The following is a 43,719-nucleotide window of genomic DNA, read 5'->3' as shown; positions in this document are numbered from 1 at the left end:
GTAAGTAGGTATTATTTTAACCTATCTTGTTGGAAAGTGGGTTTTATTTTATCCTACCTAAGTCAGTAAATAGGTATTATTTTAATCTACTTACAGTCTCTTAATGAAGCAAGGACTAAAAATAAGGATAGTCCCTATTTTAGTCCCTGTTATAATATAACATATTGAAAAACAATGGTATTTGTGGAGTCGGAGAGAATCGAACTCTCGTCCAAATAAGTCATCAAAAAGCTTTCTACATACTTAGTCCTCGTTTGATTTTCGTCGCAAAACTGACCGAGCACCGCCCATTTTGCGCTTAGCTTCCTTTGCTTAAGAACCGTTAGCAGAAGCGTACCGCAGGTTCAATGTTGACTTTTATGGTGCCTCTGTACGAAACGCCGTCAACAAGGGCTTTTCAGAGACATCTCGCTTCCCTACCTTGTAGGGACTTAGCCAGCAATCTTACTAAACTTCAGATTAGGCAGCAAGAGCGTAGTTATTCTCGCCATTTAAAATTTTGAAATAGAGATTATCGAGCATTCATTTCACAGCTCGGTATGCTTACTATTTAATGCCACTTACTGTCAAAACCGGTCGACCCCAAGTGTTCATTTCTGTAATTCGGTGCAAAGATACAAAAAATAATCATACTCACAACAATTGCCCTCTTTTTTATTTCATACTTTTACATAAAAAAGAGGATTTGGAAACCAGCTTCGGGGGCAAAGTAATAGGGAGAAATTCAGTTGAGGACGCAACATTAGCACAGGGATATCTATAAAACCACTATGAGAGTCATCGGTTCTTAGCCAAGCAGAGAGTTGTGCTTCAGGGATAGCGACTAATCTATTTTCCGAACGAAAGTTACCCGCAAATCCCACTGATAGCGCAAACTTTTTGCTGTCATAACAGTTGAAATGTATTCCTAACTGTCCGTAATTACTACCTTGTTCGAGGTAACTCACATATATGATCAGGATTTTGTCGTCGGAGATTTGCGCTACAGCGGGGAGTGCTGCCCATACACATAGCAGTAAAAAGAGTTTTTTTTATTTTAATTATTGTATTTTTTAAGTACATATTCTACTGCAAAAGCTATCGTTGGACAAAAATAGTAATAATTAGCAAATTAGAAAATTAGCAAACTTTAATTTGTAGTGAGTCCGCCATCTACAGCAAGCACAGTGCCTGTAATCCACGAAGCATTGTCGCTGGCTAAGAATACACAAGCTTTGGCTATATCTTCAGGCGTGCCAATGTGTTGTAAAGGGTATATTTCCTTTACCATAGTCTCAAAAGCGGCTTGCTTTTCGGGGGTAAGGGCTTGCAAATTGCGGTTGAATTGCGGGGTAGAAATACTTCCAGGGGCAATGGCATTTACGCGTACACCCAACTGACCTACCTCAAAAGCTAAAGCTTTGGTAAAAGAGTTCAAAGCTCCTTTAGTAGCTGAATAAACGGTTGTTGCGCGGTTAGGAAGCATTCGGTGCGCAAAATACGACGAAATATTAATGACATTCCCCTTGCTTTTCACCAAAGCAGGAAGCAGACTTTGGGTAAGAAAATAAGGCGCTTTTACATTGAGGTTGAAGTGTGCGTCGTATAGACTGTTGTCCACTTGCTCAAAAGGCACAAACTTCCCCAAACCGGCGTTGTTTACTAAAATATCTACCGTAGATAGCAGTCGCTCAATGTCTTTCACTACCTCAGTTACTGTCTCTGTTTTTGATAAATCAGCAGAGAGGGTGTGTACTTGCACGCCAAACTCACTTAGTAGCTCTTGTTGGGCTCTTTGTAGTTTTTCAGGGTCTTTGCCTATGAGCAATAGGTTCGCGCCCTCACGGGCAAAGGCTTTGGCTATTCCTAAGCCAATACCATCACTTCCGCCGGTAATCACGGCATTCTTGTTGTTTAAGTTTTTCATTTTGATATTTGTTTATTGATTTTACATCTTCTTCTTTTATACCATTTTACTAAGGAAACATAAAGTACTGCCTGAGGAAATGATATTGCGTAAGAAGTTAGAAACTTCAGTCCCCAATCATTCCAAAGATTAAACTTATCGCTTGTAATAAAGCTGTTTACCAAGCAAAGCGGTGTTGCTATAAAAAAGACAAATTGCAGAGTTTGTTTAAGTTCTGTATTCATTTGTTAATTATCTTCTTTGATTGTAGATTATTTACAAAATGCAAAGGTAAAGTATTTATTTGTATATTTGCAACTTATTTCGTAATTTATTTACAATCTATGGCAAAAGAAGTACAAAAAGAACTCTTGTTAGACTTTGATTTTCTGCGGAAATTGGTAGTGGGCATAGGGGAAGTATCACAAATCACTGGTATCCCTACCCGACAAATACGCTATTGGGAAGAGAAAGGAATTATCAGCAGTTTGACAGAAGAGGAAGGAAAAAACCGCCGATATGATTATCTCAATATCAAAAAAATACTCCTCATCAAAGAACTCCTTGATGAGGGGTACACGTTAGATGCTTCAGTAGAGAAAGTAAAGAAGCGTATGGCGATGATAGAGGAAACGCTCTCTAAGATGAGTCAATTAGTTAATAAGCAGATGAGTTGATGAAAACAATAAGTAGGCAAGAGGCTATTACACTGAGATTGTTGCACCAGCAATTGCTTTCTCCTCAATATGAAAAACCTGAGGATATTGTAGCGTGGCAAGGAGCTATGCAAGCACAGGACTATAACTATTTCCGTTGGGCGATAGGTATACGGCAATGTACTCCGCAACTAACCCAACTCCAAGAGGCTTTTGCTAAGGCTGAACTTTTGCGCCTTCATCTCTTGCGTTGTACGGTGCAAGTGGTGAGCAAAACGGATATAGGCTGGTTACTTCCCTTATGCAAGGAACGCAATCTGAGTACTTTGCTATCTTGGCAAAAGAGTATCAGTACAGCGTTTGCCCAAAATTACTTTGAGGAGGTAACCCACGCTCTACGTGAATTGTTCGTTGGTGGTAAGTCATTGTCTAAAAAAGCTATTGCTAACAGACTCACAGCTTTGGGACTTTTACCTGATGACAAACTGCTCAACCCCTTATTATTGCGTGCTGAGATTGAAGGACTTTTGTGTTCGGGGGTGATGCAAGGCAAGGAAGCTACTTGGGCTCTATTGTCGGAAAGAGTGCCCACAACAACTGTTATTACCCTTGATGAAGCTTTGAAACGACTGGCACAGAAGTATTTCAAGAGTCATTCGCCTGCCTCGTTAGAGGATTTTACGTGGTGGTCGGGATTGCCTAAAATGCAATGTAAGAAAACTATTGAGGGGATTGCCTCTGAATTAGAAGAAGTTTTAGTAGAAAATACTCCAATGTATCTATATCGCAATAACTTTGAAGCTACCGATTACACAAAAACAATGCATTTGCTTCCGCCATACGATGAGTATCTGATAGGCTATAAAAGCCGTTGGGTAGCTCTCGACAAAAAGCACGAAGCAAAGGCACATAATAAGTTTGGTATATTTAAACCGGTTATTCTGCACGAAGGCAGAGTTGTAGGCAATTGGAAAGCGAGTATTGATAAACAAGCAACTAACCTAACTACTGACCTTTTTACTGAGAAAACCAAAGTAAGGAAACGGAGTTTGCAAGAGGCTACTGAGCAACTTGTAAGGTTTTGTAAAAAAGATAACTAATTTTCTAATTCCCTCATTTGCTCATTTGTTAATTATGTATTACCTTTGTGGCATTAAAATATTAATAATATAATTATGAAAAAAGTACTTTTAATGGGAGTGTTAGCTTCCTTTATGTTAGCAAGCTGTGGTACAGCTAAATCACCAGAGATGAAACGCTTAGAAAATCAACAGCAAGCCTTAAAACTCAATTCTGAGCTCAACGAATTGCAAATGAAACTCACTCAAGAGCAAACCAATAATCAGTCGTTGCAAACTGAGGCTACGCAAGCTAATGAAGAAGCTACCAATCGTACGGATGCTTTTAGTGATGCCAACTCGGCTTCGGCAAGTGCTAAAAAAGCGAACAAAGCTGAAAAAGCTTTGCGCAAAGCTAGTAAGGCTAACAAGGATTTAGCCAAAAGTAATCGCCGTATTGAGAAATTGCAAAAAGACATCACTAAATTGCAAGAAAAGATAACTAAACTAAATGCTGAAGTAGAATTTAGCAAATAGATTACAAGTTAGATGGTTTATTAAAATTCCCGTGTGGTAGTACCACACGGGAATTTTAATAATTAGCACATTTGCTAATTTCCTAATTTCCTAATTGACATATCATCTCTACAAAAGCAGGGTCTCGGTGAGAAAAGAAGAGTGTTTGCTGGGTGTCGAGAGTGGCTATTTGGCTCATATCCTCTGCTGAGAGTTGGAAGTCAAATACATTAAGGTTTTGTTCCATACGCTCCTTGCGCACCGACTTAGGAATGCAGATAATATCGCGTTGCAAGAGATAGCGCAAAGCTACTTGGGCAGCGCTTTTGTGATACTTTTCACCAATAACATTAAGAGTAGGATTGGCAAAGAAATCGTTTTTACCCTCAGCAAAAGGTCCCCACGACATTAGCTTGGTATCGTATTTCTTCATTAGCTCTTGTAGGTCTTGCTGTTGGTAGAATACGTGTGTTTCCATTTGGTTTACAGCAGGTTTTATCTCGCAGTGGTATGCCAAATCGAGGTATCTATCGGCATAGAAATTGCTAACGCCAATAGCGCGCACTTTGCCCTCTTTGTAGGCTTCTTCCATAGCGCGATAAGAGCCGTAATAATCGCCAAAAGGTTGATGAACGAGTAGCAAATCGATATAATCAGTTTGTAGTTTGCGCAAAGAGGTTTCGATAGAGGCTTTTGCCTTTTCGTAGCCTGCATTGCTTACCCACACTTTGGTAACGATAAAGAACTCTTTGCGGTCGATACCACTTTTTTTAATAGCATTACCTACGCCCTCTTCATTGCGATAGATTTGGGCAGTGTCAATCATTCGGTAGCCTACCGCGATAGCATCGCTTACGCAACGCTCACATTCTTCGGGGTTTACTTGGTATACACCATAGCCCAATAGGGGCATTTGTACCCCGTTGTTTAACTCAATGTTTTTCATTTGTAATTCTTATTTTTAATTTTTGACTCTGCAAAGATAAACAATTTTTATAAAAGATTGTTATACAAAAGTCGGTAGTTTTTACAAATTTTCCTTATCTTTTTAGCTTTTCTTCCTCCGCCTATTTTTCTCGCTTTGTACAACAACATTTAGGGGTAAGTCCGAGTGAATTTTATCAGTAATAATAAACTCCCCGTGTGGTATGTATCACGCAGGGAGTTTATTATTGTAGCTACGGAAGCTTACTATGGTAATTTTGAACCTTTCCAGCCTCTGGTTACTAAAACATATTGAAAATAGTCAGTAGTATATTTATCCTCCTCAGGCGTTATCTTTCCCATAAGGAAACTAATAGGTGATTTGAAACCAACAACATCTTGACAGTGTGCATAAGGAGAATCTTTACTGTTGAGCTTGTAAAGCACTATTGAAGGATTCCCAGAGGCTTCTTTGAAATTTTCTGCATTTGTGAAATAGGAGATAGGCCCATCGCAGTTTGCCCAAGAAATCATCTCGTTAGGGCTCGTTGGCATACCCAAACCTTTTGGAAGATACATTTCTGAATCGAAAGGACGATGCATCACAGAAATCACCGTATAATCTTTCTGTTTTAGAAGAGCAGCAAAACATTTTCTCCCGTTGTATTTTTCCTGATAGATATGTCCGCTACCCAAAGAGCAATAATAGTTTCTTTTTGTATCACTCACACTATCTAACTGCTTGATAGTTAAATCAAAATTACTCATCATAACAGTATCGCGATTGTGCTTAAAGGCTTCTTGTTTACCTAAAAGTCCATAAACTCGTATCTTCTGATCCTTTGGTAGTGTTTGATTATAGTTGTAAAGTATCTTCCATTTTTCAAGATACTCCTGTGTTTGGCGCTGCGGGATATTCTCTTTAAGATTGTTGAAGTGTTGTTTCAACAACGTTTCATCAGGAGTGTCAGCATTTAGATATTGATTCAGAAGTTCAGCATCTTCGGTAAAAAATTCATTAAAATAATCAGTAACTCCAAACTTTTTATTCAGGTACATCAAGAGTTGAGCGTCAAAAAGTTGTGTCTTGGTAAATCCGTGAATCTCACCAAACATAAACACAGTAGATGTATTAACCTCTGTAAATAATGTTGTATCGGAGATTGTGCTTTCTGGCGGTAATATTATGCTATTAGCTTTAAGGTAATTTACTTTTTCTTCACTAATATTACCACGAAGGAAGAACCCATAAATAAAGAAATACGCTATGGGCAATACGGTTAAGAGCAAGAAAATAACAAGAATAGTAAGTAGTATTTTCTTTATTACTTTTTTCATAACATAACTATTTAGTTAATAAATATAAACTCACAAGAATCTAAGTAAAAAGAATCCCATTTCCTTAAATTCACAACAAAAGTATAAAATTAATTTTAATGAATAGATAATTAATGAATATTTTTTCGTACAGCAACATTTAGAGGTAAGTCCGAGTGAATTTTATTTATTGCGTGTTGTGCTACGACCAATTATCTTATTGCTTCAATCATATTATCTACTTGTAGTTTTTCGAGGATATTCTGTCGATGGCGGTTTACGGTATGTATGCTGATGTTCAGTTTTTCGGAGATTTCTTTGCTGAACATTCCCTCTTTGGCAAGGGCGAGTATCTCTCTCTCGCGCGGAGTGAGCAGGACATCGGTAGCACTTTCGATAGTGAAAGGTACCACTTCATCGGTAAGGCAGTTTTTTATCTGAAAACGCACTGAAGTGTTTGCCGATTGCTCGGGAGCAAGGTCTATCATACCCATTGCAAGAAAATTATCATCTTTGAATGCCAATAGGCGCATTTGGTAAATCATTCGTACATACTTCCCTCTATCGAGCACTCTCATCTCATAGATGTATTTGTAAGCCAACTTTTCTTCCTCGGGGAGTGTGTCTAAAAACTCCCATACTTTTTTATCAATTCTTCTTACCACCTCTAAATCATCGGGATGTACCAATTGTTCAATATCCAGCTCTTGAGGCGGTTCAATATATTCGGTTACATAATAGTAATGCCCGAATCTATCCGATAGAAAAACGGCAAAACTACCTGCTTGTTCCAAGATTTTCATATAAGAAATGTATTCTTGGGCTATTTCCTCTATGCTTTTATCGGTTGTCATCTTTAAAAATGGTTATTATTCAGTATTGTGTAGTGATGCGCACTGGCGTAATTTTGCGCCAAAGATATGAATATTTGTTGAAAGTATATCTATTTCGTTGGATTCTTAACAATTTAATATATAAAACAATGAAAAAAGTGGGATTAACACTGGTGATAGCACTATTTTTAGCAGCTATCTTTCCGCTTCAAGCTCAAGTAAAGTTGGAGTTGGAAGCAACTGTAGGGCAAAATGATGCCGTACCTTTCTACGATACCGATAAGGTACAGAACATTATTGTAGGGGTTCGTACGGGACTTTTGCTGAATGTCAAATTTCAAAGCGGATTTGGCTTGGAATCGGGATTGTTGCTCTCTACCAAAGGTTATTTTTATGGTTATGACCACAGTAGAGTAGGGAAGCAGCTTACCGGAAAACATTATAGGTATGGCACTTTGGAGTACCCTCTTTGCGTTACCTATAAATATGATTTAGGCAAAGTGAAGTTGGTGTGGAAAGCGGGAGGTTATGCTTCTAACTCTTTATGGGGCAGGAGTAGAGAGCTTTGGACGCTTTATGAAAACAATAGTGAAGTAGATTATTCTTTTAGGAATTATCATTCACTTGCTATTGGCAATACTTCTTCCGATGATTTGCGCTCGTTTGATGTAGGGTTACATTTTGCTACGGGAGTAGAAATAGGACGTTTTACGGCGGGTATTGGCTATAGTATAGGTTTAGTAGATGTACTTCCTAACCTCTCAGGGAAAAATACAAACCGAATACTTAATATTTCAGTAGGATATAAGTTTTTTTAGAAATAAAATAAGTTATGAAGAATCAAGCACGAACTATTAGGAATTTATGTATTTTTATTCTCGTAGCCCTCAGTTGTGGCTGGGTGGGTGTATGGGTGGATGCTCTTACGGGGGAAACGACAGGCGATTTTAGCGATACTAGCAATGGTACTAACGGAATGGGTATTTTTATAGTTGCCCCTCTGCTTACTTGGCTCTTGTTGCGCACTTTTATGGGTGATGGTTGGCGCGATGCGGGATTGCGTCTGCTTATCAATAAAAACCTGCGTTGGTATGGGGTGGCAACCCTTATTTACCCTGTGGTGATTGCCATTACCCTGCTTATAGGGGAGCTTTTGGGCTGGCTGGATGTACAAATCCGGTGGACGGACTATCTTGCGGGCTTTGGTATTTTTGTATTAGCGGAATTTGTAAAGAATTTCTTTGAAGAATCGTCGTGGCGAGGGTATCTTACCGCCCGTTTGCTCAGTTTAAATATTAAAGATATGTGGCTCTACCTCATTGTGGGGGTAGTGTGGTGTTCGTGGCATTGGCCTTACTTTTTCTACTTCATAAAACCCGAACAGATATTTGCTGTATTCCCTTACGATAAGGTTACTTTTTGTATAATGGCATTGGTGTGCTGCACCTCGTGGACGGTGATGTATACCGAACTTTTCCGTCTTACAAAGTCGATATGGCCTGGGGTGTGGATGCACGCTATTGAGGATACTGTCATTAACAGTTTGATATACGATAAGCATATTCTCATTGAAGCAGGTAGAGAGATACTCATTTCGCCCGTTTCAGGTATTATTCCTTGTCTGCTGTACCTTGGTGTAGGTTTATGGCTGAGGAAATTACGAATGACGAGAGACGAATGACGAAAACTCCCCGTGATACGAGCTGCATAGGCAGTTTGCATACGGGGAGTTTTATTTATTACGTGTTATGCTACGACTCCTCAATTTTAAGGTAGTCTTTAGCTTTTGTAGGCGATATAACACTGCGCCCTAATTGAGCTTCCAATTGCTTGCGCGCTACTTTGGCTACACTACCACCTTCTTTAGCTACCTTTTTCTGTTCTTCTACTCCTTGTGGGTCGCGTTGTTTGGAAAGTTCGGTAGTTGAGGCTTCGGCTAATATGTTAAAAGCCATTTCCAAGTTAGTCATATTATCGCGTAAGTTCTCTTTTTTGAGTCCTTTATACTGCTTGTATTCTTTGGTAGTAAAACCACTCCATTGTTGGGTGATAATATCAGTGAGAGTAGCGTACTCTACACCTTCTTTTACTCCCGTACGTTTCCACTCATCGGTAAGTTCTTTTCGTACTTCAATAGATTTGATACGCTGGTTTATCCACGCTTCCGAATATCCTAAGCGGTGATAGTCAGCCACCGCTTGTTCTATAGAGCGTTCAGGGTCTTGCAGTTGGTCAATACGAGTGCTAGCAACTTCTGCCATCCATAGTTTAAAAGGTTCTGCTTTAGGAGAAGGGATAGACTGTATCAAACGAAAAAGTTGTTCAGTATCAGCGACATCAGTAAGTCGCATTTTACCATCAGTAGCTTCTAATTTCAACTGGTGACAATTTGACACCGTTTCATTTCCCTCTTTTTTGAGTCGTTCTTTTAGTTTGTTCCAATACTTTCGAGCAGTAAGAAAATCTTTACTATCCGCAAGTATAGCCACTACATCTACAATAGAGAAATACCATTTCTCGTGAGTGTCGTCCCAAATGGTACGCACCTTGCGTTCTTCAAATAATTTGATAGCTTCTTTTTTCATATCCGATAAGGTTTTTGTGCTTTTTCAAACAACAAAAGTACAAAATAATTAATAATTGACAATTAACCATTGATAGTTTACAAAAACTCCCCGTGGTTACTGCCTATGCAGCTCGCACCACGGGGAGTTCATTTTCTAATTTTCTAATTCTCTCATTTGCTAATTGACGATTTTATCAACTGTAGCATTGCTGTATCTATTTTCTCTGCTGTGCTGAAGTTTTGCTTTATATGGTATTTTTCGGCGATAGCAGAATTTTTCTCATAGCGTATGTTTACCGTTTTATCCTCCTCATAGATAAGGATTTTCAAAGGGAGTTCAATAGCCAACCGAGGGTTTTCCTGCATTAGGGCGGTTCCTACTTTGGGGTTACCTACTATGAGCACGGTGGCAGGCTGCATACTTTCGCCTACTGCCTCAGCCGCTTTGTGATGTTCAATAGTGGCAAAAATGGTAATCCCCTTGCTGTTCAGTGTTTTCTGAAGTGCTGCTACGGTCTCTTCAAAAGCTAATGGACTTTGGAAGTCTCCATAAGGTTTTATTACATCTTTACAACTGATAATAGGTTGTGCTGCTGCTAAGAACGGGAATAATAAGAAGATAATAAGGTGTTTCATATAGTTTATTATAAGTGTTTATCAAAGAAAGTAAGGGTAAGTTCATTTAGTTTGTGGTGGGTTTTCTCAATAGGGGTTTTGCCACTAAATCCCAAAAAATGAGCAAAAGGCACCCACAAAGGCGCATCGGTAAAATCTACGTGGAAGATATCGGGGATTTGTATAAATTCACTTTCAGCTGTGTTTTTGCATAGGTTTCCCATTGTGCTGAGGTGCTCTTGAATATCGCTTTCTGTCCACCCACCTGAGCGTTCTCTTTCTGTGCGCATAGCTTCTGCAGGACGTGTGATAACCATTGTAGGAACACGCAAACCCGTTTGTGCTATTTTCTGAGGAATCCGCGATTCCATAATCAAATTAGCCTTGATACGAGGGTCTTTCCAAGAGGCTTCCGATACGATAATTCCTCCGAGAGAGACCCCAAAAGCTCCTAATCTATCCAAGTTGAGTTTGTTGTAAAGAAGATTGTTAGGGTCGTTTGTGTTGAGCATAGTAAGGAAATCTATTACTCGCGATACATCTTTGGCGAAGTAGGCTATCAATCCCCCCTCAAAAGTTTTTCCGTTATACTTCAAAAGTGGATTTTCCCTTGTAAGACTCTCATTGAGCATAGGGTCGATGAGCGTTCGCGACAGGCTTTTGAGCGTACTGCCGTCGGGGAACGTTGTCAAGGCTACTGCCATAGGGCAATCAATAGCTACCACTATATAGCCTTGAGAAACTAACTCTTGTATCTGAAAAGTGCTTATACATCGGTGTCCGTAAAGTCCTGTGAGGTACAAAAGTACAGGATATTGCGCTTTTTCCTTGTTTATAGGATCTTTTACTAAGGCATTCGAACGCTTGAATTGCAACGGATAAAACAATGCTTTCGGGATGTGTAAAAGTTCTGAAATAGCCTTGCTCACCTTTGTAGCTTCAGGGATATAAGGGGCGTAATCAGGGTGAGAGGTGTTTTCGGCAGGGTACCACACTTGTATGGGGATTTGTCTGGCTTGGTGTTTATCAGTGATGAAAATCTCTTCCCTATCAGGGTCGGTTACACAATAACTCACTGTGCCAATAGTATACTTACCCATAGGTTTTGCAAGAAGTGTAGGGCGGAATATATAGTAACCCCCTCTCACGAGCAAGACTAATACTATGGTGATAAGGATATACATCTTTTTCTTTTTCATTTACTGCAATTGTTTCTTTACTGCTGCGGTGGCTATACCTGCCTTTTTTGCATTCAAAGGTAGCCACAGGCTACTTTTAAACGGTATAATGTGCAAAAGTACATATTATTTTTTACTTAACCTACTAATACTTGTAGCTTTTATGAAAAACTCCCCGTGCAGTAGCATACCACACAGGGAGTTTATATGTATCACTACAATCTAATGACTATTTATTAACAACTAACCACTTCTTATAGAACTCTTCAAATTTATCAAAAGGTATTTTGCCTGCTTTGTTATCGTATAAATCTACGTGAGTAGCATCAGGTACGATGTAGAGTTCTTTGTCTTTACTACCTATTTGTTTGTAAGCATCTTCACTGAAATAGCGCGAATGTGCTTTTTCGCCGTGAACGAGCAAAGCTGGGGTTTGCATTTCGGCTGCGTAGTGCAAGATAGGCATATTGATAAGGGCTAACATACCGGTATCAGCCCAAGAATGTTCGGGGTTAGAGTTTACAGCACGAGGGTGAAAACCGCGCTTGGTGCGGTAAAAATCAGCGTATTCGGCAATGAACTTAGGTGTTTCGGGGGTGATAGTTTTAGGGTCGAGGTTATTAGCCGGCAAGTAGGAAGCATAACCTTTTTTAGCACTTTCCCAGCGTGCATTGTTCATTTGCTCTTTCATCTTACGGCGTGCTTCGGGAGTATTACCCGATACACGGTCGTAATTGCCTTGAGCATTTGGGGTCATTTTTATTTCATAGCCATTAGCCGATACGCGGGTCATATCGTACATAGTGCTGGTGCCTACCGCTTTGATACGGGTGTCCGAAAGGGCTGCGTTGAGAGCAAAACCACCCCAACCGCAGATACCGAAAATGCCAATACGCTCGCGGTCTACATTCTCCAAAGAGCCTAAGAAATCAACAGCTGCTGAAAAGTCTTCAGTATTGATTTCGGGACTGGGCATATTGCGGGGTTCGCCAGAACTTTCGCCAGTAAAAGAGGGGTCAAAAGCAAGGGTTACAAAGCCTCGCTCAGCAAGAGTTTGGGCATAAAGTCCAGACGATTGTTCTTTCACTGCTCCAAAAGGACCTGATACAGCAATAGCAGCGAGTTTACCCTGAGTGTTTTTAGGGGTATAGAGGTCAGCAGCAAGGGTAATGCCATAGCGGTTTTTAAAGGTTACTTTGCGGTGGTCTACTTTTTCTGATTTTGGGAATATCTTATCCCATTCTTGTGTAAGTGTCATAGCGTTTTCGGTTTTAGAGGATTGAACTTCTGTTTGTGTATTTTCGGTGTTGTTCACTTGTTTGTTTTGGCAAGAAGCCATAGCTAAAATACTTGCGATTGTTAAAATGATTTTCTTCATACGGTATTATTTTCTAATTCTTTAATTATTTTTGCTGGTACGCCTGCCACTACTACATTAGCAGGTACATCTTTGGTAACTACCGCACCAGCTGCTACTACCGAGTTTTCTCCTACGGTAACCCCAGCGGTAATTACAGCCCCTGCGCCTACCCATACATTCTTACAAATATGCACGTGGGCAACACTCAAACTCTGACGGTTGGCGATAGTCACAGGGTGTCCTTCGCTGGAAATAGTAACCTTAGGGGCTATCATCACCTCTTCATCAATGGTAATACCGCCCAAATCGAGGAACGAACAATCGTGGTTGATAAAGGTATGCGCCCCTATGCAGAGATTCCTACCATAATTTAGGTGAATAGGGGTAGTAATCACAGCGGTTTCGTGCTTTCGGTTCCCGAAGAGTTCTTGTAATAGTTGTTTTATTTCAGTAGTGTTGGCAGTGTTATTGAGGCGTACAAGAAGTTTTTTGCTTTCGGCACAAGCCTCGTGAATGAAGTGGTAATCGGGGTCAAAGAAAGAAATGGTTTCTCCTGCAAGGAGACGAGAAAAGATATTGTTCATAAGCGTTAGTCTTTAGTTCTTAGTTGTTAGACTCATTGTTGTTTAGGGTACAAAGATAGTAATTATTTGCTGATTAGCTAATATATTGACAAAAATCCCCGTGGTGCGAGCCACACAGGCTGTTTGCATACGGGGATTTTATTTTCTCATTTGTTAATTTCCTAATTCTCTAATTCCCTAATTTGCTAATTTCCAACCCTTATCTTTTACCTAAAAAAATCTCTTTGGTAACTCTATTATTGGGTCTATCGAGGGCTGTAACTACTATCTTACTACCTGAAAGAGCAGGATTCAGGGCAGTAGTAGCGTATTGCCAAATGTCAGCGGTAAGTACGGCATTGCCTTCTTCAACGGTTTCCTCACCGTGCGATATCGTCACTTTCACCTGAACAACCTTAAAATTATCACTTACTTCAATGGTTATAAGCTCTCCTTTTTGGGTACCTGTATAGGCTTCAGCGTTGATGTGTCTGATTTCAGGAGCTTTGAGATAGTCGGACACTGCCATATTATAAGCGTTGATAACACCACGTCGTTTAGCTTCTGCTGTATATAAGTCTTTCAGAACAGGGTCTTGCAAAGCGTTTTTGGCATAGGTGCTAGCGAGCCTAAATCGGTTGTTTTGCGAGATGAGAGTAGGGTGAGTAGTAGGCTTTCTGCGGGGTTTAGCAACAACAATAATCTTATCGCCTACTCTGCGATATACTACTTGGTTGCCGAGTTTTCCCGAGATGCCTTGCATTGCTAAGTTGTCTTTTATTTTTGCCATAGGTCTATTAGTTAATTTGTCCTTTTGTTAATTAGTACTGCAAAATTATAAAACATTTACTGAATTAGCAAATGTGCCCATCTGCTCTCCGGTTTAAGACTGTTTATCGTTCGGTGTAGAGCCACTGTAGACCCACTGTGGGTTCGGTATCGCTTCGGTGTAGATAGCAATAAAGTTCTCTGTATGGTTTTAATAGGTAAATATACGAAATTTCATTTTTATAAGACGTTTACTTAATGCTATTTCAAAGGGTTAAGCCTTATACTTTCCTCTTTTCCAAATTTCTATTGAGTTGATAATATTCTGCCACAAAATATAACAGCCAGGACCTACGGTGGAAAGAGGGTGCAGGTAGGTGGTAGCTATCCAAATGGCAAAAGCCGTATTTTTTTGTCCTAAGGCTTGTCCTGCCTCAATCGAAGCTTCAAAAAACCGACCTATATACCGCCCAATAGCGTATTGCATTAGGCATAATAGTAACCCCAAAAAAGCAATGAGCAATAAAAAACCTATCCCCGATTGTGCGTGGAAGATATTTTTAAGAGTCGTACCAGTAACAATCATCAGTGAACAACCCCAAAGATAGAAGGAGAGGTCAGGAATGTTTATCAGCCATTGGTGAAAGCGGTGAAGTTGTGGTACACTCTTGGTAAGTAGTGCTAAGAGCATAGGCACAACCAACACCAAACACACTTTCTGCATTATGAGCGAGAAAGCAGTCCAAAAAGTAAACTCCGATGCAGGTTCTATCAGTGGAAAACAAATCGGAATCAGTAGGGCGCAAAGCAGATTAGAGAGGAAAGTGTAGGTGGTCATCTGTTCCAAATTGCCTCCAAGTTTTAAGGTTACTACGGCTGCAGCTGCGGCACAAGGGGCTATCACACAAGCAAGAATACTCTCCAAGAGTATCAACTCCTTCCCACCAATCCGAAAATAAAGAATCACCCCTACAATCGCTGCTACCAAAACGATTTGGAAGAGACTTGCCCAAAAGTGCCATCGTACGGGCAACAACTTTTTAAAGTTTACCTTGCAGAAAGTAACGTACAGTATCAGGAACATAAACAGAGGCAGTATAGTGTCGAACGTAGGAGCAAGTTTTTGTGAGAGAGTATCCAGCGCAGGCACGTAGTAAAATATGAGATATACCAAAGCGCCTATGCCCATAGAAATAGGCAGTGTCCAATTCTTTATAAAACGAATGAGTGTAAGCATTTTAAATTTACCGATGAGCTAATGATTTAAGGCTACAAAAGTACAAATAATTTGCTAATCAAACTACCTGTACAACTCGTATTTAAAATTTCTAATTTGTCAATTTACTGATTTCTCTCTATCTTTGCCCTCAATTTACCGATTGTTAATGAACAAATTAAGACATTTCTATGAAACAGCTTTTATCACTTATTGCTATCCTTTCAGTATCAGCTCTTTTGGCTCAAAATCCTTTTGAAAAAGAAATCTTGCAATCTAAGTATACTATCGATTCTATAGTAGCAACCGAAAAACTACTTCTTTACAAGAGAGAAGCCGCCGTTCAGCAGTCGCTAAAAGAGGGCAAGATTACCAAAGAGCAAAGTGCAAAAATGCTCAAAGAGATTAAGGAAGCAAGTGAACTGAGCACTAAACAGAAAACCTATAAAGAAGGCTTACGTCTATCTGCTCTTATCCAGCAAAAGGCTACTGAACTCAGTATCGACACCCTGCAAAAAAACGCAACGCTCGATAGTCTTATATCTACTGAGCCGAAAGAGAACTATATACAAACTGTTCAACAGTTAGATTCATTGCCCAATAAATATAATGAAAATAAACACGAAGTTACAGTAGCTATTCATTTGGCTATCGGATTACAGTCTGTAACCAATGATAAAACTTACTTTAACCCCTATTTAAATACAGAATTAGGACTTGCTTTTACCTCTCAATTGTATAAAAAGAAACAACTTTCCCTCAATTACGGCTTAGTGTGGCAAAGCAATAGACTGAACATAAAAGGTAATAATTATCTCATTTCAGAAAATGGCGACACAAAATTAGTACCTTTCTCTAAGCCTTTAGACCGAGCTAAACTGCGTGTTAATTACCTCATCTTGCCTATTGAATTACAAAAGAATTTTAAATCAAAAATACATATAGGAGGAGGCGCTTACTTTGGCGCACTCATCGATGTAAACCAAAAGATAAAATACACTGAGGGAGACGACCATTTAAAACTATTTCTTCGCAATGGTTTGAAAGTAAATAAATTCACCTACGGACTATCAGCTCAAGTAGGCAACAAATGGTTTTCGATTTATGCTAAATACAGTTTAGCTCCCTTATTCGAAAATAGCCCTAACAATATACACCCTTTTTCAATAGGTATAAAATTTTAGTAGTATATGACAAAACGTTTCCTCCTTTTCCAGCTGATACTTCTTGCGCTTCCTTGTTTTGCTCAACAAAGGGTGGTAAACAAGCATCACGAGTCTGTTGAATATGTGAATATAGGCATAGTAGGCACCAATAAAGGTATTATTAGCGATGAAAATGGTTACTTTTCGCTCGAAAAGCTCGGAGCAAAGCCCACTGATAGCATTTATTTTTCACATTTGAGCTATCAACATAAAGTATTAGCTTATCGTGATATCAAAAAAGAAGTGCAACTCACCGAAGCAGTAATTAACCTTCCCACTACTACCCTAACAATGAAAACACCTAAAATACGCTATGTAAAAAGTAAAGGAGTAACTACCTTTTTTACTCTTTATGGCGAAATGAAGCGGTACTTTCAGCAACACGGTGGCGTCCTCTCAGAATTAGGCGATTTCATTTCGCTTTCTAACGACACTCAGCTTACCGAGTTCAGTATTGAGATTAGGGAAAGTACCTTTTATATGGCAGTCTTGCGCGTAGTAGTGTACCAAACCGATAAGGAGCACAAAAACTTCACTCCGCTTATCAAAGAACCTATTTACATTCATTTATTCCCTTCTGATAACCCACAAACTTTCACTCATAAACTATCAGTATTAGTACCCAAAGGCGAAATGTGGGTAGGTGTACAGTTTGTGGAAGTGAGAGGTAAAGATGATGCTACTATTACCTTCAACGCTACTACCAACAAGTGCTGGTTACGCTTCCCTGATAATACAATCAGGCAAGTGAATGGAGGCTTCGGAATTCCCTTTACTGTAAAAGGCTACGACATCATCAAACAATAAAGACCAACTTTGCCAAAGTTAAATAATTTGCTAATTAGCAAATTTTCTAACTATTTTCCAACCTTTTTATTTTTTCTTCGTTTATAAGGGCAAATTGGAGGACTTATGAAAAAGAAAATATTTACATCTGCTAAACTATTGTTGATGGGAGTTATCCTATTGTGCTACCTTGTTTTTAGCGCTTGTTCAGCACTCACGCTTGAGTTTGAAGAAAGGGACTTGACCATTACAAATCTTGACGGCAAGACCATTCCCATAAGAGTTGAGCTTGCTCGCTCCATACGAGAGATGTCAAAAGGTTATATGGGGCGTGAGAATATTCCCGAAGGAACAGGTATGCTTTTTATCTTTAAAAGAGACGAAAAGTTAAGCTTTTGGATGAAAGATACGCCTACTCCCCTTTCGATTGCGTTCATTAACTCGAATGGCGAAATTCGCGAAACACGCGATATGACACCGTTCAGCCATCAAAGTGTGGATTCATCGGAACCTGTGCGTTATGCTCTTGAAGTGCCTCAAGGATGGTTTAAAAAAAACAACATAGGAAAGGGCTGTACAATCAAACTGCCGTAACCGATGAAGTTGAACAATCTCCTGTTTTTCTACATCGTACTTAATTTGAACCTTAAAAAGAATAAATCATTCATCATTTAAAGAAAAATGCAAATCGACCATCGTCTCATCGAGAAAGCTCAGCGCAACGACCGCTTAGCGCAAAAGCAGTTGTACGACCAGTACGCTCCTGCTTTGCTGAGTGTGTGCAGGCTGTACATTAGTGATTTGCAATTCGCCGAAGATGCCTTACTGAAAGCTTTTTTCAAGATATTTACCAGTCTCTCTAAATATGAAGAGCAAGAGCACTTCTATGCGTGGATACGCAGGATTACTGTAAATGAATGCATAGATTTTCTCAAAAGCAAAGCGCAAAAGCTATCCTTCGCCGATTGGAGCGATACTTACGACACTATCGACGAGAGTGAGTTAGACAATGAATCTTTTAACGATGAACAAATACAAGCCTTTATAGATAAACTTCCTTCTGCCTGTCGTACCGTTTTTAACCTTTATGTGTTTGAAAATGAATCTCACAAGCAGATAGCAGAGAAGTTAGGTATTAGTGAAGGCACTTCTAAATCGCAGTTGGCTTATGCCAAAAAACTTTTACAACAATACGTTACAAACTATAAAAAAAGAGCTTAAAAAATGTGGAAAGATAGCATACAACGCCTATTTAGGTATCGGAAAATCACCCCCTCGTCTACCCTATGGGAACAGTTAGAGGCGCAATTAGCCGAGAGTGAAGCCCAACAAGCAAGGCATAAAAGCCGAAAAGTGTGGTATTACGCCATAGCTGCCTGCTTGCTATTGTGCCTCGGGATAGGGTACTTGTTACAACAGCAACAAACCAATACAAACCCTGAATATCAATCGCAGAAAGTAGTAGTTGTAACCACAGAAAAAGAAAACGTATCATCTGTTGGTACTACTTTCACTCCTACTACGATAACCGAAACCCCCAAAGTTCCCATAGTCCAAAGGACTCTTACAACTTTGCCAGCTGCTAAGAGTTCCATAGCTTCTCCTGCCCTCCTCGATATCAATGAGGTAGATACTCTTTTTGCTGAGTATACTGCTGATGCTATTGAAACCAGAATTACAAAACAGATGGAAAAGCAAATAGCAGGGGATTTACAGCAACTATCGGCAGAAGACTTAGCTCTTATCGCTACTACTCAAGCTCAACTCAACCAATATGTAAATCAAAAATACGAGCAAGATGCTACTTTTAACACCATTGAAAGGGACTTGCTTAGAAACAGGGTAAAACTATTAGCTGAAAGGCTACTAAAAGAAGTAGGAACACGCGTTGTTTTAAACAATAAAGACTAAAAATAAATATCAAAATGAGAACATTACATTTTTTATGGGTGATTTACTTGTTGGCGACAAGCGTCACCTTCGCACAAGACCATTCCAAAGAAGCTATCAAAAAATCGAAATACACGATAGACTCTATTGTATTTGCAGAAAAAGAAACGCTCAAAAAGAAACTTTCAGCCGTAAATCAGTTGCTCAAAGAGAAGAAAATCAGTGAAGAACTGAGTCAGCAGATGAAAGAAGAGCTCACGGCTACTACCGAGAAGAATATCAAAGAAAAGACGGCTGCTGAAGCCGAACATTTAGCAAAACTCATACGTGAAGGAGCGACATCAGCCTCCACAGAAACCCAAACCAATACGCTTACCACAGCTAAATCGGATGCGTATAAGCGCGCAATGGAAGAATTAGAAACTATTTTCCGCAAGAAAGAAGAGAAAAAAGTGAATACCAATCGTGCCTTAGACGAAATAGGGCTTTATATGGCAGTAGGGTTTCACAACCTAAACAGTAGCAATGGCTTTGGAGATAATCGTTTTAAACCCTTAGGTTCTAAATCGTTTGAATTGGGTTTTACATCAGGGTTTCGCTTGCTTAAAACGAATAATTTGTTGCATATCAACTATGGAATTGCCTGGATGCACAACGGACTCAAATTCAAAGAGAGCGAGTACTTTGTAAGAGAAAACGGCGTAACAAAATCGGTGGAGTATACCGCTAATAAACTTAACAAATCGAAATTGCGCACCAATTACCTCATCGTGCCTGTGGACTTCGAATTCGATTTTACACCTCCTAAAACTAAGAACGGAGTGACCATTTACCCTGTTCACGACAGTTTCAGAGTAGGTTTTGGGGGTTATGTAGGGGTATCTATAGGCAACAGTCAGAAAATAAGATATGACGATGGTTCTATTCATAAAAATGTTATAAGAGAGGACTTAAATATCAGTCCTTGGGTATATGGACTTTCGGCGCATTTAGGATATAAAAGTTGTGTGCTTTACGCTCGATATAGCCTCGCTCCTCTTTTCCGAAACAATCCTGTAAACGAGTATCCTTTTTCTATAGGGATACGTTTTGGAGATTAAAAGATTTGTTTTATATCTCTTAGCTAAAATTTATTTTCCTGAAAATAGTATTATAATCAAAAAAAACTTTGTACCTTTGCAACGTTGCTTGTAAAGGTACTTTTTTGTTTGGTATAGAAGCAGTCTTTTTAAATGATAAAAATATGAATACAATCTTAGAAGAAAAAGACATAGACACTCAAGATAAACAGAAGCTTATGGAGGCACTCGAGACGATGAGTGCCGAGGAGTCTGCTGGTTATAAGTTGTGGATTTCAAAAAAGCTTAAAGAGAGGTTTCATAATGCGACTGATTTAGAAGAAAACAATGAATATGCCTCAGCTAACTATCAGGATAAAGAAGAAAATATTACCAACTTAGAAAATCTTGTAAGAGAAGCAAGAGCGGAATATAAAGCGGGTAAAACTACCCAAATAAACCCGTTTGATATATGGGAAAATCTTTAACTGAAACTGAAGAAAGCTCAAGCTCAACCTATACAATCGAATTAACTCAAGAGGCTTTAAAACAACTAAAAGAGATAAAGAAAAATGGGCTACCCTCTGTAAAGAAACGCTTAGAGAGGATTTTTGCAGAAATAGCAATTAATCCTATGGATAGTAATGGTTTTGCTTCTGCTGAGAAATTAAAACATTTCCCTAATAATGAGATTTGGAGCAGAGAGTTAAGCAAAAAGGATAGAGTAGTGTATGAAGTTTTTGAAGATGAGAAAACAGTACTTGTTTCCCGATTATTAGGACATTATTTTGACAAATAAGCCGTAGTACGACGACAATACGAGCCGTACGGGCAACCGTAGTACGGTGGACAGCAGAAGAGTCGGGAGAGCGAAAGATAACGGAGGATTTCAGAAGTAGTGTGAGAGAGTTTTTGATGAAAAAAGGGTATTGGAAGGGTGTACTTAGCTTATAGGAAGCTTATAGGAAGCTTATACGAATCTTGGACGATTGGTATAGAAAAGGTATATAAGTGATTGACTCATAATACAATACAACAGTGCTAAAAATGTTAAAAACGGGGTTTCGAGGCGAAAGAAAGAGAAATAGGCATTAGGCCTAAGGCCTTAGGCACTAGGAGGGGAGTATGACGAAAAAAGGAAGAAATGACGAGTGACGATTGACGAATGACGAATAACAGATGAAGAAGATAATATTATAAGAGGGAACTGAAATGAGGGGAAAGCGATTGAGAAATGGTATTGTATGAAACTAATGATACATAAAACATCTAAAAATTGACAACTAACGACTAAACACTAAATATAATGAGTAATACAAAGAAAATTAATCCCGACTATGTGTTTGAAACCAGTTGGGAAGTATGTAACAAAGTAGGAGGTATTCACACGGTGATTACCACGAAAGCTCCGAGTATTGCGAAACAATTCAGAAGGAAATACATTCTGATTGGTCCCGATATTTGGCAACACAACGAAAATAAAGAATTTGTAGAAAACCCCGAACTCTTCAAATCGTGGCGTGCTAAAGCAGCTTCTGAGGGCTTGCGCGTGCGTGTGGGGAATTGGAAAATAGAAGGCAACCCCATAGTAATTCTGGTAGATTTTTCTCATTATGTAAGTGCCAAAAACGAGATTTTGCGTTATTATTGGGATAACTACAAGCTCGATTCTTACAACAGTCCGTGGGATTACGTAGAGTCGGTGCTTTTTGGTTATGCAGTAGGGAAGGTGATTGAGAGCTTTGTGAAGTTCAACACTGCTTCACGCGAAAACGTGATTTGCCATTTCCACGAATGGATGACCGGTAGTGCGCTACTCTATTTGGAAGAAGAAATGCCTAAAATAGGTTCGGTATTCACTACTCACGCTACCGTAGTAGGTCGTGCGATTGCCGGCAATGGTTATCCACTCTACAACGATATGAAGAACTACAAACCCGAAGAAATGGCTTATCGGTTTGGGGTACAACACAAGCACTTCCTCGAAAAAGAAACTACTAAAGTAGCCGACTGCTTCACTACGGTAAGCGAAATTACTGCCCAAGAAGCGTTGCACTTCCTCAGTAGAAAAACTGATATCATCACGCCTAATGGCTTCAACGACGCCATAGTACCAGCTGAAAAAGATTTTGATAAGAAGCGGACAGAAGCTAAACAGCGTCTTATCAGCGTGGCACAGGCTTTGGTAACCCAACCTATTAGCAAGGATACCAAAATTGTAGCTATCAGCGGTAGATATGAGTTCCGCAACAAGGGTATCGATGCCTTTATTGATGCCTTGGGAGCACTGAATCGGAATTCTAATAACAAGAAAGAGCTTTTGGCTTACATCTTAATTCCTACAGCTCACGATGCGCCTAACCAAGGATTGCTAAACAATTTGCACACCCCTCAGCAAACTACCGAAAACGAACAAAAGCACCTCACCCATATTCTCCCTGATGTGTATCACGATGCGATAATGACTCGTATTTATGAGCAACAGCTCTTCAATAGGAAGGAAGATAAGGTGAAAGTGATTTTCTGTCCAAGTTATCTCAATGGCAACGACGGGGTGTTCAACCTTTCTTATTACGACTTGCTCATCGGGTTAGACGGCACCGCTTTCCCATCGTACTACGAGCCTTGGGGCTATACACCGCTTGAAAGTTTGGCTTTTAAAGTGCCTACCATTACCACTACTTTGGCAGGTTTTGGCAAGTGGGTGAACGATTATTACCCCGAAAAACAAAAAGCGATAGAAGTAGTACCGCGCACCGATAGCAACTACGGTGAGGTAGTAGGCGCGATTGCTAAGAATATTCAGAATTTATTAGACAGGAAAGAACAAGACTTCCAAGAGCTTCGTGAAACAGCAGGTAAAGTATCAGAAATCGCTCTGTGGAAGAACTTAGTACAATACTACATAAAATGTTATGAACTCACTCTTGAAAATATAGAGGACAGAGTGGAGAGTCTGCCTCCGGTAGAAACTGATGGAGTGGCATATTTAGAGAAATCGAAGGTGGTGAACACGCCTAACTGGCGCAGTGTGATTATCCACCGTGCAATTCCAGAAGCCTTGCAACCGCTCGAAGAACTCGCTAAAAACCTTTGGTGGTGCTGGAATGACGAGGCTTACGAAGTTTTTAAATACATCGATAAAGCCCAATGGATAGAAGTGCGTAAGAACCCTATTGCATTGCTGGACAGCATCTCACTTACTCGTTATAAAGAATTGGAGCAAGATGCGGTATTTATGCGCAATCTTTCGAAAGTATATGGTGATTTCCAAGCCTATATGGCTAAGAAATCGGAGATGGTAAGTCCGTCTATCTCTTATTTTAGTATGGAATACGGCTTGCATTCTTCCTTGAAGATTTATTCAGGAGGTTTGGGTATCTTAGCGGGCGATTACCTAAAAGAAGCCAGCGACAAGGCAACCAAAATCACTGGGGTAGGATTGTTATACCGCTATGGTTATTTCACTCAAAAACTATCTTCAGCAGGTAACCAAGAAGCCGACTACGAAGCACAAGATTTCTCGAAGATACCGGTAACGCCTGTAACAGATGAGAGTGGAAAATGGTTGATTATATCAATAGATTTACCAGGCAGAACCCTATATGCACGTGTATGGCGTGTGGACGTAGGTCGTATAGAGCTTTATCTTCTCGACACCGATTTTGAGAACAACCGCGAAGACGACCGTTCTATCACCCACCACTTATATGGTGGCGACTGGGAAAACCGTCTTAAACAAGAAATGTTATTAGGTTTGGGAGGTATTAAGATGTTGCGCAAGCTAGGTATCGACAGTGATATTTACCACTGCAACGAAGGGCACGCTGCCTTTATAGGTTTGGAACGCCTCAGCGAGTATATCCAAAACGAGAACCTTACTTTCTCGGAAGCGATGGAAGTGGTGCGCGCTTCATCGCTCTTTACTACTCACACCCCAGTACCGGCAGGTCACGATGCTTTTGAAGAAGGCTTATTACGCGCTTATTTAGGAAATTACGCCGATATATTGCACGTGAATTGGGAACAAATACTCGCTTTGGGTAAAATAAACTTGCAAAACCCACACGAGAAATTCTCGATGAGTAACCTCGCAGCGAACCTTTCGCAAGAAGTAAACGGTGTGAGCTGGCTACACGGTGAGGTAAGTAAAGAAATCCTCAAAGACTTGTGGCCAGGTTATATGCCCGAAGAACTTCACATTAGCTATGTAACCAATGGGGTACACCAACCTACGTGGACAGCTGGTTTGTGGAAAGAAGTAGAAAACGAGGTATTTGGCAAAGACTACAAAACACACCACTACGACCCTAAGAGCTTTGAGGGCATCTATAAGGTATCTGACCAACGCGTGTGGGAAATCAAAACGGCTCTTCGTTCTAAGCTATTGCGCCGTGTAGAACAAAAGCTACGTTTAGAGAAAAACACCCCTTATTTCTCTCCACGTCAGTTAGTGGAAATCAAAGAGAACTTACGCGAAGATATCCTTACCATTGGTTTTGCGCGCCGTTTTGCGACCTACAAACGCGCTCATTTGCTCTTTACCAATATAGAGCGTTTGGATAAAATAGTGAACAATCCTGAGCGCCCTGTACAGTTCATCTTTGCCGGTAAAGCGCACCCTGCCGATAAAGCAGGACAGGATTTGATTAAGAATATTGTGGAAATCTCGAAATTACCACAGTTCTTAGGCAAGATATTATTCGTTCCTAACTACGATATGGAGCTCGCGCGCCATATGGTACAAGGGGTAGATGTATGGATGAATACCCCTACACGTCCGCTAGAAGCCTCAGGAACCAGTGGTGAAAAAGCTGCAATGAACGGAGTAATGCACTTCAGCGTACTTGATGGTTGGTGGGTAGAAGGGTATCGGGAAGATGCCGGTTGGGCTCTCCCTATGGAACGCTCCTACGAAAACCAGCAGTATCAAGACGAAATGGATGCAGAGACGATTTACAATATTATTGAAGACGAGATAGCCCCTATATTCTATGATAAGAATAAAGATGGCATCTCATCACGCTGGTGTGCACTCATTAAGAATACGATTGCCAAAGTGGCGGTAAACTTTACCACTACTCGTATGCTCACTGATTACGAAAAGCAATACTATTACCCAATGACTGAGCGCGTAACCAAGATTAAAGACAATCACTTTGCAATCGCTATTGAACTTTCGAACTGGAAACGCAAAGTAACTCAAGAATGGGATAACATAAAGGTAGTGAGCTTTAAAGTGCCTAATCGCAATGAGCAACTCATTTCTATTGGCAAAATATACAAAGGTGAAATTACCTTAGAATTAGGAGAATTACGCCCTGAAGACGTAGGAGTAGAATTGGTAGTAGCCCAACATAAAGACGATAAGTTTAAAGTACTCTCGACAAGTGAGTTTACGGTAGTGGCTCAAGAAGGCAACAAAGCTACCTATCAATTGGAAATTGCCTCAGAATATCCAGGTGCTTTACACTTAGCTATAAGAATTTTCCCTAAAAATAATTTATTGCCACACCGCCAAGATTTCGCTTTGGTAAAATGGTTATAACAAATAAATAAGTATTTCATTTTAAAGTATATACGAAGAAAATAAGCAAATATATAAAGGTTAAAAAACCACTATTTTGGAGAGATTAAAAAGAATAAGAAATGTTAAAATTAATAAAAAAATATCTCTAAAATGATTTTGTATTAAAATAATACTTATATTTGCACCAAAATTAAAATAGTAATCAAAATTCATTTTTTAAGTATGAAGAAAATCAAAGTAACTTTATTTGCTTTAGCTGCTGCTTTTTCAGTGGCAGTTCAAGCACAAGATGAAGACAGTCCTTGGCAAATAGGATTTGGAGTGAACTCCGTTGATATTCGTACCCCTGATGCATTCGGGGACTTAATGAAAGACTGGGGAGGGCCAAGCGATATCAATATCCTTCCAGCAGTTTCTCGTCTTTCAGTAGGTAGATATATCGGAGCTGGTTTTTCTGCTGAATTATCAGGTTCTTTAAACAAAATCGAAAAAGGATTCGGTTATAACAAAGATCTTGATAACAAAGTAGATTTTTCTTTCTGGTCTGCAGACTTAGCGTTGCAATACCACTTTAAATCTCTTTGGAACAAAGAGAAAGTAAAATGGTTTGACCCATTCTTACAAGTAGGTGGTGGTTATGCCGCTATTGACAACGAAGGTAAATTCCGCGCCTTAGGTGGTGGTGGTGTAAACTTCTGGTTTACCGAAAACATCGGTATTAACTTGCAGACAGCTTACCACCCTACTTTCCAATCTGATTCAGAAGTGGACTACTTCCAACATGCTGCCGGTATTACCATTAAATTTGGTAAAAAAGACCGCGATAAAGACGGTGTAGCCGACAAAGATGACCTTTGCCCAGATGAACCAGGTAAACCAGAATTGAAAGGTTGCCCAGACCGCGATAATGACGGTGTAGCTGATAAAGACGACGCTTGTCCTGATGAAGCTGGTAAACCAGAATTGAAAGGTTGCCCAGACAGAGACAATGATGGTATCGCTGATAAAGATGATGCTTGTCCTGATGAAGCTGGTCCAGCTGAATTTAACGGATGCCCTGATACTGATGGTGATGGTGTGCCAGATAACGTAGACCAATGTAAAGACGTAGCTGGTCCTAAAGAAAACAACGGTTGTCCTTGGCCTGATACTGATGGTGACGGTGTTCTTGATAAAGATGACCAATGCGTAGACGTACCTGGTCCTGCTTCAAACAACGGTTGTCCTGAAGTAACTGAAGAAGTTCAAAAGAAATTGAACGACTTTGCACGCACTATCTTGTTTGACGTAAACAAAGCTACTATCAAACCTCAATCAGCAACTGTATTGAACCAAATCGTTGACGTATTGAACCAATACAAGAATTCTAAATTCTCTATTGAAGGTTACACTGATATCAGTGGTAAGAGAGCTAAGAACCAAAAATTATCAGAAGATAGAGCTTACGCTGTTAAAGCTTATTTGATTGAAAAAGGTATCGATGAAGGTCGTTTGACTGCAAAAGGTTTCGGTCCTGATAAACCAATCGCTTCTAACAAAACTAAGAAAGGTAGAGAGCTCAACCGTCGTGTTGAAATCAACTTAGTAAAATAGTTGTTTCTCTAACCCTTTTGTTACACATAAAAAGAGGTTGCCCGTAAGGACAACCTCTTTTTAATTATCAATTATCAGTTATTAATCACTAATTGTTTATGTTTCCTTCTATCGAAATTCAATTGCAAACCTTACCTACTAATCCTGGTGTCTATCAGTTTTACGATGCTACGGACACGCTTATTTATGTAGGGAAAGCCGTCAATTTGAAAAAGCGCGTTTCTTCTTATTTTCAAAAGGAACACGACAATGCCAAAACACGTATTTTGGTGAGGAAAATTGTGCGTATAGAACACATAGTCGTAGCTACCGAGAGTGATGCATTACTACTCGAAAACAACCTTATCAAGAAATACCAACCGCGCTATAACATTCTCCTAAAAGACGACAAGAGCTATCCTTGGATATGTGTGAAGAAAGAACGATTTCCACGTGTATTCTCTACGCGTAGGGTAGTAAAAGACGGTTCGCTGTACTTTGGCCCTTATACCAGTATGAAAACCGTACACACACTTTTAGATTTGATAAAAGAGCTCTTCGCTTTGCGCAATTGTAATTACGATTTATCTCCGCAGAACATCACTAATCACAAGTTCAAAGTGTGCTTGGAATATCATCTGAAAAATTGTAAAGGGCCTTGTGAAGGATACCAAAACGAAGCAGATTACAACCAAAATATTCAGCAGATTGTAGAAATCCTCAAAGGGAATTTCAAAGATGCGTTACATCAGTTTAAGGAGGAGATGATGGCACTGGCTTCGGAAATGCGGTTTGAAGAAGCACATCTCATCAAGCAAAAGATACAGAGTTTAGAGAACTATCAGGCAAAATCGACCATCGTAAGTAGTAAAATTAGCAATGTAGATGTATTTTCTATCGTTTCGGACGAAGAGTACGGTTATGTAAATTTCCTACAAGTAGCCTACGGAGCGATTGTGAGAGCTCATACTTTGGAGATTAAAAAGAAATTGGAAGAAACCGATAGAGAGCTCTTGGAATACGCTATTATTGATATTCGTGAACGTTTCTTCTCTAATTCCAAAGAGATTATTGTGCCTTTTGAGGTTACTCTTTCAGAAGGATTACAAGCGACCATTCCTAAGGCAGGTGAGAAAAAACAACTCTTAGACCTATCGATGCGCAATGCCAAACACTTTCGTCAAGATAGATTCAAGCAGGAGAAAATAGTAGACCCCGAACGCCATACGAACCGTATTCTCACTCAGATGCAACGCGACTTGCACCTCTCTGCCCCACCGGTGCATATTGAGTGCTTTGACAACTCGAATATTCAGGGTACGAATCCCGTATCGGCGTGTGTAGTATTTAAGAATGCAAAGCCCAGCAAGAAAGACTATCGTCATTTTAACGTGAAAACAGTAGAAGGCCCTAACGATTTTGCCTCGATGGAAGAAGCCGTGTATAGACGTTATCGAAGATTGTTGGACGAGGAGCAACCTCTGCCACAACTGATTGTAATAGACGGCGGGAAGGGACAATTGTCTTCGGCATTAAAAGCCTTAGAGCAATTAGAACTGCGCGGAAAGATAGCTATTATAGGTATTGCGAAGCGTTTGGAAGAAATATATTTCCCTGAGGATAGTATTCCATTGTATTTAGACAAGCGTTCGGAAACCTTGCGAGTGATACAGCAGTTACGTGATGAAGCTCACCGTTTTGGAATTACCTTCCACCGGCAAAAACGCAGTAAATCGGCAATCGTATCGGAGCTTGATGGAGTAGAGGGCATAGGAGAAAAGACTAAAGAAACACTCTTGCAACATTTTAAATCGGTAAAACGCGTAAGAGAAGCTACTTTAGAGGAGCTTACCCAAATAGCAGGCTTTAGAGGTAAGAAAGTATATGAATATTTCCAGAGTCATAAATAAAAACGAAGGCTTTATTTGTTGCTAATTACAATTTGTTTCATACCTTTGGAGCAAGTTCTATTATAGAAATAATCTATGGCGAAAACAGTAAACAGCTCAGCTGTAATAGCTTTATAATCAAACGTTATTCGGAGCTAAGACGAACAAAAGACGGTGCGAGCCGCACGGGCAGATAAAAAATGAACGAAGAAAAGACGAACAAAAGATGAACAAAAGATGAACAAACAACGAACAAACAACGAACAAACAACGAACGAAAGATGAAGAACAGTACTACAAATCTGGGTTCTTAGAGGTGTATAATGAGTACTTCTGCTATAAAAATAATTTATTCTTTTAATTAGAAAGTTTTTAATATATTATTCATAATTATTTCGTATCTTTGTCGCAAGTTTCATCTTAGAAAAAACACCTATGAAAAAACTAAGTATGGTAGCTCTTTTGGCAATGGTAGCTTGAAACAACAGCATACCTTTCTTACTAATGCTACTTAACTTTTTGAAAAATACTACTCAATAACTGAATTATTAATTGTTAATTGCTAATCGTTAATTGAATAATAATGCTTCTTTTCTTTAAAAACCCTAAAAAGACTATCTATGTGGTAGCGACTGAAGTTACCCTTACTGAGACCGACCTCAACAAACTGAAATGGCTGTTTGGCAATGCCCAGCAACTCCCCTCCCCTACCCTTAGCGGTACTTTCATCGGACCCCGTGTGGCGATGATTACTCCTTGGAGTACCAATGCGGTGGAAATCACCCAAAATATGGACATCCACGGGATTACCCGCATCGAGGAATTCCACGAGGTAACCGACCCCAATACGCCTTTTGACCCTATGCTCTTTGAGCGATACAACTGTCTTACCCAAGATAGTTTTACTATCGACATTCAACCGCAAACAACACTCGAAATCGATGATATTGAAGCGTATAACCAGCGAGAAGGACTTGCGCTAAGCGCCGAAGAAGTTGCCTATTTGCAAAATCTCTCTCAACAATTGGGGCGCAAACTCACCGACTCGGAAGTGTTTGGTTTCTCACAAATCAACTCCGAACACTGTCGCCATAAAATCTTCAACGGCACTTTTGTTATCAATGGTGAGGAAAAGCCTTCTACCCTGTTCAAACTCATTAAAAAGACATCACAAGAACACCCTAATAGCATTGTTTCGGCTTATAAGGACAATGTGGCTTTCATCAAAGGGGCTACTGTCGACCAGTTCGCACCCAAAAGTGCCGATAAACCCGATTTCTACGAGGTAAAACCTTTTGAGGCAGTGCTCTCACTCAAAGCCGAAACCCACAACTTCCCCACTACGGTAGAGCCTTTCAACGGGGCGGCTACAGGTTCGGGAGGTGAAATACGTGACCGTCTCGCTGGAGGACAAGGTTCTTTGCCTTTGGCAGGTACAGCGGTGTATATGACCGCTTACCCCCGATTAGAAGAAGACCGCCCTTGGGAAAAAGGAATGGCTGAACGCCAATGGTTGTACCAAACGCCAATGGATATCCTCATCAAAGCCTCTAACGGGGCAAGCGATTTTGGTAATAAATTCGGTCAACCGCTCATTACGGGTTCACTCTTTACCTTTGAACACGAAGAAGGCGGGCGCAAATTAGGCTTTGACAAAGTGATTATGCAAGCAGGAGGCGTGGGTTATGCCAAAGCCTCACAAGCTATAAAACACACCCCCAAGGAAGGTGATAAAATCGTTATCTTAGGAGGTGAAAACTACCGCATAGGTATGGGAGGTGCTGCGGTATCATCTGCCAATACTGGGGCTTTTGGTGCAGGCATTGAACTCAATGCCGTACAGCGTTCTAACCCCGAAATGCAAAAACGCGCTGCCAACGCAATTCGCGCAATGGTAGAATCGGAAGAGAATCCTATCGTTTCTATACACGACCACGGGGCTGGCGGACACCTCAACTGCCTTTCAGAACTCATAGAAGAAACCGGTGGTAAAATCGACTTAGACAAACTGCCCGTAGGCGATCCTACCCTATCGGACAAGGAAATTATAGGTAATGAATCTCAAGAGCGTATGGGATTGGTATTGCCTGAAAAGGCTATTGCCAAACTAAAAACCATTGCCGACCGTGAGCGTGCGCCTATGTACGAGGTGGGCGTGGTTACTAGCGACAAGCATTTCAGCATTATCTCTGCAAAGAAAGGTACCCACCCAATGGATTTAGACCTCAGTGCGCTCTTTGGCAGTTCGCCAAAAACAGTAATGACTGATGAAACAGTAGTTACTAACTACGAAGAGCTACACTACTATGCAAGTCAGTTACAGAACTATTTGGTACAAGTACTGCAATTAGAAGGTGTGGCTTGTAAAGACTGGCTTACCAATAAGGTAGACCGTTGTGTAGGGGGCAAAGTCGCCAAACAACAATGTGCAGGCGCACTACAACTCCCTTTGAACAACGTTGGGGTTATGGCTTTGGACTACAATGGCAAAGAAGGAATCGCTACCAGTATTGGTCATTCGCCTCTTACGGCACTCATCAGTCCTACCGCAGGCAGTCGCAATGCCATTGCCGAAGCACTGACTAACATTGTTTGGGCGCCACTAAAAGACGGCTTGCAAAGTGTATCGCTATCCGCCAACTGGATGTGGGCTTGCCGCAATAAAGGAGAAGATGCGCGTTTGTACGAAGCTGTAGAAGCCGCTTCTGATTTTGCGATTGAATTGGGTATCAATATCCCTACCGGTAAAGATTCCCTATCAATGAAACAAAAATACCCCGAAGGTGGTGATGTGATTGCCCCAGGTACGGTGATTATTTCGGCGGCTGCCCATTGTACTGACGTGCAAAAAGTAGTAGAGCCTGTGTTCAAAAAGAACGGAGGTAATATTTACTATATCAACTTTTCAGACGATAGTTTTAAATTAGGAGGTTCAGCTTTTGCCCAAATCCTCAACCGTATAGGCGAGGAAGCCCCTACCATCAAAGATGCTACCTACTTTAAAGACGCCTTTAATGCACTCCAAGAACTGATAAAAGAAGGTAAAATACAAGCAGGACACGACATTGGTAGCGGCGGACTTATCACAACGCTCTTAGAAATGTGTTTTACCGAAAACGGCTTAGGAGCAAATATTGATCTCAGCGAGCTCTTTTTTGGTGAAGACCTTATCAAAACCCTCTTTGCCGAAAACGCAGGGGTAGTAATACAAGCCGATAGCAGTGTTGAAGCAACAATATTCACTGAATACTGTTTAGAGTGGGCAAATATAGGCGAAGTAACTACTTCTGAAGAACTTGTCATTCATCATTCAGGTAAAGAACACCACTTTAACATTCCTGAATTGCGCGATGTGTGGTATCTCACTTCTTATCTGTTAGACAAACAACAAACTCAAAACGACAAGGCAACCGAGCGTTATCAAAACTACTCCGAACAGCCTTTACAATACACTTTCCCAGCGCATTTCACGGGCGAAAAACCCGCACGCCCCGCAGGCAAACGCCCTATAGCAGCAGTGATACGCGAAAAGGGTAGCAACTCCGAGCGCGAAATGGCAAATGCCCTATACTTAGCAGGCTTTGATGTGAAAGATGTGCATACCACCGACCTTATCAGCGGACGTGAAACCTTAAAAGATGTACAATTTATAGGGGCTGTAGGTGGTTTCTCTAACTCCGATGTGTTAGGCAGTGCCAAAGGTTGGGCAGGAGCTTTGCTCTACAACGAGCAAGCTAAAAAAGCGTTAGACAACTTCTTTGCCCGCCCCGATACCCTTTCAGTAGGTATCTGCAACGGCTGTCAGTTGTTTATGGAATTAGAAGTCATCAATCCTGAACACGCAGAGCACAGTAAAATGTGGCATAACGATAGTGGCAAGCACGAAAGTGGCTTTGTATCGGTAACCATCCCAGAGAACAACTCGGTGATGCTCTCCACCCTTGCAGGCAGTACCTTAGGGGTATGGATATCACACGGCGAAGGGAAATTCCACTTGCCATTGGCAGAAGCCGACTACAATATCGTAGGTAAATACACTTATCAGGAGTACCCTGCCAACCCTAACGGCTCTGATTACAACACGGCTATGCTATGCGACAAAACAGGGCGACATTTGGTAACGATGCCTCACATAGAGCGTTCGGTTTTCCCTTGGCAATGGGCGTACTATCCGAGTGAAAAAACAGCGGTTAGTCCTTGGTTAGAGGCATTTATCAATGCCCGCAAGTGGATTGAAGCTCATAATGCCGAATAAAAATGGTAAACAAAATCTTAAAAAAATAAGTGCGCAAGTATTAAATTTACGCTAAAAAGGGGCTTCATAAGCCCCTTTTATATTAAACTTTTGTTAAACTTAAAAATACGCTTGACAAGTACTGTTTTATTCGTACCTTTGCATCGCAATGAGGGTGGTAGCTCATTGTAAACTTCAAATAATAGTTTTCATAATTTAAAGTTTTGGTTGGTTAATGAAGAAGTCCGATAATTCTTTTATCGGACTTTCTTTTTTAATTCTTGCAACACTTCTTCTAAATCAACAGAAAAAGAAGGTAATTGTATTGTAATAGTACTGAAAGGGCAATTGCCTTTTAGTTTCTTTGTGATATGAATATGCAAGACATTGGCTTTCAAATTAAACTCTACATCTTGGCACAAGGCATAAATATAATGAGTTTGCTCATTGTATTCAAAATAAAGTTCTTCTTCATAAGCTAATCTACTTATACAAAAATATTGCTTCTTATTTACAAAAGCTATTTGCAAAAGCTCTCCCCAATATGCGCGAGGGTTGAGTTCTATTTCTTCAGAGGTAAAAAGTAAGGTGTTCATTATGTCTTAAACTATTTTATAGTTTCCCGTACTATCGGTCGGTTATAAACTGAACATTTGGATTCTGTGTTAATACTGCAATACTCATAATTCTATTATTTTTTTTTACAAAGATACTGATTTTCTCCTAAAAAGCAAGATTTTTTAATTTTAGACTAGAGGAACCTCAGAAAGACTTAGAAAAATATCAGAAAAACTTTGAGATATCAGAAATGAATTTGAACTTCCGGAAGATAACGAATAAATTCGAAGGAGGTGAGTTGGGTAAAAGGTGAAAGATGAAAGGTAAAATGGGTATGCTTAGCTTATAGAGAGCTTATAGGAAGCTTATACGAATCTTGGACGATTGGTATAGAAAGGCTATATAAACAGTTGATAATGAATAGCTAAAAATAAAGAATAAAATGGATTTTTGAGGGAAATAAATCGACAAATAAGGAAAGTTAAGAGGGCGGTAAGACGATGGTATTAAGAACTGAAGAAATAGAATAATATCAATTATCTTGTTTAGTGTGAATTTTGATACTGCTTCTTTTTCGTGCGGGAGAAAACTGAAAATGAGCCGTGTAAAATGAGAATATTATACAGGTTAATCGTGTAGCGTATACACAAAATGAAGATTTTAGGGATATTGAAGTAAAGAATCTAAAATAGTATTAGGTATTGATAATAAGCTATTTAAGTGTAAAAAAGGTTACTTTATCATTTTTTGGCACGCTATTTTCAATATAGATAATGTAAGTTTGACAGACGGGATGTTAGTAAAACTTGCAAGTGCATTTAAATCATAATAAATGATGACACTAAAAATTGCTTGAAAAAACTGAATTAAACAAAATTACTGAAAAATTGCTATAAGAAACATTGTTAGATAAAAATTATTCATTGAAACAAGATTTTGAGAAGACACAGAGATTGCTAAAATAAACATTGTTAATCAAAATTACTATAAGAAACATTGAATCATTAAAGCAAAGACTGAAAAAACTAAATTACAAAGTCATTTATTAGGCTATTTAAAGACAAAATTTTATGAGAAAAAACAAATACTTTTAAGTTCATAAAATTTTATCAACTTAAAAGTATTCATTTTGGAGTTAGTAGTAGTATTTATATGCATTGTGAAAAAAGACTCTTCCGAAAGGGAGGGTCTTTTTTTAATGGTTAATAATTAGTGATTAATAGTTAATAAGGTATTGCAGTAATCCTTTTGCGACCCCGTACCTCACTTCTTTAACAGGGGTTGACACATTATTTTAAAGGGGGATTAATCACTTTTCACTCGTTATTCACGGTAAGTTTTACGGTTTCTATTTTAGTCTGTGAGCAGGCTTCGATAGTGAAGGTAAAAGGAGGGATTTCTATCACTTCGCCTTGAGTAGGAATTCCTTCGTTATGAAGCACTATAAAACCGCCAAGTGTTTCGTATTCCTCGCTTTCTGGGATATCCAAATGATAGGTTTCATTGAGGTATTCTACCTCCAAACGCGCTGAAAAAAGGTATTCAGTATCGGATATTTGTTCTTCTATAAACTTATCTTTGTCGTGCTCGTCTTCTATTTCGCCAAAGAGTTCTTCTACGATATCTTCTAAGGTTACAATGCCCGAAGTACCTCCATACTCATCGAGTACTACTGCCATACTCTTGCGTTTGCGGGTGAGAATGTTTAGTACTTCGTTTATCTGGATAGTCTCAGGGATATTGACAATAGGAATAAGCACTTCTTTAATGTTTTTTGGTTTCTTGAACATATCGAAAGAGTGCACGTAACCTAGAATATCATCTATATTTTCGTTGTATATTAATATTTTGGAAAACCCTGATGATACAAAGGTAGCAATAAGATTTTCAATAGATTCATTGAGCTCCACGGCTACTATTTCAGTACGCGGAATCATTATTTCACGTGCTTTTACACCCGAGAACTCCAAGGCGTTTTGGAACATCTGCACCTCACTATCTACCTCTTCTTTTTTAGGAGCGTTTTCCATCTGTTCGGAGATATAATCTACCAGCTCTACTTTAGAGAACGAAAGAGGTACATAATCGCCTTTCGTCTTGAAGAATACGCGTAAGACAAAGTCGGATATCCACATCACAAAGCTGGAAAACGGATAGAACACCAGATAGAAAAAGTACGCAGGAATAGCAAATACTTTTAGGAGTTGGTTTGCATAAATCTGGAAGAACACTTTGGGCATAAACTCTGCCGTGATGAGAATTATGAGGGTAGAAATAATGGTATGCCAAAGGACATTTTGGAAGAAAGGAGGCAAAAGAACTGTCATTACCTTTCCCATTTCAAACCCATACACTACGAGGGCTACGTTATTGCCCACAAGCATAGTAGCCAGTAGTTTAGAAGGCTTTCGGGTGAGTTTGGTAAGCACATTAGCAATCACTCCTTCTTGCTTTTTAAGGATTTCTACGTGTACTTTGTTAGACGACACGTAAGCAATTTCAAACCCCGAAAAGAAGGCTGAAAGCACGAGTGTAGTAAGAATAATTATTACAGAAATAGGTTCCATAAGGGTATAATAGAAAAAGGCAGTTGCTACCAACTACCTTTTATATAAGTGCAACACTTGTTATAATAGCTAAGCTGAGTGCAAGCTTCTTCATTAGTGATTCTTATTTTAAGTTATTCACTCGGCAAAGGTACAAAAAAAATAGATAATAAACAATCATTTCTTATTTTATTGTTCTGATGTACTCCAAAAGTTCACGAGCTTGCTGTTCGTTCAAGCGCTGGTTGAGCATTAAGGTGTTGTACTCTTCTACCAACTTCTTGGCGATAGGGTCTTGCTTCTCCATCACATCGGGATTGAGAATCATATTCATCACCCACTCTGGCGTACGGCGGTCGAGCAAACCTATCATCGCAGGCCCTGTGAGTCTCTTTTTAGGACGATGGCACACGGTGCAATAGGTATTGAAAGTTTCTTCCCCTTTGGCTGCCATTGTTGCATCGGGGGTATCGGCTAAGGGTGGGGTGATGGTCTTCACGGGACCTATCCCTTTGTTGTTTTGCCAATCGGGAAAATCGGGCTCTGGTGCACTGTTTGAAGGGGCAGGTGCAGTAGTAGTTGCCTCTTGGGTAGTACTATCGGTGGTGGTGTTATTGTTGTTTGTTCCGCCACCACAAGCGGTTAAAAGTGCCATAGTGGCGAATGTTAAAAAGTGTTTTTTCATTAGTGTATAAAGAAATATAGCTTACGCTATGAAAATTAATTAAGTATTCTTGTTTTGTAAAGAAATATGACTAAAGCCATAGAAATTAAACAAAGATATAGATTCCCTGTTTGATTTGGTGTGATTTGTTCAATTTCTCTCCCGCAAGAGATTCCTGCCTATAAAAGTTTTACAACTTCCTTAGCAAAATAGCTAGCGATAAGGTCGGCACCAGCACGCTTGATGCTCACAATTTGTTCCATCATTACAGCATCGTGGTCGAGCCAACCGTTGGTAGCAGCAGCTTTCAGCATCGCGTATTCACCCGATACTTGGTAAACAGCCACGGGCACTTCGCTCATATTCTTCACCTCGCGAACGATGTCTAAATAGCAAAGCCCTGGTTTTACCATCACAATATCAGCGCCTTCCTCTATATCCATACGGGTTTCGCGCAAGGCTTCGAGGCGATTGTGATAGTCCATTTGGTAGGTTTTCTTATCCTTAGGGATATCCTGTTGGTCTACGGGAGCACTGTCGAGTGCATCGCGGAAAGGACCATAGAAAGCTGAGGCGTATTTGGCACTATAAGCCATTATCCCTACGTGCTCAAAGCTATTGTCTTCAAGGGTCTCGCGCAAGGCGAGGATACGCCCGTCCATCATATCGCTGGGCGCAATGAAATCAGCACCTGCCTGAGCGTGTGAAAGTGCCATTGTACAAAGAGCATTTACAGTAGCGTCGTTCACAATGCGTCCGTTTTCCACAATCCCATCGTGACCATAAATGGAATAAGGGTCGAGTGCTACATCAGTCATTACGAGCATTTGGGGTACTGCTTCTTTCACAGTTTTAATAGCGCGTTGCATCAATCCATTGGGGTTGGCTGCTTCTACGCCTTTGTTGTCTTTAAGAGCGTCAGGCACTTTCACAAACAGTAATACCGATTTGAGTCCTAAGCACCAGAGCTCTTTTACTTCTTTTGCTAATAGGTCGAGGCTATAACGGTAATAACCCGGCATAGAGGCTATTTCTTCTCTTACGCCAGTACCTTCAACTACAAAGAGAGGTACAAGAAAATCATTCGGGGTAACAATCGTTTCTTTTACCAAACTACGTACCGTATCGCTTACGCGCAAACGGCGGTTTCTTCTCAGTGGATACATTATATTTAGTTATTAATTTTTAATGATTAATATTTAGTCCTTATTTATCTTTTTACCTGCTATCTGCTCGTGTGGCTCACTCCTTTTACCTCAAAAAACTCCTTCACTTCTTTTTCAAAAATCTCTATGGGATAAGTGTGTGCCATAGTATTCAAGAGGTGAATTTCTATATTTTGCTGAGGACTCATATCTTCTCGGAGAACTGATAGCGACTCCCACGGTGTGATGACGTCGTCCTGCAAACCGATAACTATCTGCATATAAGCGCGGTAATTAGGGTTGGGTTGCGTGTTAAAAGGCACTTCGTGTCGATAGGTAAGTGCAGGATTGAACAACAAGCAAGGTTTTTCAAGCTTTTGAGCGAGGTAATAGACAATGAGCCCTCCAAGACTCGAACCTATAAGCACATCAACCTCAGCATACTCATTTTGTAACTCAGCAAAGAGGTTAGGCGCATTCCGATAGTCAATCGTAGGGGCGAAGATTTCACCGTAAGGAGTGAGCACTGCGCGCCTATCGTCTTGTAAGTAGCTATCGAGACCGTGTAAATAGAGTATTTTCATAATGAGTGCAAAAGTACAAAACATTTTTTAATTGACAAATTTGTCTTCTGTTGGCTATAGTCAGAAATGTTTCGTTTAGAAAATTGGCTTTAACAAAATTTAAAACTTCAGTCAACTTAAAACCCTCTTCTTACCACCTCAAAATCAACTTAAAAGCACCTTTTCTTCGTCTTAGCTTCGCCTTACCTTCGCCTTAGGTTCGCTTTAGGTTCGTCTCAGAAGGCTCCAAAATTCATTTTCCTTTTTCCACCTTTATGTTTCAATATTTTTCTTTTCACTGAAAAAATTAGTATCATCTATCTGTTTTCTCTTCTGCTAATTTGCTAATTCCCGCATAAAGATATATATTTGCACTCTTATAATAAAAAACAACCTATATGTTCCAAACACCTTATAACGCAGCGCCCTTTTCGCGCTTTGCTCCTACCGACTATCTACCAGCCATCCAAAAAGCTATTGCCAAAAGCCTCAAAGAAATCGATACTATTGCTCATAATCCAGAAGTGCCTACCTATATGAATACAATACAGCCTTTGGCTTATGTGGGATTAGAACTCGACCGACTTACGGCAATGTTCTTCAACTTGAACAGTGCCGAAACTAACGAAATCCTGCAAGCAGAAGCTCAACGCATCTCGCCTCTGCTCACCGATTACAGCAACGATATCCGTTTGAACGAAGCGCTTTTTAAACGTGTAGAAACAGTTTACAAAACCCGCAATTACCTTTCCGCTTCACCAGAACAACATACTCTACTTGAAAAGACTTATAAGAGTTTTACTCGCAATGGCGCAAATTTATCATCGAATGATAAAGAGCATTTGCGCAGAATTGACAAGGAATTGGCGCGCCTCAAACTGAAGTTTTCAGAAAATGTATTGGCTGAAACACAGCATTACCAATGGGTGATTACCCATACAGAAGAGCTCAGCGGTCTGCCCGACTTTGTATTAGAGATGCTCGCTACCGAAGCAAAAAAATGCCATAAAGAAGGTTGGGTAATCACCCTCGACCTGCCTGTCTATACCGCCGTGATGAAATATGCTAATAACCGTGAGTTACGCCGTAAACTTTTTATTGACTATCACAGTCGTTGTGCAGGTGATAGTACTTATAATAACGAAGCCAATGTGTTGCGTATCGCTGAGTTACGTGCCCAACGCGCCTCACTATTGGGTTATCCCGATTATGCCTCTTTGGTATTAGAAGAGCGTATGGCAGAAACATCAGAAAAGGTAATGGATTTCTTGAATAAACTTTTAGCTAAAGCCAAACCGCAAGCAATCAAAGAATTAGAAGAGCTAAAAGCCTTTTCAGGACTTGATGACTTTCAGCAATGGGATTTTGCTTATTATGCCGAAAAATTGAAACAACAGCGCTATCAAATAGATGACTCTCTATTAAAACCCTACTTATCTTTGGATAAAGCAGTGGAAGGAATGTTTGCAGTAGCACATAAGCTCTACGGTTTGCACTTCACCCTTACCGATGAGGTAGAAAAGTATCACCCCGAAGTACAAACCTATAAAGTAACCGATGATAAAGGAGAATATCTCGCCCTTTTCTACACCGATTTCTTTCCACGTACAGGCAAACGCAATGGTGCGTGGATGACCTCTTACAAAGAGCAATATACTGATACTGAGGGAAAGGATTCGCGTCCACACATTTCCATAGTGTGTAACTTCACGCGCCCTACTGCTTCGGCTCCTTCGTTGCTCACCTTCAACGAACTGACAACTCTCTTCCACGAGTTTGGGCACGCTCTTCACGGTATGCTTTCTAAGGTTACGTATCCTTCTCTAAGCGGCACTAATGTAGCCCGCGACTTTGTAGAGCTTCCCAGCCAGCTGATGGAGAACTGGTGTTACGAAGAAGAAACCTTGCGTCTTTTTGCAACACATTACCAAACAGGTGAGCCTTTGCCCATAGAATGGGTGCAAAAAATAAAAGAAGCCAGTGTCTTTATGGAAGGACTTTTAAGTGTGCGTCAGTTAAATTTTGGGTTCTTAGATATGGCGTGGCATACCTACCCTCATTTGGAACGCCTTGAAGATGTTCGCACTTTTGAACAAACAGTTACCAAAGAAACCCAACTCTATCCAACTGTGGAAGCGATGTGTATTTCGCCCGCCTTTTCACATATTTTTAGTGGAGGCTATGCCGCAGGGTATTATAGTTACAAATGGTCGGAAGTGTTAGATGCTGATGCTTTTGAAGTTTTTAAGGAATCAGGTATTTTTAATACTGAAGTAGCTACTCGTTTCCGCAGAGAAGTGCTCAGCAAAGGTAGTAGTGAGAAGGAAATGACCCTTTACAAACGTTTTCGTGGAAAAGAGCCCTCTATAGATGCTTTAATGAGAAGAGCAGGATTCGACTTAGATAAGAGATAAAATAAGATAGAAGATGAGTATCAATTAATAATAATCAATAGTATGACAACAGAAAATACACAATTGGTAATCCTTGACATTCAAGGAAAGTTATCGCAAATCGTTTATAAATCGGAAGAGGTGTTACACAACAGTAGGATTCTTATTCAGGGGTGCAAGCTCTTAGAGCTTCCTATCATTTGGGTGGAACAAATGCCCGATAAGTTGGGTGCTACTCACCCTGTGATTGCTGAGATATTAGAAGGTAAAAACCCCGTGAAGAAAAGTAGCTTTTCAGCTTGGGGTAATGCTGAGTTCCGCAAAGAGCTTAAGGCTAACAATCGCAAGCACGTATTGCTCATAGGTATTGAAACCCATATCTGTATTTACCAAACTGCGCTCGATTTGCTCGCTGAAGGTTATGAAGTATCCGTAATTGCCGATGCAGTATCTTCGCGTACCGAAAGCAATAAGCACATCGGGCTCACAATGCTACGTGATGCAGGAGCTACTCTATTAAGCACCGAAGCGACACTCTTTGCTCTCTTGCGCACTGCCGAGCACCCGCAATTTAAGGAAATAGCAAGATTAGTGAAATAATGATTAATGGCTAATGATTAATAAAAAGGCTGTAAGAGTTTTCTTACAGCCTTTTTACATTAACATTCTCCTACTTTTCTAATTTAATAGTGAGCACAGGTGTGCTAGAGTGATTTACAAGGTCACTACTGATACTTCCATTGAAGAAGTGAGCAATACCCTTACGTCCGTTAGGGAACATACAGATAAGGTCTATATTGTTTTCCTTCACATAGTTTAAGATTCCTGTTTCTACACGAATATCGTTATAAACGTGTGTTTCAAAATGCTGATGAGAGTGTTCAGCTTCTTTAAGGAACTCTTCCATACGTTTGTTTATTTCGGAAGTAGTGAGGAACTGGTAAGGAGTATTAACATACACCAAATCAACCTTAGCACCAAATACTTTAGCAAGTTTCAGTGCCTTTTCAAAAGGTTTTAAAAATCGTTTAGAGAAATCGCAACCAAACATCATATGTTTAATTTTGAGCTTTTCGTGTGGATTTTTAATTACCAATACAGGCACAGAGGCAGAGCGGACTACTTTTTCAGCATTAGAGCCTATAAAGAGTTCTTTGGCGCCTGAAGCCCCATTAGAGCCCATAAACACGAGGTCGATATGGTATTTCTTTACAACTTCTTCCACAGCTTCGGGTAGCGGAGCGGTTTCAACAAGGTCAATTACTTCGACGGTGGTATCAATTTCCTTTTTAAGGTCGTTGAAACGCTGTTTAGTAAGGTTGAGAAAATACATTGCTTCGGGTACCGATACTTGACTTTCGGTCATTAAGCGGATAGGAAGTTCAATGGCGTGCAACACATATACTTTGGCATTGTGTTGCTTAGCTAAGTTAATCGCAACGTGTAGTGAAGCGATTGACTTTTCTGAAAAATCGGTGGTTACTAAAATGTTTTTCATAAGAATCTATTTTTTTTAGTTAAAAGTTATGAGTTTAGAGTTATGAAAGCGACCTACTCTAAAATTAGGTTTAGCTTATATAAAGCTTATGCAAAGCTTATACGAATCTTGAACGATTGTTATACAAAGGGTATATAAAGCATTCATTAACAGGTTTTTTATCAGATGTTTTTATCAAGGAAAAAAAGGTATTACAACGGCGGTAATTACTGTTTTTATTATTCTTAACAATCAGTTTATTAGTACTTTAAACGCCTTTATGGCTTACCGAATGCCTATCTATACAAATATTGATAGCTTTATGCGTTAGTTAAATTTCACGTGGTAAAGGTACTACTTATTTTTATAACTTCCAAACTTTTTTTACTTTTTTTCTTGTTATTTAGAAAATTCGTCGTATCTTTGCACCGAAAAGTAATACTTGAGGGGACATTTAAGTCCCCTCTTTTTATAGCAAATGAATTTCAAAGACCAAGTTAAAGAGTTAGTTAATAAGGCTTTAAGCGAGCACCCTGAACTGTTTCTAACCGATTTAAGCGTAGGAACTGACAATACCATTCGCGTGACTATCGACGGGGATAAGGGCGTGGGTATTGACGATTGTATAGAACTTAGCCGTGCTATTGAAAACTCTTTAGACCGCGAGGTGGTAGATTTCGCCCTGGAGGTTACTTCGTTTGGCGCTACTGAGCCTTTTGTAATGGAACGCCAATACGCCAAAAATGCAGGTAGA

General features: G+C 39.9%; 39 protein-coding genes and 1 other RNA gene (1 of these 40 cut by a window edge). 20 read left to right on the top strand and 20 right to left on the bottom strand.

The window, feature by feature from the left end:
* Positions 1-181: 181 nt before the first annotated feature.
* From ssrA to HMPREF1528_RS03290, 4 genes are all read right to left on the bottom strand, one after another.
* Positions 182-584, bottom strand: a transfer-messenger RNA (tmRNA) gene (ssrA, locus tag HMPREF1528_RS12165).
* Positions 585-659: 75 nt separating this feature from the next.
* Positions 660-947, bottom strand: a complete 288-nt coding sequence (locus tag HMPREF1528_RS12160; RefSeq protein ID WP_232211452.1) for a hypothetical protein — start codon at positions 945-947, stop codon at positions 660-662.
* A 182-nt stretch (positions 948-1,129) separates the two neighbouring features.
* A complete protein-coding gene (locus tag HMPREF1528_RS03295; RefSeq protein WP_016478620.1) occupies positions 1,130-1,906 on the bottom strand; it encodes an SDR family NAD(P)-dependent oxidoreductase in 777 nt (258 codons plus the stop codon).
* A complete protein-coding gene (locus HMPREF1528_RS03290) occupies positions 1,903-2,130 on the bottom strand; it encodes a hypothetical protein (RefSeq protein WP_016478619.1) in 228 nt (75 codons plus the stop codon). The genes HMPREF1528_RS03295 and HMPREF1528_RS03290 overlap by 4 nt, the downstream gene beginning before the upstream one ends.
* 99 nt (positions 2,131-2,229) lie before the next feature.
* Between HMPREF1528_RS03290 and HMPREF1528_RS03285 the strand changes: the two genes are divergently transcribed.
* The 3 genes from HMPREF1528_RS03285 to HMPREF1528_RS03275 all read left to right on the top strand — a co-directional run bounded on the left by HMPREF1528_RS03285 (position 2,230) and on the right by HMPREF1528_RS03275 (position 4,136).
* A complete protein-coding gene (locus tag HMPREF1528_RS03285; protein ID WP_016478618.1) occupies positions 2,230-2,562 on the top strand; it encodes a MerR family transcriptional regulator in 333 nt (110 codons plus the stop codon).
* Entirely contained in the window at positions 2,562-3,641 is a 1,080-nt protein-coding gene (locus tag HMPREF1528_RS03280) for a winged helix DNA-binding domain-containing protein (protein ID WP_016478617.1), read from the top strand. The genes HMPREF1528_RS03285 and HMPREF1528_RS03280 overlap by 1 nt, the downstream gene beginning before the upstream one ends.
* A 75-nt stretch (positions 3,642-3,716) precedes the next feature.
* Positions 3,717-4,136, top strand: a complete 420-nt coding sequence (locus HMPREF1528_RS03275; RefSeq protein ID WP_016478616.1) for a hypothetical protein — start codon at positions 3,717-3,719, stop codon at positions 4,134-4,136.
* Between the two features lie 82 nt (positions 4,137-4,218).
* Here the strand turns inward: HMPREF1528_RS03275 and HMPREF1528_RS03270 are convergent, their stop codons facing one another.
* The 3 genes from HMPREF1528_RS03270 to HMPREF1528_RS03260 all read right to left on the bottom strand — a co-directional run bounded on the left by HMPREF1528_RS03270 (position 4,219) and on the right by HMPREF1528_RS03260 (position 7,210).
* Positions 4,219-5,061 carry an aldo/keto reductase gene (locus tag HMPREF1528_RS03270; protein WP_016478615.1) on the bottom strand — a complete coding sequence of 281 codons (843 nt, stop codon included), beginning with the start codon at positions 5,059-5,061 and terminating at the stop codon, positions 4,219-4,221.
* Positions 5,062-5,306: 245 nt separating this feature from the next.
* Positions 5,307-6,377, bottom strand: coding sequence for a hypothetical protein (locus tag HMPREF1528_RS03265; protein ID WP_016478614.1), 1,071 nt, complete (start codon positions 6,375-6,377; stop codon positions 5,307-5,309).
* A 191-nt stretch (positions 6,378-6,568) separates the two neighbouring features.
* Complete coding sequence (locus HMPREF1528_RS03260; RefSeq protein WP_016478613.1) at positions 6,569-7,210, bottom strand: helix-turn-helix transcriptional regulator; 642 nt, start codon at positions 7,208-7,210, stop codon at positions 6,569-6,571.
* 128 nt (positions 7,211-7,338) lie between these two features.
* Between HMPREF1528_RS03260 and HMPREF1528_RS03255 the strand changes: the two genes are divergently transcribed.
* Entirely contained in the window at positions 7,339-8,007 is a 669-nt protein-coding gene (locus HMPREF1528_RS03255) for an outer membrane beta-barrel protein (RefSeq protein ID WP_016478612.1), read from the top strand.
* Positions 8,008-8,021: 14 nt separating this feature from the next.
* On the top strand, positions 8,022-8,870 hold the full coding sequence (locus HMPREF1528_RS03250) for a CPBP family intramembrane glutamic endopeptidase (protein WP_016478611.1): 849 nt from the start codon (positions 8,022-8,024) through the stop codon (positions 8,868-8,870).
* 70 nt (positions 8,871-8,940) lie between these two features.
* Here HMPREF1528_RS03250 and HMPREF1528_RS03245 read toward each other — a convergent pair whose 3' ends face one another.
* The 7 genes from HMPREF1528_RS03245 to HMPREF1528_RS03215 all read right to left on the bottom strand — a co-directional run bounded on the left by HMPREF1528_RS03245 (position 8,941) and on the right by HMPREF1528_RS03215 (position 15,476).
* On the bottom strand, positions 8,941-9,774 hold the full coding sequence (locus HMPREF1528_RS03245) for a Bro-N domain-containing protein (RefSeq protein WP_016478610.1): 834 nt from the start codon (positions 9,772-9,774) through the stop codon (positions 8,941-8,943).
* 152 nt (positions 9,775-9,926) lie between these two features.
* Positions 9,927-10,391: a DUF302 domain-containing protein gene (locus HMPREF1528_RS03240; protein WP_016478609.1), complete on the bottom strand. Its 465-nt coding sequence runs from the start codon at positions 10,389-10,391 to the stop codon at positions 9,927-9,929.
* Positions 10,392-10,399: 8 nt separating this feature from the next.
* Complete coding sequence (locus HMPREF1528_RS03235) at positions 10,400-11,569, bottom strand: carboxylic ester hydrolase (RefSeq protein WP_034567784.1); 1,170 nt, start codon at positions 11,567-11,569, stop codon at positions 10,400-10,402.
* Positions 11,570-11,777: 208 nt separating this feature from the next.
* A complete protein-coding gene (locus tag HMPREF1528_RS03230) occupies positions 11,778-12,926 on the bottom strand; it encodes an alpha/beta hydrolase (RefSeq protein WP_016478607.1) in 1,149 nt (382 codons plus the stop codon).
* On the bottom strand, positions 12,923-13,492 hold the full coding sequence (locus HMPREF1528_RS03225) for a sugar O-acetyltransferase (protein WP_016478606.1): 570 nt from the start codon (positions 13,490-13,492) through the stop codon (positions 12,923-12,925). Before HMPREF1528_RS03225 ends, HMPREF1528_RS03230 begins: the two co-directional genes overlap by 4 nt.
* Positions 13,493-13,691: 199 nt before the next feature.
* Complete coding sequence (locus tag HMPREF1528_RS03220) at positions 13,692-14,261, bottom strand: hypothetical protein (protein ID WP_016478605.1); 570 nt, start codon at positions 14,259-14,261, stop codon at positions 13,692-13,694.
* A gap of 252 nt (positions 14,262-14,513) precedes the next feature.
* Positions 14,514-15,476: a hypothetical protein gene (locus tag HMPREF1528_RS03215; RefSeq protein WP_016478604.1), complete on the bottom strand. Its 963-nt coding sequence runs from the start codon at positions 15,474-15,476 to the stop codon at positions 14,514-14,516.
* 170 nt (positions 15,477-15,646) lie between these two features.
* Between HMPREF1528_RS03215 and HMPREF1528_RS03210 the strand changes: the two genes are divergently transcribed.
* The 12 genes from HMPREF1528_RS03210 to purL all read left to right on the top strand — a co-directional run bounded on the left by HMPREF1528_RS03210 (position 15,647) and on the right by purL (position 33,640).
* On the top strand, positions 15,647-16,639 hold the full coding sequence (locus HMPREF1528_RS03210; protein ID WP_016478603.1) for an outer membrane beta-barrel protein: 993 nt from the start codon (positions 15,647-15,649) through the stop codon (positions 16,637-16,639).
* A 6-nt stretch (positions 16,640-16,645) separates the two neighbouring features.
* Positions 16,646-17,467: a carboxypeptidase-like regulatory domain-containing protein gene (locus HMPREF1528_RS03205; RefSeq protein ID WP_016478602.1), complete on the top strand. Its 822-nt coding sequence runs from the start codon at positions 16,646-16,648 to the stop codon at positions 17,465-17,467.
* A gap of 105 nt (positions 17,468-17,572) precedes the next feature.
* Positions 17,573-18,040: a DUF192 domain-containing protein gene (locus HMPREF1528_RS03200; RefSeq protein ID WP_009420227.1), complete on the top strand. Its 468-nt coding sequence runs from the start codon at positions 17,573-17,575 to the stop codon at positions 18,038-18,040.
* Between the two features lie 87 nt (positions 18,041-18,127).
* Complete coding sequence (locus tag HMPREF1528_RS03195) at positions 18,128-18,667, top strand: RNA polymerase sigma factor (protein WP_016478600.1); 540 nt, start codon at positions 18,128-18,130, stop codon at positions 18,665-18,667.
* Positions 18,668-18,670: 3 nt separating this feature from the next.
* Positions 18,671-19,357 (top strand): hypothetical protein, encoded by a 687-nt coding sequence (locus tag HMPREF1528_RS03190; RefSeq protein WP_016478599.1) that lies wholly within the window; start codon positions 18,671-18,673, stop codon positions 19,355-19,357.
* Positions 19,358-19,371: 14 nt separating this feature from the next.
* The gene (locus tag HMPREF1528_RS03185; protein WP_016478598.1) at positions 19,372-20,436 is read left to right on the top strand and encodes a hypothetical protein; all 1,065 of its coding nucleotides are present in this window, start codon (positions 19,372-19,374) and stop codon (positions 20,434-20,436) included.
* Between the two features lie 143 nt (positions 20,437-20,579).
* On the top strand, positions 20,580-20,882 hold the full coding sequence (locus tag HMPREF1528_RS03180; protein WP_016478597.1) for a hypothetical protein: 303 nt from the start codon (positions 20,580-20,582) through the stop codon (positions 20,880-20,882).
* Positions 20,867-21,193 carry a type II toxin-antitoxin system RelE/ParE family toxin gene (locus HMPREF1528_RS03175; RefSeq protein ID WP_002675218.1) on the top strand — a complete coding sequence of 109 codons (327 nt, stop codon included), beginning with the start codon at positions 20,867-20,869 and terminating at the stop codon, positions 21,191-21,193. The genes HMPREF1528_RS03180 and HMPREF1528_RS03175 overlap by 16 nt, the downstream gene beginning before the upstream one ends.
* 507 nt (positions 21,194-21,700) lie before the next feature.
* A complete protein-coding gene (gene glgP, locus HMPREF1528_RS03170; protein ID WP_016478596.1) occupies positions 21,701-25,942 on the top strand; it encodes an alpha-glucan family phosphorylase in 4,242 nt (1,413 codons plus the stop codon).
* A gap of 204 nt (positions 25,943-26,146) precedes the next feature.
* Positions 26,147-27,517: an OmpA family protein gene (locus HMPREF1528_RS03165; RefSeq protein WP_016478595.1), complete on the top strand. Its 1,371-nt coding sequence runs from the start codon at positions 26,147-26,149 to the stop codon at positions 27,515-27,517.
* A gap of 98 nt (positions 27,518-27,615) precedes the next feature.
* On the top strand, positions 27,616-29,406 hold the full coding sequence (gene uvrC, locus HMPREF1528_RS03160; protein WP_016478594.1) for an excinuclease ABC subunit UvrC: 1,791 nt from the start codon (positions 27,616-27,618) through the stop codon (positions 29,404-29,406).
* Between the two features lie 562 nt (positions 29,407-29,968).
* On the top strand, positions 29,969-33,640 hold the full coding sequence (purL, locus tag HMPREF1528_RS03155) for a phosphoribosylformylglycinamidine synthase (protein WP_016478593.1): 3,672 nt from the start codon (positions 29,969-29,971) through the stop codon (positions 33,638-33,640).
* A gap of 236 nt (positions 33,641-33,876) precedes the next feature.
* Here the strand turns inward: purL and HMPREF1528_RS03150 are convergent, their stop codons facing one another.
* From HMPREF1528_RS03150 to HMPREF1528_RS03130, 5 genes are all read right to left on the bottom strand, one after another.
* Positions 33,877-34,215 (bottom strand): hypothetical protein, encoded by a 339-nt coding sequence (locus HMPREF1528_RS03150; protein WP_016478592.1) that lies wholly within the window; start codon positions 34,213-34,215, stop codon positions 33,877-33,879.
* Between the two features lie 1,278 nt (positions 34,216-35,493).
* Positions 35,494-36,744, bottom strand: coding sequence for a hemolysin family protein (locus tag HMPREF1528_RS03145; protein ID WP_016478591.1), 1,251 nt, complete (start codon positions 36,742-36,744; stop codon positions 35,494-35,496).
* 163 nt (positions 36,745-36,907) lie between these two features.
* Positions 36,908-37,408 carry a c-type cytochrome gene (locus HMPREF1528_RS03140; protein ID WP_034567783.1) on the bottom strand — a complete coding sequence of 167 codons (501 nt, stop codon included), beginning with the start codon at positions 37,406-37,408 and terminating at the stop codon, positions 36,908-36,910.
* Positions 37,409-37,566: 158 nt separating this feature from the next.
* A complete protein-coding gene (gene hemB / locus HMPREF1528_RS03135; RefSeq protein ID WP_016478589.1) occupies positions 37,567-38,553 on the bottom strand; it encodes a porphobilinogen synthase in 987 nt (328 codons plus the stop codon).
* A gap of 59 nt (positions 38,554-38,612) precedes the next feature.
* Positions 38,613-39,140 (bottom strand): YqiA/YcfP family alpha/beta fold hydrolase, encoded by a 528-nt coding sequence (locus tag HMPREF1528_RS03130; RefSeq protein WP_016478588.1) that lies wholly within the window; start codon positions 39,138-39,140, stop codon positions 38,613-38,615.
* Between the two features lie 353 nt (positions 39,141-39,493).
* On the opposite strand from HMPREF1528_RS03130, the gene HMPREF1528_RS03125 reads away from it, so the two are divergent.
* Both HMPREF1528_RS03125 and HMPREF1528_RS03120 read left to right on the top strand, forming a co-directional pair.
* Positions 39,494-41,509 carry a M3 family metallopeptidase gene (locus HMPREF1528_RS03125; protein ID WP_016478587.1) on the top strand — a complete coding sequence of 672 codons (2,016 nt, stop codon included), beginning with the start codon at positions 39,494-39,496 and terminating at the stop codon, positions 41,507-41,509.
* Between the two features lie 42 nt (positions 41,510-41,551).
* The gene (locus HMPREF1528_RS03120) at positions 41,552-42,088 is read left to right on the top strand and encodes a hydrolase (protein ID WP_016478586.1); all 537 of its coding nucleotides are present in this window, start codon (positions 41,552-41,554) and stop codon (positions 42,086-42,088) included.
* 70 nt (positions 42,089-42,158) lie between these two features.
* Here HMPREF1528_RS03120 and HMPREF1528_RS03115 read toward each other — a convergent pair whose 3' ends face one another.
* A complete protein-coding gene (locus HMPREF1528_RS03115) occupies positions 42,159-42,986 on the bottom strand; it encodes a universal stress protein (RefSeq protein ID WP_009422677.1) in 828 nt (275 codons plus the stop codon).
* Positions 42,987-43,443: 457 nt separating this feature from the next.
* On the opposite strand from HMPREF1528_RS03115, the gene rimP reads away from it, so the two are divergent.
* Positions 43,444-43,719, top strand: the 5' portion of a protein-coding gene (gene rimP, locus HMPREF1528_RS03110; protein WP_016478585.1) for a ribosome assembly cofactor RimP. 192 nt of this gene lie beyond the right edge of the window; 276 of the gene's 468 nt are visible here — the first part of the coding sequence; the start codon lies at positions 43,444-43,446; its stop codon lies off the right edge, out of view.

Source organism: Capnocytophaga sp. oral taxon 336 str. F0502, from assembly GCF_000411575.1.
Taxonomy (GTDB): domain Bacteria; phylum Bacteroidota; class Bacteroidia; order Flavobacteriales; family Flavobacteriaceae; genus Capnocytophaga; species Capnocytophaga ochracea.
This window is presented reverse-complemented; position numbering and strand designations above follow the sequence as displayed.

Excerpts from the sequence above, each read along its gene's own strand:
- HMPREF1528_RS03295 (WP_016478620.1), bottom strand. The coding sequence starts at position 1,906 with ATGAAAAACTTAAACAACAAGAATGCCGTGATTACCGGCGGAAGTGAT.
- HMPREF1528_RS03290 (WP_016478619.1), bottom strand. The coding sequence starts at position 2,130 with ATGAATACAGAACTTAAACAAACTCTGCAATTTGTCTTTTTTATAGCA.
- HMPREF1528_RS03285 (WP_016478618.1), top strand. The coding sequence starts at position 2,230 with ATGGCAAAAGAAGTACAAAAAGAACTCTTGTTAGACTTTGATTTTCTG.
- HMPREF1528_RS03280 (WP_016478617.1), top strand. The coding sequence starts at position 2,562 with ATGAAAACAATAAGTAGGCAAGAGGCTATTACACTGAGATTGTTGCAC.
- HMPREF1528_RS03275 (WP_016478616.1), top strand. The coding sequence starts at position 3,717 with ATGAAAAAAGTACTTTTAATGGGAGTGTTAGCTTCCTTTATGTTAGCA.
- HMPREF1528_RS03270 (WP_016478615.1), bottom strand. The coding sequence starts at position 5,061 with ATGAAAAACATTGAGTTAAACAACGGGGTACAAATGCCCCTATTGGGC.
- HMPREF1528_RS03265 (WP_016478614.1), bottom strand. The coding sequence starts at position 6,377 with ATGAAAAAAGTAATAAAGAAAATACTACTTACTATTCTTGTTATTTTC.
- HMPREF1528_RS03260 (WP_016478613.1), bottom strand. The coding sequence starts at position 7,210 with ATGACAACCGATAAAAGCATAGAGGAAATAGCCCAAGAATACATTTCT.
- HMPREF1528_RS03255 (WP_016478612.1), top strand. The coding sequence starts at position 7,339 with ATGAAAAAAGTGGGATTAACACTGGTGATAGCACTATTTTTAGCAGCT.
- HMPREF1528_RS03250 (WP_016478611.1), top strand. The coding sequence starts at position 8,022 with ATGAAGAATCAAGCACGAACTATTAGGAATTTATGTATTTTTATTCTC.
- HMPREF1528_RS03245 (WP_016478610.1), bottom strand. The coding sequence starts at position 9,774 with ATGAAAAAAGAAGCTATCAAATTATTTGAAGAACGCAAGGTGCGTACC.
- HMPREF1528_RS03240 (WP_016478609.1), bottom strand. The coding sequence starts at position 10,391 with ATGAAACACCTTATTATCTTCTTATTATTCCCGTTCTTAGCAGCAGCA.
- HMPREF1528_RS03235 (WP_034567784.1), bottom strand. The coding sequence starts at position 11,569 with ATGAAAAAGAAAAAGATGTATATCCTTATCACCATAGTATTAGTCTTG.
- HMPREF1528_RS03230 (WP_016478607.1), bottom strand. The coding sequence starts at position 12,926 with ATGAAGAAAATCATTTTAACAATCGCAAGTATTTTAGCTATGGCTTCT.
- HMPREF1528_RS03225 (WP_016478606.1), bottom strand. The coding sequence starts at position 13,492 with ATGAACAATATCTTTTCTCGTCTCCTTGCAGGAGAAACCATTTCTTTC.
- HMPREF1528_RS03220 (WP_016478605.1), bottom strand. The coding sequence starts at position 14,261 with ATGGCAAAAATAAAAGACAACTTAGCAATGCAAGGCATCTCGGGAAAA.
- HMPREF1528_RS03215 (WP_016478604.1), bottom strand. The coding sequence starts at position 15,476 with ATGCTTACACTCATTCGTTTTATAAAGAATTGGACACTGCCTATTTCT.
- HMPREF1528_RS03210 (WP_016478603.1), top strand. The coding sequence starts at position 15,647 with ATGAAACAGCTTTTATCACTTATTGCTATCCTTTCAGTATCAGCTCTT.
- HMPREF1528_RS03205 (WP_016478602.1), top strand. The coding sequence starts at position 16,646 with ATGACAAAACGTTTCCTCCTTTTCCAGCTGATACTTCTTGCGCTTCCT.
- HMPREF1528_RS03200 (WP_009420227.1), top strand. The coding sequence starts at position 17,573 with ATGAAAAAGAAAATATTTACATCTGCTAAACTATTGTTGATGGGAGTT.
- HMPREF1528_RS03195 (WP_016478600.1), top strand. The coding sequence starts at position 18,128 with ATGCAAATCGACCATCGTCTCATCGAGAAAGCTCAGCGCAACGACCGC.
- HMPREF1528_RS03190 (WP_016478599.1), top strand. The coding sequence starts at position 18,671 with ATGTGGAAAGATAGCATACAACGCCTATTTAGGTATCGGAAAATCACC.
- HMPREF1528_RS03185 (WP_016478598.1), top strand. The coding sequence starts at position 19,372 with ATGAGAACATTACATTTTTTATGGGTGATTTACTTGTTGGCGACAAGC.
- HMPREF1528_RS03180 (WP_016478597.1), top strand. The coding sequence starts at position 20,580 with ATGAATACAATCTTAGAAGAAAAAGACATAGACACTCAAGATAAACAG.
- HMPREF1528_RS03175 (WP_002675218.1), top strand. The coding sequence starts at position 20,867 with ATGGGAAAATCTTTAACTGAAACTGAAGAAAGCTCAAGCTCAACCTAT.
- glgP (WP_016478596.1), top strand. The coding sequence starts at position 21,701 with ATGAGTAATACAAAGAAAATTAATCCCGACTATGTGTTTGAAACCAGT.
- HMPREF1528_RS03165 (WP_016478595.1), top strand. The coding sequence starts at position 26,147 with ATGAAGAAAATCAAAGTAACTTTATTTGCTTTAGCTGCTGCTTTTTCA.
- uvrC (WP_016478594.1), top strand. The coding sequence starts at position 27,616 with ATGTTTCCTTCTATCGAAATTCAATTGCAAACCTTACCTACTAATCCT.
- purL (WP_016478593.1), top strand. The coding sequence starts at position 29,969 with ATGCTTCTTTTCTTTAAAAACCCTAAAAAGACTATCTATGTGGTAGCG.
- HMPREF1528_RS03150 (WP_016478592.1), bottom strand. The coding sequence starts at position 34,215 with ATGAACACCTTACTTTTTACCTCTGAAGAAATAGAACTCAACCCTCGC.
- HMPREF1528_RS03145 (WP_016478591.1), bottom strand. The coding sequence starts at position 36,744 with ATGGAACCTATTTCTGTAATAATTATTCTTACTACACTCGTGCTTTCA.
- HMPREF1528_RS03140 (WP_034567783.1), bottom strand. The coding sequence starts at position 37,408 with ATGAAAAAACACTTTTTAACATTCGCCACTATGGCACTTTTAACCGCT.
- hemB (WP_016478589.1), bottom strand. The coding sequence starts at position 38,553 with ATGTATCCACTGAGAAGAAACCGCCGTTTGCGCGTAAGCGATACGGTA.
- HMPREF1528_RS03130 (WP_016478588.1), bottom strand. The coding sequence starts at position 39,140 with ATGTTTTGTACTTTTGCACTCATTATGAAAATACTCTATTTACACGGT.
- HMPREF1528_RS03125 (WP_016478587.1), top strand. The coding sequence starts at position 39,494 with ATGTTCCAAACACCTTATAACGCAGCGCCCTTTTCGCGCTTTGCTCCT.
- HMPREF1528_RS03120 (WP_016478586.1), top strand. The coding sequence starts at position 41,552 with ATGACAACAGAAAATACACAATTGGTAATCCTTGACATTCAAGGAAAG.
- HMPREF1528_RS03115 (WP_009422677.1), bottom strand. The coding sequence starts at position 42,986 with ATGAAAAACATTTTAGTAACCACCGATTTTTCAGAAAAGTCAATCGCT.